At 62.9% G+C, this 55,205-nt stretch carries 49 protein-coding genes, 1 tRNA gene and 3 pseudogenes; 30 read left to right on the top strand and 23 right to left on the bottom strand.

Features of this window, described 5'->3' with window-relative positions; all coding sequences use genetic code 11:
- The 3 genes from IAG41_RS16170 to IAG41_RS16160 form a co-directional block, all read right to left on the bottom strand.
- Window positions 1-376 (bottom strand): hypothetical protein (locus IAG41_RS16170; protein WP_187729667.1); only part of this gene is annotated, 376 nt, incomplete at its 3' end.
- Window positions 377-497: 121 nt separating this feature from the next.
- Window positions 498-600, bottom strand: a tRNA-Pro gene (locus IAG41_RS16165).
- A 57-nt stretch (window positions 601-657) separates the two neighbouring features.
- A complete protein-coding gene (locus tag IAG41_RS16160) occupies window positions 658-1,386 on the bottom strand; it encodes a hypothetical protein (protein WP_187729666.1) in 729 nt (242 codons plus the stop codon).
- 93 nt (window positions 1,387-1,479) lie between these two features.
- Between IAG41_RS16160 and IAG41_RS16155 the strand changes: the two genes are divergently transcribed.
- The 3 genes from IAG41_RS16155 to IAG41_RS16145 all read left to right on the top strand — a co-directional run bounded on the left by IAG41_RS16155 (window position 1,480) and on the right by IAG41_RS16145 (window position 5,452).
- Complete coding sequence (locus IAG41_RS16155) at window positions 1,480-1,677, top strand: hypothetical protein (RefSeq protein ID WP_187729665.1); 198 nt, start codon at window positions 1,480-1,482, stop codon at window positions 1,675-1,677.
- Window positions 1,678-1,717: 40 nt separating this feature from the next.
- The gene (locus tag IAG41_RS16150; RefSeq protein WP_187729664.1) at window positions 1,718-3,280 is read left to right on the top strand and encodes an alpha-L-fucosidase; all 1,563 of its coding nucleotides are present in this window, start codon (window positions 1,718-1,720) and stop codon (window positions 3,278-3,280) included.
- A gap of 93 nt (window positions 3,281-3,373) precedes the next feature.
- A complete protein-coding gene (locus tag IAG41_RS16145) occupies window positions 3,374-5,452 on the top strand; it encodes a beta-galactosidase (RefSeq protein WP_187729663.1) in 2,079 nt (692 codons plus the stop codon).
- A 557-nt stretch (window positions 5,453-6,009) separates the two neighbouring features.
- Here the strand turns inward: IAG41_RS16145 and IAG41_RS16140 are convergent.
- On the bottom strand, window positions 6,010-9,186 hold the full coding sequence (locus tag IAG41_RS16140; protein ID WP_222950727.1) for a glycoside hydrolase family 2 protein: 3,177 nt from the start codon (window positions 9,184-9,186) through the stop codon (window positions 6,010-6,012).
- Window positions 9,187-9,521: 335 nt separating this feature from the next.
- Here IAG41_RS16140 and IAG41_RS16135 point away from each other — a divergent pair, with 335 nt between their 5' ends.
- Window positions 9,522-9,677, top strand: a complete 156-nt coding sequence (locus IAG41_RS16135) for a PEPxxWA-CTERM sorting domain-containing protein (protein WP_316251171.1) — start codon at window positions 9,522-9,524, stop codon at window positions 9,675-9,677.
- Window positions 9,678-10,305: 628 nt separating this feature from the next.
- Here the strand turns inward: IAG41_RS16135 and IAG41_RS22985 are convergent.
- Both IAG41_RS22985 and IAG41_RS16125 read right to left on the bottom strand, forming a co-directional pair.
- Window positions 10,306-10,471 (bottom strand): annotated as a pseudogene (locus IAG41_RS22985) (DUF736 domain-containing protein); the annotation flags it as partial.
- Between the two features lie 347 nt (window positions 10,472-10,818).
- Complete coding sequence (locus IAG41_RS16125) at window positions 10,819-13,215, bottom strand: TonB-dependent receptor (RefSeq protein WP_187729661.1); 2,397 nt, start codon at window positions 13,213-13,215, stop codon at window positions 10,819-10,821.
- A gap of 817 nt (window positions 13,216-14,032) precedes the next feature.
- Here IAG41_RS16125 and IAG41_RS16120 point away from each other — a divergent pair.
- The 8 genes from IAG41_RS16120 to IAG41_RS23300 all read left to right on the top strand — a co-directional run bounded on the left by IAG41_RS16120 (window position 14,033) and on the right by IAG41_RS23300 (window position 21,181).
- A complete protein-coding gene (locus IAG41_RS16120; protein ID WP_187729660.1) occupies window positions 14,033-15,142 on the top strand; it encodes a helix-turn-helix transcriptional regulator in 1,110 nt (369 codons plus the stop codon).
- 183 nt (window positions 15,143-15,325) lie between these two features.
- Window positions 15,326-16,459, top strand: a complete 1,134-nt coding sequence (locus tag IAG41_RS16115; RefSeq protein ID WP_187729659.1) for a hypothetical protein — start codon at window positions 15,326-15,328, stop codon at window positions 16,457-16,459.
- Between the two features lie 65 nt (window positions 16,460-16,524).
- Window positions 16,525-16,884, top strand: a complete 360-nt coding sequence (locus IAG41_RS16110) for a hypothetical protein (RefSeq protein ID WP_187729658.1) — start codon at window positions 16,525-16,527, stop codon at window positions 16,882-16,884.
- Window positions 16,881-17,585 (top strand): C39 family peptidase, encoded by a 705-nt coding sequence (locus tag IAG41_RS16105; protein WP_187729657.1) that lies wholly within the window; start codon window positions 16,881-16,883, stop codon window positions 17,583-17,585. The genes IAG41_RS16110 and IAG41_RS16105 overlap by 4 nt, the downstream gene beginning before the upstream one ends.
- Window positions 17,586-17,594: 9 nt before the next feature.
- Complete coding sequence (locus IAG41_RS16100) at window positions 17,595-18,260, top strand: hypothetical protein (RefSeq protein ID WP_187729656.1); 666 nt, start codon at window positions 17,595-17,597, stop codon at window positions 18,258-18,260.
- A gap of 14 nt (window positions 18,261-18,274) precedes the next feature.
- The gene (locus IAG41_RS16095; protein ID WP_187729655.1) at window positions 18,275-19,540 is read left to right on the top strand and encodes a transporter; all 1,266 of its coding nucleotides are present in this window, start codon (window positions 18,275-18,277) and stop codon (window positions 19,538-19,540) included.
- A gap of 447 nt (window positions 19,541-19,987) precedes the next feature.
- A complete protein-coding gene (locus IAG41_RS16090) occupies window positions 19,988-20,386 on the top strand; it encodes a BLUF domain-containing protein (RefSeq protein ID WP_187729654.1) in 399 nt (132 codons plus the stop codon).
- A gap of 585 nt (window positions 20,387-20,971) precedes the next feature.
- A complete protein-coding gene (locus IAG41_RS23300; RefSeq protein ID WP_316251170.1) occupies window positions 20,972-21,181 on the top strand; it encodes a mechanosensitive ion channel domain-containing protein in 210 nt (69 codons plus the stop codon).
- A 683-nt stretch (window positions 21,182-21,864) separates the two neighbouring features.
- Here the strand turns inward: IAG41_RS23300 and IAG41_RS16080 are convergent.
- The 4 genes from IAG41_RS16080 to IAG41_RS16065 all read right to left on the bottom strand — a co-directional run bounded on the left by IAG41_RS16080 (window position 21,865) and on the right by IAG41_RS16065 (window position 27,030).
- On the bottom strand, window positions 21,865-23,100 hold the full coding sequence (locus IAG41_RS16080) for a glycoside hydrolase family 172 protein (protein ID WP_187729653.1): 1,236 nt from the start codon (window positions 23,098-23,100) through the stop codon (window positions 21,865-21,867).
- 568 nt (window positions 23,101-23,668) lie between these two features.
- Window positions 23,669-24,118, bottom strand: a complete 450-nt coding sequence (locus tag IAG41_RS16075) for a cupin domain-containing protein (protein WP_187729652.1) — start codon at window positions 24,116-24,118, stop codon at window positions 23,669-23,671.
- A gap of 734 nt (window positions 24,119-24,852) precedes the next feature.
- Window positions 24,853-26,724 (bottom strand): SLC13 family permease, encoded by a 1,872-nt coding sequence (locus tag IAG41_RS16070; protein WP_262408694.1) that lies wholly within the window; start codon window positions 26,722-26,724, stop codon window positions 24,853-24,855.
- Window positions 26,725-27,030, bottom strand: coding sequence for a hypothetical protein (locus IAG41_RS16065; protein WP_187729650.1), 306 nt, complete (start codon window positions 27,028-27,030; stop codon window positions 26,725-26,727). It lies immediately after the preceding gene.
- Window positions 27,031-27,059: 29 nt separating this feature from the next.
- Here IAG41_RS16065 and IAG41_RS16060 point away from each other — a divergent pair, with 29 nt between their 5' ends.
- On the top strand, window positions 27,060-27,233 hold the full coding sequence (locus tag IAG41_RS16060; RefSeq protein ID WP_187729649.1) for a hypothetical protein: 174 nt from the start codon (window positions 27,060-27,062) through the stop codon (window positions 27,231-27,233).
- A gap of 485 nt (window positions 27,234-27,718) precedes the next feature.
- Window positions 27,719-27,988 (top strand): DUF72 domain-containing protein, encoded by a 270-nt coding sequence (locus tag IAG41_RS16055; protein ID WP_187729648.1) that lies wholly within the window; start codon window positions 27,719-27,721, stop codon window positions 27,986-27,988.
- A gap of 223 nt (window positions 27,989-28,211) precedes the next feature.
- Here the strand turns inward: IAG41_RS16055 and IAG41_RS16050 are convergent, their stop codons facing one another.
- Window positions 28,212-28,472, bottom strand: a complete 261-nt coding sequence (locus IAG41_RS16050; protein WP_187729647.1) for a hypothetical protein — start codon at window positions 28,470-28,472, stop codon at window positions 28,212-28,214.
- Window positions 28,473-28,738: 266 nt separating this feature from the next.
- Between IAG41_RS16050 and IAG41_RS16045 the strand changes: the two genes are divergently transcribed.
- The gene (locus IAG41_RS16045) at window positions 28,739-29,500 is read left to right on the top strand and encodes a class I SAM-dependent methyltransferase (protein WP_187729646.1); all 762 of its coding nucleotides are present in this window, start codon (window positions 28,739-28,741) and stop codon (window positions 29,498-29,500) included.
- A gap of 59 nt (window positions 29,501-29,559) precedes the next feature.
- Here the strand turns inward: IAG41_RS16045 and IAG41_RS16040 are convergent, their stop codons facing one another.
- Window positions 29,560-30,225: a hypothetical protein gene (locus IAG41_RS16040; RefSeq protein WP_187729645.1), complete on the bottom strand. Its 666-nt coding sequence runs from the start codon at window positions 30,223-30,225 to the stop codon at window positions 29,560-29,562.
- A 197-nt stretch (window positions 30,226-30,422) separates the two neighbouring features.
- Here IAG41_RS16040 and IAG41_RS16035 point away from each other — a divergent pair, with 197 nt between their 5' ends.
- The 3 genes from IAG41_RS16035 to IAG41_RS16025 all read left to right on the top strand — a co-directional run bounded on the left by IAG41_RS16035 (window position 30,423) and on the right by IAG41_RS16025 (window position 34,849).
- Window positions 30,423-32,696: an ATP-grasp domain-containing protein gene (locus tag IAG41_RS16035; RefSeq protein WP_187729644.1), complete on the top strand. Its 2,274-nt coding sequence runs from the start codon at window positions 30,423-30,425 to the stop codon at window positions 32,694-32,696.
- On the top strand, window positions 32,677-33,357 hold the full coding sequence (locus tag IAG41_RS16030; protein WP_187729643.1) for a hypothetical protein: 681 nt from the start codon (window positions 32,677-32,679) through the stop codon (window positions 33,355-33,357). Before IAG41_RS16035 ends, IAG41_RS16030 begins: the two co-directional genes overlap by 20 nt.
- Window positions 33,358-33,538: 181 nt before the next feature.
- Complete coding sequence (locus IAG41_RS16025; protein WP_187729642.1) at window positions 33,539-34,849, top strand: phosphoribosylamine--glycine ligase; 1,311 nt, start codon at window positions 33,539-33,541, stop codon at window positions 34,847-34,849.
- 21 nt (window positions 34,850-34,870) lie between these two features.
- Here the strand turns inward: IAG41_RS16025 and IAG41_RS16020 are convergent, their stop codons facing one another.
- Window positions 34,871-35,281 (bottom strand): SET domain-containing protein, encoded by a 411-nt coding sequence (locus tag IAG41_RS16020; protein WP_187729641.1) that lies wholly within the window; start codon window positions 35,279-35,281, stop codon window positions 34,871-34,873.
- 121 nt (window positions 35,282-35,402) lie between these two features.
- Between IAG41_RS16020 and IAG41_RS16015 the strand changes: the two genes are divergently transcribed.
- Window positions 35,403-35,795, top strand: a complete 393-nt coding sequence (locus IAG41_RS16015) for an SET domain-containing protein-lysine N-methyltransferase (protein ID WP_187729640.1) — start codon at window positions 35,403-35,405, stop codon at window positions 35,793-35,795.
- A gap of 373 nt (window positions 35,796-36,168) precedes the next feature.
- Here IAG41_RS16015 and IAG41_RS16010 read toward each other — a convergent pair whose 3' ends face one another.
- The 3 genes from IAG41_RS16010 to IAG41_RS16000 all read right to left on the bottom strand — a co-directional run bounded on the left by IAG41_RS16010 (window position 36,169) and on the right by IAG41_RS16000 (window position 38,406).
- Window positions 36,169-36,576 (bottom strand): hypothetical protein, encoded by a 408-nt coding sequence (locus IAG41_RS16010; RefSeq protein WP_187729639.1) that lies wholly within the window; start codon window positions 36,574-36,576, stop codon window positions 36,169-36,171.
- The gene (locus IAG41_RS16005; RefSeq protein WP_187729638.1) at window positions 36,573-37,058 is read right to left on the bottom strand and encodes a hypothetical protein; all 486 of its coding nucleotides are present in this window, start codon (window positions 37,056-37,058) and stop codon (window positions 36,573-36,575) included. Before IAG41_RS16005 ends, IAG41_RS16010 begins: the two co-directional genes overlap by 4 nt.
- A gap of 157 nt (window positions 37,059-37,215) precedes the next feature.
- Entirely contained in the window at window positions 37,216-38,406 is a 1,191-nt protein-coding gene (locus tag IAG41_RS16000; RefSeq protein ID WP_187729637.1) for an alpha/beta fold hydrolase, read from the bottom strand.
- A 276-nt stretch (window positions 38,407-38,682) separates the two neighbouring features.
- On the opposite strand from IAG41_RS16000, the gene IAG41_RS15995 reads away from it, so the two are divergent.
- Genes IAG41_RS15995 through IAG41_RS15980 form a run of 4 tightly spaced genes read left to right on the top strand, consistent with a single transcriptional unit; the run spans window position 38,683 to window position 41,371 of the window.
- Window positions 38,683-39,210, top strand: coding sequence for a DUF4142 domain-containing protein (locus tag IAG41_RS15995; protein ID WP_187729636.1), 528 nt, complete (start codon window positions 38,683-38,685; stop codon window positions 39,208-39,210).
- Between the two features lie 13 nt (window positions 39,211-39,223).
- The gene (locus tag IAG41_RS15990; protein WP_187729635.1) at window positions 39,224-40,372 is read left to right on the top strand and encodes a zinc-dependent alcohol dehydrogenase; all 1,149 of its coding nucleotides are present in this window, start codon (window positions 39,224-39,226) and stop codon (window positions 40,370-40,372) included.
- Window positions 40,362-40,913 (top strand): hypothetical protein, encoded by a 552-nt coding sequence (locus IAG41_RS15985; protein ID WP_222950726.1) that lies wholly within the window; start codon window positions 40,362-40,364, stop codon window positions 40,911-40,913. The genes IAG41_RS15990 and IAG41_RS15985 overlap by 11 nt, the downstream gene beginning before the upstream one ends.
- Window positions 40,910-41,371 (top strand): DUF2231 domain-containing protein, encoded by a 462-nt coding sequence (locus tag IAG41_RS15980; protein ID WP_187729634.1) that lies wholly within the window; start codon window positions 40,910-40,912, stop codon window positions 41,369-41,371. The genes IAG41_RS15985 and IAG41_RS15980 overlap by 4 nt, the downstream gene beginning before the upstream one ends.
- A gap of 300 nt (window positions 41,372-41,671) precedes the next feature.
- Here the strand turns inward: IAG41_RS15980 and IAG41_RS15975 are convergent, their stop codons facing one another.
- Entirely contained in the window at window positions 41,672-41,953 is a 282-nt protein-coding gene (locus IAG41_RS15975; RefSeq protein WP_187729633.1) for a hypothetical protein, read from the bottom strand.
- Window positions 41,954-42,196: 243 nt separating this feature from the next.
- On the opposite strand from IAG41_RS15975, the gene IAG41_RS15970 reads away from it, so the two are divergent.
- Window positions 42,197-42,367, top strand: a complete 171-nt coding sequence (locus IAG41_RS15970; protein WP_187729632.1) for a hypothetical protein — start codon at window positions 42,197-42,199, stop codon at window positions 42,365-42,367.
- Between the two features lie 524 nt (window positions 42,368-42,891).
- Here IAG41_RS15970 and IAG41_RS15965 read toward each other — a convergent pair.
- Window positions 42,892-45,120: a sugar nucleotide-binding protein gene (locus IAG41_RS15965; RefSeq protein ID WP_262408693.1), complete on the bottom strand. Its 2,229-nt coding sequence runs from the start codon at window positions 45,118-45,120 to the stop codon at window positions 42,892-42,894.
- Window positions 45,121-45,363: 243 nt separating this feature from the next.
- On the opposite strand from IAG41_RS15965, the gene glf reads away from it, so the two are divergent.
- The 3 genes from glf (at window position 45,364) to IAG41_RS15950 (ending at window position 49,085) form a co-directional block, all read left to right on the top strand.
- Complete coding sequence (gene glf / locus IAG41_RS15960) at window positions 45,364-47,742, top strand: UDP-galactopyranose mutase (protein WP_262408692.1); 2,379 nt, start codon at window positions 45,364-45,366, stop codon at window positions 47,740-47,742.
- A gap of 36 nt (window positions 47,743-47,778) precedes the next feature.
- A complete protein-coding gene (locus IAG41_RS15955) occupies window positions 47,779-48,738 on the top strand; it encodes a manganese catalase family protein (RefSeq protein ID WP_187729631.1) in 960 nt (319 codons plus the stop codon).
- A 188-nt stretch (window positions 48,739-48,926) separates the two neighbouring features.
- Window positions 48,927-49,085 carry a hypothetical protein gene (locus IAG41_RS15950; RefSeq protein ID WP_187729630.1) on the top strand — a complete coding sequence of 53 codons (159 nt, stop codon included), beginning with the start codon at window positions 48,927-48,929 and terminating at the stop codon, window positions 49,083-49,085.
- 196 nt (window positions 49,086-49,281) lie between these two features.
- Here the strand turns inward: IAG41_RS15950 and IAG41_RS15945 are convergent, their stop codons facing one another.
- Window positions 49,282-49,539, bottom strand: coding sequence for a GlsB/YeaQ/YmgE family stress response membrane protein (locus tag IAG41_RS15945; RefSeq protein ID WP_187729629.1), 258 nt, complete (start codon window positions 49,537-49,539; stop codon window positions 49,282-49,284).
- A 293-nt stretch (window positions 49,540-49,832) separates the two neighbouring features.
- Between IAG41_RS15945 and IAG41_RS23290 the strand changes: the two genes are divergently transcribed.
- Window positions 49,833-50,297, top strand: coding sequence for a DUF3606 domain-containing protein (locus IAG41_RS23290; protein ID WP_262408691.1), 465 nt, complete (start codon window positions 49,833-49,835; stop codon window positions 50,295-50,297).
- Between the two features lie 13 nt (window positions 50,298-50,310).
- On the opposite strand, the gene IAG41_RS15935 is transcribed toward IAG41_RS23290, so the two are convergent.
- A complete protein-coding gene (locus tag IAG41_RS15935) occupies window positions 50,311-50,628 on the bottom strand; it encodes a hypothetical protein (RefSeq protein WP_187729628.1) in 318 nt (105 codons plus the stop codon).
- A 115-nt stretch (window positions 50,629-50,743) separates the two neighbouring features.
- The gene (locus IAG41_RS15930) at window positions 50,744-50,986 is read right to left on the bottom strand and encodes a DUF6582 domain-containing protein (protein ID WP_187729627.1); all 243 of its coding nucleotides are present in this window, start codon (window positions 50,984-50,986) and stop codon (window positions 50,744-50,746) included.
- Between the two features lie 153 nt (window positions 50,987-51,139).
- Here IAG41_RS15930 and IAG41_RS15925 point away from each other — a divergent pair.
- Window positions 51,140-51,618, top strand: a pseudogene (locus IAG41_RS15925) (PHP domain-containing protein); the annotation flags it as partial.
- 214 nt (window positions 51,619-51,832) lie between these two features.
- Here the strand turns inward: IAG41_RS15925 and rpsU are convergent.
- Window positions 51,833-52,037 (bottom strand): annotated as a pseudogene (gene rpsU / locus IAG41_RS15920) (30S ribosomal protein S21).
- 303 nt (window positions 52,038-52,340) lie between these two features.
- On the opposite strand from rpsU, the gene IAG41_RS15915 reads away from it, so the two are divergent.
- Window positions 52,341-54,272 (top strand): PAS domain-containing sensor histidine kinase, encoded by a 1,932-nt coding sequence (locus IAG41_RS15915; RefSeq protein WP_187729626.1) that lies wholly within the window; start codon window positions 52,341-52,343, stop codon window positions 54,270-54,272.
- A gap of 189 nt (window positions 54,273-54,461) precedes the next feature.
- Here IAG41_RS15915 and IAG41_RS15910 read toward each other — a convergent pair whose 3' ends face one another.
- On the bottom strand, window positions 54,462-55,097 hold the full coding sequence (locus IAG41_RS15910) for an oxygenase MpaB family protein (RefSeq protein WP_316251168.1): 636 nt from the start codon (window positions 55,095-55,097) through the stop codon (window positions 54,462-54,464).
- Window positions 55,098-55,205 lie beyond the last annotated feature (108 nt).

Here is a 55,205-nt window from a genome sequence, read left to right as displayed (position 1 = left end):
CTGCATCGTACTTCGAGGTGGGTCGCACTTGGATGGTGAAAGCTATGAGATAGGGCCCCTCCAAGCCGGGCAGGCGAGTCGCGATGATCGTCTTACCATCGCTGAGCAGGACGTCGCCCGAAACCGCCTTTCTGACAGCTGCTGGCAGATGCTGGGAGTGCGCCCAACGCTTGAGGCAGAATGCCCGCAGCTCCTTGCCGTGTGAAATGGCGAGGTCTTGGGTGTCCAGTGGCGTGTACGCCTTCGTAAAGGTGTGCACGCCGAACTGCACGCGCAACCGATAAGGCACACCAGAGGCGCGAGGTACGTTGACCGTAAACTGATCCAGGTGGGTCAGATCGTACACGGTCCCAGCAATCTTTTTCTTGCCCCACATGCTTGGGCGCTCCGGTGTGCGCAAGCGCATACGCCTGCGGATTAATAGGCGTGCCCTCGGGCTTGCGCCAGAACCAAAAAGGGATTCCAATTTGACCGCTGTACGTCTATAGGACGCGCGGTGCCGGTGACGGGATTTGAACCCGCAGGGGTGGTGGGCCTTCCAAACTACCTGCCCCAACCCGCTTCCAAAGCGGGTGCGTCTACCAATTTCGCCACACCGGCTCCAAGGGTGGCCTCCGCGAGCAGGATATCCCTCGCACGCAGAGGCCGCTGATCATCTCAGACTAAGGGGGCGGCATTGTCGGTCCTTTCGTTTGATGGCGCAGATGAAGCGGTGGACGCATCCTTGGCGGGGGTGTCCGCCGCTTCATTCGTTTTCGCATCTTGTTGCAGAAACCAGCGGTAACCGCGGCGTTCATACTTCGAACCCTCGCCTCTACGCAGCTCGTTGCCGACACTTTTACGGGCCAAACGGCCGTCCAAGTCCGTAGCTAACGTCTCGTACTCAGCGATGGAGAGACCCGGCCTATCCCCCATGATGAGTTCCAGAACTTGTGGAACCAATCCGCGCGGAGCGCGCGGATTGTAAGCCGACGGGCCAGCCCGCTCTACGACTTCCTCTTGATTCTTCACCGTCGCAGCTGGTGTGGGCGCGGGGGTCGGAGCTGGAGTGGCAGAGGCGGCCTCCTCGATTGGCTGCTTGGCAGCCGCCATGATGCGGTCAAGGGCGTCTTGAACCCCCTGATCGTATGCAGCCTTCAACGCAGCCTCAATCCCGGGTATGATGCGGGAACTGGAAATCAGCTCGCTGGGATCAAATGCCATGACAGCCCCCAAGAATAAAAATAATGCGCGACCCTCATCGCAGAAAGCCACGTTGCCCGCAAGCCCCTCAACCCCCGTAGCGGGAGAAAAGAAAGAACGCGGCGCGAACGATACAAAAGGGGAACGACCCGTATCGCTCGCCCCCCTTGATATAAGGAATGCTTTAAGTGCCTTGCTGGCCATTCCCGATCCGGACGCCACAAAGCCCAAACGCGAGAAAGCCCCGCCCGCCCCTGAGAAGGAGTGAGCGGGGTTTACATCAAATGGAGATTGCCAATGGCGCGATTTGTAGCTGTGCACACAGATGGTATCACGAGAGCCACGTTGCAGGCAGGCGACGGAGAAGAGCTTACGCCAGAGCAGGTCGCTGCCTATGCCGCCCTTAAGCAGGCGTGGGCGCTTGAGGATATCGCGAACAAGCTTGTCGGGATCGACAATGCGCTCATGGCCATTTCAAGCGCGGTGGTCGATTGAAGCCCTTGGTCCAAACATCGACCTAATCGCCGAGGAAAAGATGAGGTTCAGCAAGCGCGATATCCTGACCGGACCCTTTGTCGCGGCCGTCGGACTGAGCTCCGCTGCGCGGGCACGGCATCGAGTTGCGGTCAACACTAGCGATGAGATCCAGGACGGTCATCTCGACATACCCTCCGGGCGCTTCGCGCCAACCGTCGAATCGCTCAAGACCTACCGAACTCCGGATTGGTTTCGCGATGCCAAATTTGGCATCTGGGCGCATTGGGGTCCGCAAGCCGTGCCGCGCCGAGGCGACTGGTACGCGCGATTCATGTATGTGCCAGGGCATCCACACTATGACCATCACGTAAAGACATTCGGTCACCCGGCCGAATTCGGGTATAAAGATGTCATTCCCCTGTGGAAGGCCGAGAAGTTCGATCCCGAGGTGCTAATGGGCAAATATGCCGCGGCGGGGGCGAAGTATTTCGTAACGATGGGCGTCCACCACGACAATTTCGACCTATGGAATTCGAAATATCACCGCTGGAACGCGGCCGCGATGGGCCCGAGGCAAGATATCGTCGGCGCGTGGAAAGCGGCCGCGAACCGCCTGGGCCTGCGGTTCGGCGTCTCCGAGCATCTGGGGGCTAGCTATTGCTGGTGGCATCCCAGTCATCTCTACGATCAGTTCTGGCCAAAGCTCGGCGTCAGTTATGACGGCGCAGACCCGCGCTATGCGGACCTCTACCACGACAATCGCGACGAGCCCTTCCTCAATAAGCCTGGCACATGGTACACGCGCCATGCGAAGTTCCATCAGTTATGGTTCCAGCGAATTCGCGACCTTGTCGACACCTACCAGCCGGATCTCCTCTACTCGGATGGCGGGCTGCCCTTTGGTGAAGTCGGCCGTGCGCTGGTAGCGCATCTCTACAACGGCAGCATCGCGCGCGGGGGGAAGCTGGAAGCCGTCTACACCTGCAAGGATTCGGGCTCGGGCGAATTCCATAACGAGGCTGTCGTCCAGGATGTAGAGCGCGGCGTGCTCAGCGGCATCAACCCACTTCCGTGGCAGACCGACACGTCGAACGCCGACTGGTTCTACAACGACAGCCATGACTACAAGACGACAACCGAAGTCGTCACCATGCTCGCCGACATCGTGAGCAAGAACGGCAATTTGCTGCTCAACGTCGTCCAATATCCCGACGGGAGCCTACCGCCGCAGTCCGAGCGGCTGCTCGCCGAGCTCGCGGCGTGGATGGAGGTCAATTCCGAAGCCATCCATGGGACGCGCCCTTGGAAGGTCCATGGCGAGGGGCCGACCGAAACGGCCGCGGGAATGTTCCAGGAAAAGGCCGATTATACCGCGCGCGATATCCGGTTCACGACCAAGGGCGATTCGCTTTATGCGATTGCCCTCGGCGAACCCAAGAATCTCGCCGAGATCGCGTCGCTGGCCATCGGCAATCCACATGAGAACCGCCGGGTACGGCAGGTTCGCCTGCTCGGCCGTGGTTCGGTGGGATTCCGACAGAACCGTCACGCGCTCGCCATCGATATGCCTGAAGGCTTGCCCACACGTCACGCCAGCGTGTTCGAGATCAGCTTTATCTGACGGGACGCCGCTAAACCGGACGCGCTCGCGCATGCGGACCGCAGCGACCTCGCTTTTGACACGAGATCCGGAATGGATCGGGGAATGAAACGCATGAAGTACCGATTCGCCCGAGCCGCAGGCAAGGCATTGCTGCTCGCATCTTCGTTCGGGCTGCCGCTCAGCGGCGTCCCGCTGTCGGCGAACGCGCAAAGTGCCGCGGGACATCCGGAATGGCCGGGCAAGGGGCAGCTCTTCGTCGGCACCTGCTATCAGCCGATCGACCGCACGCCCGAGCAAGTCCGGCAGGACGTGGCGACGATGAAGGCGGCCGGCTTCAACATGGTCCGGATGGGAGATCTCTCCTGGGATTCATTCGAGCCGGAGGAAGGCCATTTCACCTTCGAATGGTTCGACGGTGTGATCGCGCAAATGCACGCTGTCGGCATCCGCGTGATCGTCGACATTCCCGGCCAACCTGCGCCCATCTGGCTTCACAAGGCCTATCCCGGCGTCGACATCGTCAACCAGGACGGCGTGCGCGTGAACGCTGCGTCGCGGTACTGGGACAATATCAGCGACCCCGACTATCGACGCCTCGCCAAGCGGCTCGCCGAAAAGATGATGCAGCGCTATGCCAAGAATCCGGCGGTGATCGCGATCGGCTACGACAATGAGATCGGCAACGGCCAGCTCTCCTATTCGCAAGCCGATCGCGACCGATTCGTCGCATGGCTGGAGAAGAAATACGGCTCGATCGAGGCGCTTAACGAGGCCTGGGCGACGCAGCGCTGGTCGCGGCGGATCAACAGCTGGGATCAGGTCGACCTTCCCTATGGGAGCGGCCCAGGCCCGAACGAACGTTATCTCGACCTGCGCCGCTATTGGTCCGATGATGCCATCGGGGCACTCCGGGACCTGGAGGCAGTGCGAAAGAAATACGCACCGAACCTTCCGACCGCGTCCAATTTCTGGCCGACTGCCTGGAGCAAGGGTTTCAACTATCTACGGTCATGGGACGAGGTTTCGACCTATGGCGCGCAAGGCTTCTATCCAGGCGACCCGATGGGCGCGGCCTTCGAGGTGATGATGAACCGGGCGGGGCATGACACGCCTGTCTGGTTCAACGAGTTCACAGCCGGTGGCGGCGGTTATTACGGCACCCCGGGCCGCTCGCGCATGTGGGCCTATTTCGGACTGCTCTACTATTCGCAGACGTTCCTCGCCTGGACCTTCAATTCGCACCTCGGCGGCGAGGAGCAGGCGCTGTTCGGTTTGATCGACCATGATGATCGCCGCTCCTGGAAGCTCGACGAGTTCGGCCAGATCGCCAGGGAATTCAAGCAGCTGCGGACCCTCGGCTTTCCCCGCGACCGGGCGCCCGAGATCGCCATTCACTATTCGTTCGAGACCAACTGGCTGACCAATCCGCCGCCGGGGCCCAACACCATGAAGGAGTATTTCAAGGGGAGCTATGGCGAGCAGGTGAAGGCCGCGTTCGCGCCGCTGTTCCGGGACAATATCGACGCGGCTGTCATCGATGTGGGGCACGAACCGCTGGGCCGGTACAAGCTTGTCGTCCTGTCGGGCGCCTATCTCATCGATAAGCAGATCGCAGAGGCGGTTCGTAGCTATGTCGCGAAGGGCGGCACGGTGATCATGACAGGCTATTCAGCCAAGGTCGATGAAACCGGCAAATGGTTCGCGACGCCGCTTCCCGGGCGCTTGACCGATGTGTTCGGCTTGCGCACCAACGAATTCTACCGATCCGAACAGCCTCTCAAATTCATGTTCGACGGCGAAATGCGTACTGGCACCGACAATTATTACGAAATGCTCGAGTTGAACACAGCCAAGCCCTTGGCCAGCTTCGACAACACGCCGAAGGCCAGCCCGGCCATTGCTATCAACAAGTTCGGCAAGGGGCAGGCCATCTATCTCGCCACTGCGGCGCAGCCCGGCTTTATCGGACCGCTGATCCGCTCGCTCTACGACAAGCTCGGCCTCGTGCGAGGGCCGATAACGCCCGAGGGCGTCGTTGCGCGCGCCGTCGACGGGCGGGTGCTATACGTCAATACCAACCGAACCCCGGTACATGTGAGTTTCGCGGGTACGAAGACAGGCGTGCTGACGCACAAGACCTATTCGGGCAAGATTGATTTGGCTCCCTTCGGCGTGGAGCTGCTTCAATAACCATGTGGGACGGACGGCCCAATATTCGCGCGTCGAACGCCCAACCTTTCGATGGTGGCCTCCGGGCGGGCCGTCCGGCGGAATTGCGGGCGAAGAATAGGCCGAACGGACACCGGCAGGAACCAAAGCGGCAGTGCACCATGAGATAGAACGAGTTGAGGGCGAACTGATAACGGCGCGGGGCAGTTGCGGATTTATGATCGAATTGGTGGGCTTCTTCTTGCCGTCGGGGCGGCCACGATCACCATCGCAGCGCCGCAGGCTCAGCGCGCGCAACCCTTTCCCGTCGCTGCTGTCCAGAGAGTCGGGAGCGGCCGCGACTTTCAATGGTCTTCAACCGCGCCGCTTATCCTGCCAAGGTCGGATGCCGCCCATCGGCTGTCGGCGCTCAAGGATCCGTCGGTCGTATATGCGAACGGCAAATATCACATATTCATGACCACTGCTGGGCCAAAGGGATGGAATGTCGCCTACGCAGGCGGCGATATCGTCGGCCTCTTCCCATAGACAGGGAGCCTTGCGTAGTCGACCGGCCCGCAACCTGAGTCACTTGCTACCTAGCGGGGCCAGGTGAAGACGATCGACCCGCGATATGTCCCTGCCGCGTTAGCGGGCTGGCTGGCGGGCCCGGTATCAACCGGAGTGACAAACTTCGAACCAATTGCAGGTATGGCGTGCATGAACGAGAGGTCGCCCGCGGGAAACTCGGCGGAGGTGTTGGCGTGCCCCAGCAGGGGCGTTCCGACCCGCAAGTAGAGATCGGGCGATGAGGTCGAAACTGCCCACGGAACGGAATCTGTGTTGAAGCGCGCCCAGCGCAGACCCGAGAAATAACCCTGGAATTCCGGGTAGGCGCTGGCGCCAGGGCGGTCGACGGCGAAGGTTGCTTCTCTTACCCCCAACTCTGCTCCGCGCAGCCGGTTCTGCCAGACCCGATAGGGTCCCTTACCCAAGCTGCGCATCGAAGCGATGCGGCCGGGGTGGTCGAAGGTAACGCCGTGATAGATGAAGGCACCGGAGAGGGTGTAACTATAGTCAAGCTTCAGCGAGCCATCGGCCCGCATCGTCCAGCGCAAGACGTCGAGCCCGCCGCCACCGCGACTTTCCAGCCAGGCTTCTCCAGCGCCTGTGGCAGGATCGCGGCGCTGGCCAGTAGTGATCACGGGCCTCTCTGTCGGGGGAGAGGCGAACCGATCGGCCTCGAAACCGATCCGCACGTTCCGGACGGGGACCACCCGCGCGGTCTGGCTCGTCGGCACCGAATAACGCAGCCCCGACACCATCTGCGGCGCAAAGACATAGCGGTTGCCGTCGCTGGTACGGCGACTGCTGTCGTAGATCGTCTTCCAGGTCCGGCCGTCCGGCGTGATCTCCAACTTGAACCCGGCGTAGCTATCGCTTTTCTCAAGGGCGAGATCGATCTCGATCACGTCGGCCAATTGCGGCGTTGCCAAATGGCGGACCGGGCTTCCCGCATCGCCTTCCATTGTCCGCCACTGCGGCTCGCCGGCGCGCGGACGCGCGAAGACGAGGCGCGGCCCGTTGGCGAGTTCCAGCGTCTTGCGATCGCGGTCGATGCGTCGGAGCAGGCCTGTCGCCGGGTCGAAGACCGCCTTCACGCCGTTCGACGAAAGGGTGATTTCGGTACGTCCGGCGGCTACGGCCGGGTTCCCTGACGCGTTCACCGCGGGCAGCGTTGCCGGGGCGACCGGCCAGCTCCAGGTCCAGACATCCTGATTGTCCGTACCAATGGCCGTAAGCGTCAAGGCATCCGCGCGGCGCCAATTCTTCGGCAATCCGAGCTTCAACGCCCCTTGTGCGTGCGGCGCGACGGAAGGTCCCGCCATTGCGCCCTTCGCGAGCTCGAGAGGTGCGGTCCCCTTGTCGCTCATCCCTGGAAAGCGAACGAGCTTCCACGTAAAGCGGATCTGGGCCAACGACGTGAAGTCGTATTTGTTGCTGACCTTCAAGGTTCCGTCGAAGCCCGGCCCGATCTCGGGCGGCACGACTTGCACGGGCGACCACAGGTCCCGCACCGCGTAATAGCTGCCTTCCTTCTCGTGGTTGGGGCCAAGGATGCCATCGGGGGCGAAGGTACTGAAAGTGTCTATCTCGCCATTCTTGTCCGTACGAGCGACGCCTTCATCAGCGAACGCCCAAATGAACATACCGGCACCGACCGGTGAGGCGGATATGGCATTCCAATAGTCCTCGAGTCCCGCAGCCCCGCCACCATCATATAGGGCGTGCAGTATCTCTGTCGGCATCAGCAAATGCTTGCCCGCCAGTCGGCGCGTCAGGTCGGCGTAATTCGAATAGTGCTTGGTATCGATGTCGTCGTGCAGCTCCCACGGGTGCAGCACGCGGCGGTTCTGGGGATCGTAGAGTGCGAACTCGGGATCCAGATCGCGGTTCCAGCCGCCCTCGTTGCCATTATCCCAAAAGAGAATGCTTGGGTGGTTCACGTCGCGCTCGACCATTTCTCGGATCAGTTTGCGACCGATGTAGGTTCCGTGCGCCTTCTGCCAGCCGCTCAGTTCGTCGAGGACGTAGAGGCCGAGCTGATCGGCAGCATCTAGCAGCGTGGGGTCGGGCGGGTAATGCGACATCCGCACGGCGTTCATATTCATCGACTTGATGAGCCGCACGTCAGCCCAATTGTCTTCGTCGTCCAGTGCTCGCGCCGTCTTGGGTCGAAAGCTGTGACGGTTGACGCCTTTGAGAAGGATGCGCTGGCCGTTGAGATACAAGCCGTCGCCTGGGCGCAGTTCGAAAGTGCGGAAGCCGAAGCGTTGGGTCAACGCGTGGATCGCCTCATCACCTTTGAAAAGGGTCAACTGAAGGGAGTAGAGATTGGGGCTCTCCGCGCTCCAGAGCCTGGGCGTTTCCACGCGACCCGTAATCCGTACCTTGCCTGCGCCTCCGGCGGGAATGGGCCTGGAGAAGGCCGAACCGACCGGCTTGCCGTCCGCACCGAGGACCTGCGCCTCGATCCGGGTGCCCTCCTTGTCGCCTGCGATGCGCACATCGGCAGCAAGGCTGCCATCCGCGCGGGCATCGATGGCGACATGGTCAATTGCCTCCATCGGCGAGACTTCAAGCCAGACAGGCCGGAAGATGCCGCCGAACACCCAATAGTCGGCGTCACGCTCGGCGCGGTCCGTCAGCAAGTCCGCGGAGGCCTTGGAAACCTCGACCTCCAGCGAATTCACTTCGCCGATCCTCAACATCGAGGTCACGTCGTAGTTGAAGCGATAAAAGCCTCCCTGATGCGCCGGCCCCGCAGAGACGCCATTCACCTTCACCGCCGCATCGGTCATTACGCCTTCGAAAACCAGGCGGACCCGCTTACCCTTAAGGTTTGCAGGCGGTGTAAAGCGCAGCGCGTAGAGGCCCCGTTCATCGCTGCGGCCGGCCCCTTGCTCACCGTAGCTATAGGTCCCGAACCCATGCTGCTCCCAGTTGGAGGGCACAGGAATAGTGGTCTTTTCGCCGGCCCGACGGCCTGCGGTGACGGTGAAACCCCACGCGACGGCATCCTTCGGACCCTTGCCCGAAAGATAAATCCGCTCCGTTCTCGCTGCGGTGCTCAATTGGGCGTGCGCAGCACCAGCAACCAAAAGAAGGGCCGCTAATGGAATAGCATGCCTCAATAGACTGAAGAACATGAGCAATCCTAACTCATTCCGCTCGGCGCGGGAAAGATGCGCGCATTGTGGAACGATCTCATCCAACGGCGAGCGGCCGCGAATCGCAACCTGCCGCGCGCGGCTACGGCGAAATCACAGCTCGCCAGCGCCCCATTACAGGCGGGTCAGTCTATATCCTCGAGTACGAGCGAAGAGCCTTATCCTGATCCCTCATCGGGTTTCCACCGGCTGTAATCGTAGGCGACGCGATCGACTAGATAGCCGCGGTTGACGCTGCCATTAAAGCTGGCCATGCCTATGCGCGAACCGCGACAGGTAACCCGCGTCTGCTGGCTAACTTCGCCGAAAGGTGCGAACTCGCGATCGTTGAGACTGTAGTAGAGTCGAGTCTCGCCTTTCAGCCCCCAGGTTAACGGAGCTTGGGATTGACGTTTGCGCTGCAGGACGAGGACCCGGTCTTCGCCGGCGTCCCGGAGCAAGCAGCCTGGGGAATGCTGATTGGAAGCTTCGGACTCGCTGGCGGGGCGCTTCGGCGCCGAGGCGTCTCAGCGGGTGGCGGTGCGTTTGCGAGTTAAGCCAAATGATCCACTTCAAGCAGACCTCTGTTAGCGGGGGACTGCGAACGCTGCGGTACATGTGACGCAGGTCGTCGTTCCCAGGCGACTTAGGGCTGAGCCCTTCTCCCCCCTTTGAAGGTGCTCAGCCCGCCTAGACCTTCTTCGTGGCATGACCTTTTCAATCACCAGGATCGCGATCAGCAGCCTGACGGTGCCCCTCGACCCATCGCTGTTGTTCCATATGCTCGCGTGATGGAGCCGCGGAATACATCGAGATAACCGATTGGTTGGCACATCGCTGGCCGACCGCTCTGGAGACACCGATACGGCAAATGGGACATTCACGTCGGCAAGGTGCATGGGCCCTAACGACCAGTTGCGGTCTTTCGGCGCGCGCAAGAAAATCATGATGGTGCCCGATAGCGACAATGACGATGGCGAGTTGGCCGTTGACCCGTGACTTGCCAAAATAACTGGCGCGCCTGGTAGATCGAAGAAGACGAATGTCCGGTTTCGGGGAGCGGCCGATCGCTCCCGAACGGCTGCAATTGGGCGTTTGCAAGTCATACGTCTTCATGAATTCACGACGTAATGCGGAAAAATATGAAAAGCCCCGCCGCGGTGATCCGCGGCGGGGCCGTGCCGGTCAGCGCGACCAGATCAGGTTGAACTCGCTGCCCTCGCCGGCGACCAGGGTCGCGTAGATCGGAGCCGGCAGGCTGGGATCGTCGAGCTTGACCGAGATAGTCGCGATCCTCCTTCGAGGTCTTCTGCAATGCCGCGCCGATCTCGACCTGGCCGACATGGACCCGCGGGAGCGCTTGGGTGCGGACCTCGTCCCCGGCCGGAAGTACCCGGCAAAAAAGAGCCCGGCCGGGTGATATCGGCCGGGCTTTGAAGTGAAAAGATCCCCCCGTTCAAAAGGAATCTTTCGGGTCGCCCGACCTGGATAACGTAAATCACGGCTAAGGGATTATAACTTAGTTACATTCTGCGCAGCTATTTTGGGGAAGAGCAGCGCCCGATTGGACAACTAACGATTATCTCTCGTGATCGAAACGGACTTTGCAAGCGTGCGCATTTCCGCCACGGGGCGAATACCGCTTCGGCGAGGGCGCAATCAATGGAGAACCCGTCTGCCGAATGCGGGGTTTTCTCTTCAGAAACTCTTGCGGACTGTCAGGCCGATCGTGCGGGGCTGGTTCGTTGCGAAGCCCAGCCGTGCGCGGCCCCCGCGCTCCCGATCGAACGAGAGCAGCGCGTTCTCGTCGAGCAAGTTGTTGACGTAGATCGCGAGCCCCAGGCCTTGGTCGAAATCGATACCCGCGCTCAGGTTGACGAGCTGGTAGGCCGGTAGTTCCAGGTCGACGGTCGTCGAAGCGTTGGCGGGGGCGCCGCCGAACGGCAGGTTGTGGACAAAGCTACGTGGGTTGTTCTCCTGGTCGCCGGGCTGCGTGAAACGGCTGCCGACATGCTGGAACGACGCGGAAAGATAGGCCTCGCTCCCGTCGCCGACAGCGAAACTGTAGCTGGCGTTCGCAGACATCTGGAACTTCGGCACCGACGGCAGACGATTGCCGTCGCGGATACCCTCGATCACGGCCCCGTTGGGCAGCGCGATCGTGGCATCGAACTGCGCCTCGACATAGCTTCCCGTTACCGACAGATCGAAGCCCTTCACCAGCGTCGCCTCGAGTTCGAGCTCTACGCCCATGGTATGCGCCTTGGGCACGTTGAACACGACGCGTGACGAGCATGAGCCGGCGTCCGCAGTGACCTGCAGGTTCTTGATATCGGTGTAGAACGCCGCCGCGCTGACGCGAAACGCCCCCGTGATCGCCTTGAATCCGCCTTCATAGTTCCACAGCGATTCATCGTCGTAGCGTGGACGATTGCCGAACACCGATGCGTCGGTCGGGCCGCACAGCGGCAGGTTGAGCGGGTCGTTTACGCCCCCCAGACGGAAGCCCTTCGACACCTGCGCATTGAACGTGAGGGCCTTGCTCGCCTCGAAACTCAGCAAGGCGCGCGGCGAGAAGCCCTCCGACTTTGTCTTGTCGACATTGTTGTCGAGATTGGTGAACAGACCGCCCGACTTGAAGGTCCGTCGTTCGTTGAACGCATAATAGCGGCCACCGACCGTCGCGGTGATGCGGTCGGTCAAGTCGTAGCTCGTTTCCCCGAACACCGCCATTTGCTGGAGGCTGTACGGAATGTCGGCATTGTACGGCGAGTCGGGTCCGAAGCCGTTCGAGACCGCAGCCGAGGTGCCCGCACCCAGCGTGGCGTCGGTCACTGCATCATAGCCCGGCGTCGGCAGGCGCTGCGAATAGTCGCGGTCGGTGTTCGAATAGAACAGGCCGACCAGCCACTGAAACGGGCTGGCGACATCGTTCGATGCGAACCGCAGTTCCTGCGTGAACTGGCTCACCTTGGTGCGATCCACCAGGTTCGACGGCAACAGCACGCCGCCGACGTCCGGAAAGCCCAGATCGACTGAAACGCTGCCCGTCAGCGCACTGGCATCGCGGCTGACCAGAATCCTGCGATCGGTGTAGCTGGTGACCGACGTCACATCGACCGGGCCGCGCGAAAGCTGCACGGTCATGTCGGCCAGCAGGATTTTGTCCTCGAACCGTTCGCCCAGCAACAGATACTGCTCGCGCTCGCCCAACGAGATAGGGGGCCGCGTCGTGGTGAAGGGATTGGCGAAGAGGTTGTAGACTTCCTGCCGGTTGAACCCATTGGTCGAGATCTTCTGATAGACGATCCGCGGCGTGATCGACAGTTCCTCGGTCGGCTGCAGCAGTATCGAGAGGCGGCCGCCGTAACGTTCGCCATCGTTCACGTCCTCGTCGACGCCGCCACCCTCGCGCCGCGCGTTGATGAAGCCTGCATAGCGCGTGTAATAGCCGACGGCGCGAACTGCCGCCTTCTCGGAGATGGGAAGGTTGATCGCGCCCTTCAAATGGCCGCCGAGGTCATCCCCGTCGACGAGGTTGATATTGGCCTCGACCTTGCCCTCGACTTCGCGGGTGTTCGGCTGATTGGTGATGTAGCGCAGCGTACCGCCGACCGATCCCGATCCGAAAAGCGTCCCCTGCGGGCCGCGAAGCGTCTCGACGCGGTTGAGATCGTAGAGGTCGAGGTCAGGTGTGAACAATGAAAGCGAGATAACCGACTCGTCGAGATAGACGCCCACCTGCTCCTTTACGCCGGGCTGGTCGCGTGCGACCTGGCCGGCGGAAACGCCGCGAACCGAAACCTGGCTCTGCCCCGGCCCGAGATTCTGGATCGCCAGGCCGGCAACGTTGCGCGACAGATCCTCGACTGTGCTGGCGTTAGCGCGCACGATATCTTCTTCGGTCTGGGCATTGATCGAGAAGGGGACGTCCTGGATCGACGTGGCGCGCTTGGTCGCGGTGACGATGATATCGTTATTGTCGCGCACCTCTTGCCCTTCCTGGGCGTGAACTGCCGACACGGACGAAAGCAACGCGGCAATCGCCGCGCTGCCGATAGAATACGGCCGCAGCGATTTGCGAAGTCTGATCATACATCCTCCCTCTTCACATCGAGTTGCTCGCTATGGCGACGCGGCATTATTGCCTTGTCCGTCTGCCCGGCGTGAGCTGCGATCCGTAGTCGCAAGCAGCTCCGGCCCTCCTATTGTCGCTGTGCGACGGTAACCGCTATAACAGGTCAGCGGGCTTATTGCTTTTGTAGCATATGATACTGAATCCTGATGTCTAGCAAAAATCCCCGGCTTGACCTTGATGCTTCAATGGGGATCAGGATTCGACCCAGAGAGTGAAGCCCTAGCCGCCCGGGCCGGTCTTGCCAAACTGTAACGAGGGTTGAACTGCGTCGATGCGGTCGAGCGAGGACATGGGGCTTCGTGCGTCTGGGCATTTCTGCTTTCCACTCACTTCCTGCCCTTCGAGCCGCCGACCGAGCGGACGGCCGGAAAACCATTCCCGGACATTCGCCGGTGATCATTGGCTCGGCTTCCCGAAACGGCATGAAGTGATGGAAAGCGGGGTTGGCGACCTTGTTGGTATCCCCGGCAAAAGCAACGTTTTATTGGTTCTCTCATCCGGGCCCAACGTTCGATTTGAGAAGGGCTTCTGTCAAGGCATGATAATCGAGCAGAAATACAAGACAATGCAAGCCGGAAGAGCATCTACAGGTGATGCGACAAATCCTAGGACTACAGTGCTATGATTTAGGTTAGTTCCGAACCAAAAGGGGTAGGGAGAATTCATGTGGATATTGTCCCGTGTGCTACGGATACATGAACTGATCTGTTGGTTTTGGGTCGATCGATATTTCTGAAGTGATCGCCGGGGCACATGGCGAACAGGGAGAGAATGATGGCTTTTGGCTCCCCAGGCGGGGTGCTACCTGTTGCGCGTTCGCTGGACGCAGAAGTCCCAGCGTTCCGCGACAGCCAAATCTGCGCAACTTCAGCGGGATATGATCCGGAGCTGGACTCTGCGCTTTCGATCTTTCGAGAATCTGTCGACGCAGACGCAACTTTGATCACCTGGCAAGGCGACGCGGGCGACCACGCGGTACTGTGCTCGAGCGGGAGCGCGGCCGATTATGCGTTCCTTGCCCGAGAGGAGCAGACCGTCGAGGTCGACTGGCGAACGGGTAAACGCGCGGGCCGTCGTTGGGACGCGATGACCAGCTCGGTCTCCATAGCCGGCGGCCGCGTGTCGATCAGCGCGTTTTTTCGCGATCTCGACGCGGACGCCCGTTTACAGGTGCGGGAATCGGTGCAGTTGCTGACGCCCCTGCTCGAGACAATCATCGCCTTATGGGTAAAGCGGCAGCAAGTCACACTGCGGCTCGGGGCGATGACACATGCGGTCGACGACAGCGGACTTGGCGTCATCCTCCTGGACCATCGCGGCCATGTCCTGTTCGCCAATGCCATAGCCGAGCGCCTGATCGACGCCCATGACGGCATCCGGCGTAGCTGCGGCTCTATCGCGGCAGTTCATCTCGGCGACTCCGCGCGTCTTCACGCCGCCATCGACCATGTAATCGCACCCACTGCCTGCGACCTGGATCGAGGCGATTCGATCCCAGTCATCGCGCTGCGCCGCGCCAACCGGGAACGGCCGTTGATGGTCGCGCTCGTGCCCCACCGCATACAGGCCAGCCCCGGCGACAGGGACCGGGCGGCGGCTATCGTCTATCTCTTCGATCCTGGCCAGGACCTGCGGCGGCGGCTGGAACCCGCGTGCCATCTATACGGGCTTTCCCCGGTCGAGACGCGCCTGGCCAGCCTGCTCGCAGGGGGAGTTTCACTAACCGAGGCAGCCGATTCACTGCGCATCCGCGAACAGACCGCACGGTCCTATTTAAAGCAGATATTCGGAAAGACCGATACCAGCCGGCAAGCGCAGCTTGTCTCGCTGCTGCTGCGCAGCTGCGTCCACGCCGCGCCTGGCTGCAACTTGGACATCCTTTGACCCCCCATCTGGGGGGACTAGGCAACACCGTTCGGGGGCGGCGATTGCTCTCGGATCGGGGGAGATCAAGTCGCGGAAAACATTCAATTCTTGCCGGGTGCCCGACAAGGGCGCCGCACGGTCCAGGTCCCACCAACGGGGGAAGCCAAGGCGTAGCGAAATGCTTGGAGAAGGAACGCGACCATGAAGATCAATCTTTTCTATACGTGTTCGGTGGCAGCTCTGCTCGTTGCGGCGCCTGCAGCGGCCCAGACCGTCCCCCAGGACAATAGCAGCGCCAACGCAGGGCAGAACGCGGCGAACAATGGCTCTACCGCCACAAGCGATCAATCCTCCTACCTCAACGGTAACACCGCCACCGACAACTCGGTGAACGACAGCAATAACAACAATTCGGTGAACACGGACAAATCGATCGATGTGGCCGACAGCGGCAACGACAATTCGGTGAATACCGACAATTCGATCAATGACAGCAATAATGGTGGCAACGATTCCTCTACCGACGTCGCCGTCACCGACAGCGCGAACGACAGCTCGACCAGAGGGAGCTACAACGACAAGTCCACCACGGTGAGCGTCGCGGACAGCGGCAACGACAGCTCGACCAATAACAGCAACAATACGACCGACAATTCCATTGATGTAGCTGACAGTGGAAATGACAATTCAACGACCGATAACTCGGTCAATACCGACAACTCGATCGACGTTGCGGACAGCGGCAACGATAATTCGACCAACACCGACAACTCCACCAATGACAGCAACAATGACAGCTCGACGAATGTCAGCGTTGCTGATAGCGGCAACGACAGCTCGACCAACTACAGCAACAATACCAAGACGACGGACAATTCGATCGACGTGGCCGACAGCGGCAACGACAGTTCGATCAACAACAGCAACAACACAACCGACAACTCTGTCGATATAGCCGATAGCGGCAACGACAATTCGATGAACGACAGCAACAATGACAACTCCGTCGACAATACCGACAATTCGGTTGCCGACAGCTACAATGACAACTCAGTCGATACGTCGACGCGCACCGCGGTAGCGAGCGCCGATTCGGTATTCGGGGACAATGCCCTGGTCGCGAGCGGCTCGCTCTCGAGCTACGTCACCGGCGTCTCGGTCACCTTCAACGGCAGCGAGGGTGACGGTCCGACAACCGACAACAGCCTGCGCACCGGTGGAAGCTCATTCCAGAACTTCGCGGGCATCCAGGCGCTGAACCAGAATACCGGTGTCGGCGCGTCGCAGAACGCCAATGTCAGCATCGCTCTCTCCGCTGGGGACATCAACCCCTGAGGTTCTCCCGCCGGCGGCGCACCCCCTCGCGTCGCCGGCACCCTCTTTCGTGCAGGAAAGAAATAATGCCCGGCTTCCGCTACATTCTTCCGCTTCTGGGTTCGCTCGCGACGTCGACGATGAGTGCTGCTGCACAGACCGCTCCGGCCGTAGCGGAGGAGCCGTTCACACAGGCACCAGTTTCCGAGGAAACGCTGAAAGCCATTGCGGGGCGCGAGGATCTGACGATGATCGCCAAGGCGCAGCAGACAGCAGGCGTCAGCCGGAACAGCGTCGGCGACAACGTCGTGACCGGCGAAGTGCGCATCTCCGACAACGCCTTCCAGAACATGAACGGCCTGTCGATGGTCAACGTAAACACCGGCAACAACGTCGCGATTAACTCCGCGATGAATGTAGCCATTGCGATCAGCCCGACACCATGAACGCGATATCCGCCGGATTGGTGTTGTCGTCGTTGATACTGTGCGGTTGCAGCGGCTCCCGAGCTCAAACACCCCGCTTCGCCATCGGCAGCGGCGCGAACGGCGACGTGATGGTGCCAGTGTCGAGTGTCATCGACAGGCGCTTCGCTACCGTGGTGCGGCAGCGCTACGACTTCAGCTGCGGGTCGGCAGCGCTCGCTACCCTGCTGCGCTATCACTATGGCTACAACGTCGCCGAGGAGAGTGCCTTTCGCGGCATGTGGGCAGCCGGGGACCGCGCCCAGATACGCAAGCTGGGCTTCTCGTTGCTTGACATGAAGCGATGGCTTGCCAGTCGCGGCCTGCGTGCCGATGGCTACAAGGTTTCGCTCGGCCAGATCGAGACGAGCGGCATTCCCGGCATCGCGCTCATCCGCGTCAAGGACTATCGGCATTTCGTCGTCGTAAAGGGGGTCCGAGAGAAGGAAGTTCTTATCGGAGACCCGTCGTCGGGCCTCACAGCCATGTCGCGTTCACGTTTCGAGGCTGCCTGGAACGGCATCTACTTCGTGCTCGCCGACGATCGCGCACGTGCGAAATCTAGCTTCAATTCGCGCCTTCAATGGGCCGGCTATACGCGCGCGCCTGTCCATGGGAGTTTTGCCGACCCGATCAGTCTCCAGGCGCTCGCCTTGACCAGTCCATTTTATCGGGACTTCTAGGCAATGGGCATGTTCCTTCCCTTGGCCCTATTGTCGGCCGAACTCTTCGGAACCGCGCTTTCGGACGCGGAACTGGCAAATCAGCGCGGCGGCATTCACCTTCCAAACGGGATCGACGTGGCGATCACCGTGCAGACCGAAACCGCCATAGACAATGCGGTCGTCCTGCGCAGCGTGTTCAAGATCGACCAAGGCCAGCCGAAATTCACGATATTCGTGCCCCGGCCCGGAGAACGGGTGACGTCCGAGTCGCGCGGCGCCGACGGCCGGACGCCCTTGCCCAGCGTGTCGTACGACAGCCGCACCGGAATTCAGGTGGTGCCCGGATACGGCGCGCCTGCCGTCTCGACAGCCGACGCAGCGTCGATGCAAATACGCGAGGGCTTAATGCCCGTCGATCCGACCGGCCCGGTGCAGACGGACTTCGGCACCGTCTTCCGAAAGGACCAGGGCGGGGTCGCGCAAGCCGCTCTCCAAGGATCCGATTTTTCGGTTACGCATTTCGCAGGAGCGGCCTTCGGTTCGCTGATCACGAACAGCGGAAACGACAGAGTGATCGACACCACCACCACCTTGGCAATCGACTTGCGAAATGCAGGTCCCGATCTGGTCGGTTCGGCGATGCCCAGAGTCGAGAACATCGCGATCGATGCGCTCCAGTCCCGCGTGCGATAGCTGGAGAGAACCGGATGAAGATGGCCTTGGTGTGTGCCGTGCTGATCTTGCCCGTTACTACGGCGCAAGCGCGGTCCCAAGATGTGCCGATCGTCCCGCGCGTGGACTCGATCGAGCGGCGGCTGGATCAGGCGCTCGATCTGATCGAAGCACAACGTCGCCGTCTCGATGCACAGGAAGTGGAATTGAAATCGCTCCGGGCAGAGCTGCTTGCCAGCGCGGCATCGCCGGCCCCGGCGCCGGCGAGCCCAACCGTGCCCGGGGGACAGGCGCTGGAACGCGTCGGCCAGGCCCCTGCTGATGAGGAACGCCCGATCGAGCTTGCAGTGCTCGACGGCCAAGGGAGTATCATCACGCGCGCAGGCCAGCTGACGGGCGAACTGCAGCTCGACTATGCACGCGCAGACCGCAGTCGGGCCATCTTCAGAGGAATCGAGCTGGTCGAGGTGGTGCTGGTCGGTGTTTTTGACATCAACGAAAGTCGTCAGGACGTCCTGACCGGTTCGGCGGCCCTGCGCTACGGCGTGACGGACCGGTTCGAGCTCGGGATTCGCATGCCCTATGTCTACCGCTCGGACGCGTCGATCATTGCCCCGGTCTCAGGTACGACGCCCGACGATTCTGCAGCGACGATCGACAGCTCGGCAAAAGGCAATGGCATTGGCGATCTTGAGCTGACGGCGCGCTACCAGCTGACTGGCGGCGGGTCAGGATGGCCCTACCTTATCGGCAATCTCCAGGCGGTGTTGCCGACGGGAAGCGACCCTTTTGCCGTCCCTCGCGACGAGCTGGGCCGGGCATTGCGCGCGGCCACCGGCGCCGGCTTCTACGGCATTTCGCCAAGTGTCACGGCAATCCTACCGAGCGATCCGGTGGTGCTGTTCGCAACGGCAGGATACACATTCAACCTCGGCAAGGACGTGAACACGCAAATTCCGCCTGTCATTATCAATCATGTCGATCCGGGCGACGCCTTGTCTTTCAGCGCCGGCATCGGCGTCTCGTTCAATCAACGGACGACGATCAACCTGGGCTATGCGCATAGTTGGGTCTTTGGAACCCGCACGAGCACCAGTCTTATTGACCCGACGCCGCAATGGCCAGGAGAGCGTGTGACTCGATCAAGGGATCTTCAGATCGGCCGATTGCTGCTGGGCATTACCTATCGAATGAGCGACCGGGCGAGCCTCAACTGGTCCGTTGAAGTGGGCGCGACAGAGGATGCGACCGATTTGCGCACCGTGCTGCGCGTTCCTTTCGTCCTGCTAACGGGGGGGTAAGCGAGAGGTGCGCCATGGCCGATAAAGGGACAAGCCGACCCAAACGCAAAGCGGCCATCAAGAAACCTGCGCCGGCGGGTGAGGCTACCGGCCCGACCCCCATTGACCTCCATGCCGCGCTCCTGACTGAAATTCCAAGGATGACGGCCGAGGCGTTACAGAGCCATCTGAAAAATGTCAGCCTGCATGGGCCAATTTCACTGGTGGCACCGCTCCGCAAAGAGCTTGCGCGAAGGGGCCTGGCCTCTGATCCGGAAGAATCCGTGCCATGTCGCGGGACTTCGCTTCCCCGTCATGAATGTTGAGCGGTGCAAAGAGCTGGAGCCTTGTGTCCAGGATCGCGGGGGCCTCGCCTGCAAGCAACGTGCGCCTGACCCAGATCAAGCGCATTTTCACGAGTTTCTAACGGGTTAGGTCTAGGCTGCTTGCACAGCCAAAGGGGATTGCATGCGCCAGATAGTATATATCAGCACCGCGGCGAGCGACGTCAGTGCTGCCGATCTACACGAGATCCTCGTGACCTCGCAGATCAACAACCGCCGGGATGGAATCACCGGATTGCTCTATTCGGACGGCAAGCGCTTCCTGCAGGCGATCGAAGGCCACGAACCGCAGATCACTCAAACGCTGGAGCGCATCCGGGAGGATGGCCGGCACCGGGCCATCGTCATCCTCTCGAACAGGCAGATCGACGAACGCGAATTCGGCAGCTGGGCGATGGCGGAACGGTGCGCCGGCGATGGGGCCGATGCATTTCTGTCCCAGGTCTCTGTACTGGTTGCTGGCGCCTCGCCTCCGGTTCGAGGCACATTCGAGGGCTTGGTGAGGGTGCGGACGGCCGCCTAGGAATCGCCCGGACGGCTCACGGCAATTGCCGCAGCGCAGCGACAAGAGGGAACCGCCCTTCTGCTCATAATTTTCGGCGGCATGAACACCGAGAACAGCACATCCATTACCGCCCTGCGCCGAGGCGACGTGATCGCCCAAATTCGCGACCTCGTTGCCGACGCAATCGCATGGCTCACCTCGCATTGACTGGCGATCGCCATCGCTATTGCAATCCGTGCCGGATCGTCGGCCTATTATTGTTGCTGCGCGGCTGGGCCGTGCGGGTTCGCAAGCGCGGCGAGGGTGTTGCAACCTGGTACAGCATCGTCGGGCGGGCGCTGGCAAAGACCGGCACCTTGTTCATGATCATGACCGCCGCAAGGCTTGTCATCGGCTATGCCGACGCCCCGCCCGTAACCACGCGACCACCGTCTTCCTGTTCACGATCGTCGCGGTCTACCAGGGGGCGGTCTGGGCGCGCGAGATCATCTTCGGTGCTATCGAGCACCGTACTAGGGCGGACCCGAAACACGACCACGGCCTGCCAGCGCGCTCGGGATCATCCGGCTGCTGGTCACCATCGCCCTGTTCGCAATCTCCGCCGTGCTGGTGCTCAGCAATCTGGGCGTCAATGTCACCGGTCTCATTGCCGGTCTGGGGTTCGGCGGCATCGCCATAGGCCTCGCCGCGCAGGGCGTCTTCGCGGATTTGTTTGCGGCGCTGGCGATCATCTTCGACCGCCCGTTCCGGCTCGGCGACTCGATTTCCTACGACAAGGGTCGGGCTCGGGCACCGTCGAGGCGATCGGCCTGAAGTCGACACGAATCCGCGGCGGCAATGGCGAGGAGCGGATCACAGCCAACCGCAAGCTGCTCGACTTCGAGATATTGAACACCACGAGGCGGGCGAGAAACCGCTTCAAGTTCGACTTCCATCTCGGCTACGGCACCAACCCCGAGCTGGTGCGCTCGCTTCCGGCGTTGCTCAAGGAGGCGGTCGAGAGCGAAGGCTATGTCCTGGTGCATGGCGGGCTCAACGGCTTCTCGGACGCCGGGCTTAGTTGCCTCTCGCTCGTCTTGACGGTGGCAAGGTCTGTTTACGCGGTTGTGCCGCTTCATGCTCGCCGCGTCGTCGGGATTTGGGGCCATGAAGGCGAGGCCATCAGCGCGCGCTGCCGAGGAAGGGTCGCTCATGCGGATCGGACGCGAGATCCGGATCGTCGACTGGGCCGGCATGCGCCTCACTGCGGACTTCTCGCCGGAATATCTTCATATCGCCGCTTAACTGGCCGCGTACGCTGTGGCCGGGGGGCATCGCCGCATCCGGGCATTCGCGGGCTGGAGCAATGTGCCTGAGGAACACGGAGGGAGATGACCCACCCGCGAGGTGGGATGACCTGCCCGGATCGAGTTACGCCTGAGCCTTTTCCGCTTCGCGAAATCGAAGAAATCACCGGCCAATGCGACAACGCCCCGTAGCGCTGACTTGGTCGATATCTACTCTCCGGGGCTACCCGGCCCGGAGGGCTTCCTGTCCGGTGGTGCGGGCGGGCGAAGCCCTGCCAGCCGCTCGTCCGCGGCCGGTAACGGCGGCAGACCGCTCATCGGCTTGTCCAGATAGAAGAAGGCGATCGCGGAGACATCGTCGCTGCGATAAAAATTGGTCCAGCCGTCTGGAAGGCCTGGGTCGGTCACCTTCGTTCCCGCGGTGAGTAACTGGCGGAACGCGGCCCGGCCGCCCGGATCAACCGTTACCGGTATTAGCTTCACGCCCGCCGACAGCATCTCAACCACCTGCTTCTTGGGCGCGCCGCCGATCTGCTGAAGGTCGACGCGTATATCGCGGTCGAAGAAGATCGGATCGGGGATATGGAAACGGTAGAAGGTCCAGCGACCGCGCGGCTCGTCCGCTACCGGCGATCCCTGGAAGCGATGGGCATAGGTGCCCTGCCCCCACCCGGTGCCGATATAGTCCTCGGTGCCGGTCCCGGCCAAAGTCGGCAGCACATCATCGCCGTCCAGATAGATCTTAACCTCGCCTTCGCCCCACCAGCTCTTGCCATAAGCCGGGTTGGTGAAGGTCGTGACGATCGTCCCCAGGAACCGCCCCCGACCGGATATTTTCGGGAGAATTGAAAAGTCCCGGCCAAGCGGCGTTTGCCGCGTACGGCTCCAATATGCATGGAAATAGAGCGCATCCCTGGGGGCAGCCGCGAGCTGCCGGAAGTCGACGTCCCAGAAGATAAGCTTGAGCGGCTTGCCCGCCTCGTTGGTCACGACGATACGCGCGCGGGTGCGAAACGGCATCGGGATGTAGGAAACATAGGATCGCCCTTCCGGGCTCGCCAGCAACGCGGTCTCCATCGGTACCAGCGCACCCGCGCCCGCGCCGAAGAAGTCGCCGAGCGGTACCGATACCGCCGGCTTTGCCGCTCCATCCCAATAGATGTCGAGCCGGAGGCCGCGCAGCATCTCGGGCGACCGGTCTTCGGTGGTAATCCACATCCGGTCGATGATGCCCGCGCCATGGATGTCGGCCAATGTCAGCGATGCGCCGGCGGCGAGCGTCTCGAAGGCACGGCCCTTGGCGCCGCGATTTTCGCGGCCGCCGGCGGCCTTGGCGGCGTCGCGGTTCTCGGGACCTGCCCACCGCGGCCGGCCATCGGCCTGAAACTGGTAAAGCGGGGCTGCGCTTTCCTGCGCCGTCGCCGGAGCGGCGGCGAGAATGGTCATCAATGACGCGATCGCTGCAGGCCCTGCGCGCCAAATTTGCGCGATCACGGGATTAATATCTCGAGCATGGCGTACCTTAACTCGTTGTTCGGCAAGTGCAACGGATCGCCGGCGAAGAACGCCGTCGAGTGTATCGGCGTCTATTGTCGCCTGCCTGTCGAGTTGCGCCGACCGCTGTACGGCGTTTACGACAGCCGGCGTCGGGCCGGCTGGGTCTGATGGCTTGTCGACGGGTAGTTCAGTACGTTGCGAGGCTGATCGGTCGCCAGGTTCTGAGCCATCTGGCCCAGCAGAAGAGTAGAATATGACCTCGCCGGCTCGCTGCCTTGAAGGCCATGACCTTTTCGCAAACCTTGCGATTTACCGCGTCCGGACTTCGATTTGGAACACTGCACAGATACCAAGCGCTTAGCTTCCGAGAAGATGCCCAATCGCACAGCGCCCCAGCTGGCAGCAGACGGAGCGCTCACGGCCAATTCTGGCGGCCGACGCCGAATGGCGGCTGTGCGTCTATCTTCGGCCCTTCAATCCGGGTGGTCCGAGACCCAAAAGCCGTCGCTGCCTTAAATCATCGGCTGTTATCCGGAATGGTCAGTTCTTGGTCGGCGTCGTCCACCACGAACACGGCCAGGACTTTCGCTGGCTGCGTCTCGCTCGCATTCGCGCTCACGCCATGATGGTCGCCGGGAAGCTCCGTCCAATTCTGGCCGACCCGGAAGGTCCTGATTTCACCGCCGTTTAGCTGGCAGCGCACGCTGCCTTCGAGCACGGTCGCATAGATGATCGCCGACTTGGCGTGCCTGTGGGATGGCGAATAGCCCCCGGGTCCATATTCAACGAGCACCCCCTTTAAACTCTGGCCCGGTATGCCCGGCAGCGGATGCTGGTAGACCAGCTTCACCTTCGCGCTCTTCGCGCCCGCAAGGTGCTGGGCGTGCCCCTGCGCTGCGTCCTGAGCACTTGCAGGCACCGAACCCAGCAGGGCGAGGATCGTAGCTGCGCCGAGAGTCACGTTCATCACACGTCTCCTACTGATCGCTCACTTGACCGGCCTTAGGCGCAACCACTCCGCGAGGGTGATCTGCCCCAGGCGCGCGTCGCCCAGGGGAATGAGCGAGAGCTGCTCGACCCGGGCACCGAAATATCGGGCCTACGATCGCCGCCAGGCGCGCCTCAGGCGCGACCCGTGCCAGGATCTCGCTTGCGCTTTCACGGTGCGCTTCATCGCTGTCGCGCAGACTCAAGGTGTGGCGCGGATATCCCGCGCTACGCAGCAAGGCGCTCAGCCATTTACCATCCCAGGACGGCGCGCTCGCCAGCAGATCGTGTCCGGTGAGTATGTCGACCATTCGGTGCGCGACCAGGTCGTGGGCGATGGCCTCGGTGAGCAGCGTCTTGCGCGAAATGTGATGAATGGCTTCCGCCGCCGGATCCCAATCCAGTCCGGCGCCGGTCGGATCAGGAACGCTTCGGACCGCCCATCCTCGAACACCCAGGCAACCTCAATCGGGTAGCGGCGCTTGGCGAGCGAGGAGGCTTCGAAATCGAGAAAGGCGCGCATGCGTCGATAACGACGCGTTCAGGCAATGGCTTCAACATGCAAAGGGCCGCTCCCCTCGGGACGGCCCCTCCATTGTCATCCGAACGCGGACGGCTCAGGCGAGCCGGACCCCCGCGGTGGAGGTCGTGCCCAGAGATTCTGCCGCGTGCGGTATGCGACCGATCCGGGAACTTGCGACGCTCGGCACCGTCCTAGTGCACCGGCCAGCTCCACAAGATCAGCGGCGTGCCGACCGCCAGCACCAGCAGCGAGAGCGGCGCACCCAGGCGCGCATAATCGCCGAACCTGTAGCCGCCCGGCCCCATCACCAGCGTGTTGCACTGGTGGCCGATGGGGGTCAGGAAATCGCAGCCCGCCCCCACCGCGGTCGCCATCAGGAAAGCCTCGGGTCGGTAACCGAGCTGGCCGGCAAACGTCGCCGCGATCGGAGCCATCACGAGCACGGTCGCGGCATTGTTGAGGAAGGGCGTCACCGCCATCGCCGCCGCGAGAATCAGCGCGACCGCGCCCCAGGGCGGCAAGGTCGCCGCGACCTGGCCGAGCCAGTCGCCGATCAGCGTGGTCACGCCGGTGGTGCGCAGCGAATCGCTGACCGGGATCAGCGCGCCGAGCATGACCAGGATCGGCCATTCGACATGATTATAGACCTCGCGCACCGGCAACGCCCCAAGCAGCACCGTGAGCCCCGCGGCTGCGAAGAAGGCGATCGCGACCGGGACGTAGCCGGTCGCGGTCGCAACCATGGCCGCCGCGAGGATCGCGAGCGGCAGCAGCCCCTTGCGGGCACTGCCCAGCCGCAGCGTCCGCTCCGCTAGCGGCAGGCAACCGAGCTCACTCAGCCGCTCGAACAGCAATTCCAGCGGTCCCTGCAGCACGATCACGTCGCCCGGCTTGAGCATGATCTCGCCCAGGCGGCGTGCAAGCCGTTCACCCTGGCGCGACACCGCGATAAGATTGACGCCGAAACGCTCGTGGAGCCCCAGCCGGCCTGCGGTGCGCCCGCTCAGCGGCGAATCGGTGCCGATCACCGCCTCAAGTACGCCGACCTCGCCGGTCGCGCCCTCGGGCCGGCCGCGGTCCTGCCCTTCCAGCGTCAGGCCATCGATCGCAATCACCCGCTCGAGCGCATCGGGCGCGCCTGAGAGGATCAGCAGATCCTCGGGCATCAGCGTGGTGTCGGGGAACGGCGTACTGCGGATGCCAGCGCGCAGGATCGCGGTGACGGTCACCTCATGATCGTGGCGCTCGCGGAACTCGGCCACCATCTCGTCCACCGCGGGCGATCCCGCCGGGATCTCCGCCTCGGTGACATAGTCCTGGATGTCCATCGCCTCGCCGAGCGTCGGCATGGCGCGGCGGTCGCGTGGGAGCAGGCGGTAGCCAAAGCGTAGGAAGATCAGCCCGACCAGGGTGAGCCCCAGTCCCACCGGCGCATAGTCGAACATCCCGAACGGATGCCCGGTCATCTCTTCGCGCACGCGGCTGACGATGATGTTGGGCGAGGTGCCGATCAAGGTAATCAGCCCGCCGAGCAGCGATGCGAACGCCATCGGCATCAGGAACACCGCCGGCGCTGTATTCGATCGCTTCGACATCTGGAACGCCACCGGCATCATCATCGCCAGCGCGCCGATATTCTTGACCAATGCGGAGGCGAAGCCGACGCTTGCACAAAGCAACAGCAGTTGCGAGCGGATCCGAGTCACCCGCCGCTGGAGCACCTGCATCGCCCGCTCGATCACGCCCGATCGCTGCACTGCGCCCGACAAGACCAACGCCGAGCCGACGATGATCACGATATCGTCGGAAAAGCCCCCGAACGCATCCTTGGGCTTCACCACGCCCACTGCCAGCGCCGCGAGCAGCGCAATCACGGCGACCAGATCGTAGCGGAACTTCCCCCAGATGAAGAGCAGCATCATGCTGGCGAGCACGCCGACCGAAAGTATCTGGGGGGTGTTCATCGGGCCTCGGCGCTGTTTCTGAGGCCTTAACTCCGGGCGCTGGCTTCGGGTCCGAATGGTGGGCCGATCTAGCGCGAAGGCTGCACGGGCAGTAGTCAATCAATCGAGGAGCGGCGAATAGGTGGCCCTGCGGGACATGCCGATTGAACTGACACCTTTCGCAGGGTCGCTGCTGAAAGTCGTCGATCCACTTTCGACCACTTCCCGCCGTGCACTGATGGCCCACCAGCTGATCCTCTCGCCCGAACAGCTGCAGGCGGCGATCGACCTGTCGCGCGCAGCGCTCGACCACAGTCCTGCCCAGGTACTGCTGCTCGGCATGCCTGCCGGCTTCCTGGTCGCGGCGATTGCCCGGATTTTGCCGAACGTGCGCGGAAGCGAATTCCCGGTCGTGGTGTTGATCACCTATGCTATCGCGATCGGCGGGTTCAGCCATGTCGTCGCTGGGCCGGGCGAGGCGTGGCTACTGGCGCTTTCTGGGCGGACCGAGCTTCTCCGCCGCGCTCGGCGGCTACATCCTCCCGGCGCTGATCGCCAACATCATTGGCCGCACGGGCCTCTTCGCAGTGCTGGCGCATGGCCAGGTGCGGCCCGAAATCGAGCAGTGACCGCGGCGCCCGGCCGGGGTGTGTCGCAGCTCGAATTAGCCACCCGGGTTGCGGGCAAACCATTGCTCCTGTGCGAGCGCCATAGCCGCCGCTCGACGCCATCCCCGTGCCAGGCTCGTATAGCTGTCCCGGTGCGAGGGCAATGGGGAGGTCAGCCCATAGGCTTCCATTTCGCCAGCCTTCGTCAAGCATTCTACAGATGTGAGCATCCGCCGTGGATACCACGGATCGACCGGCTCCACGAATGCCGACAATCGGCTGCGAAACAAATTGGGCCTAGCCGCTCGATTGTTGTCCGATGGTTGGCAGGGCGCCGCTGAAGCGGAGCACGCTTGCAAACGCCGAGGACGCCGAGCGTCGCGACGCCGGCGACTGCGCAGCCGGTCCGCGATCGGCTACCGGATCCGTTTCCCGCCCTCCAGCTTTAATGCCGGGCAGGGCATGGCGATCATCCGGCGACCTGAGCTGCATCACTGCGAAAGGTCTTGGAAGGAACAGTTACAGATGCGGCTGAAACCACCGATCCAAATACGACACTCGGCCAGGGTCCGTTGACGCGGTCTTCGATCTATGCGCGGTTCCATGGCGCCGAAGGCAAGTATTTCGGCCGCTACTCACCCGCCGTGCTGGAGGATTGGGGGGACTGGCTATCGGCGCATGCGAGCTCGGAGCAACCAGTCTGGGCCTATTTCAACAATGATATCGACGGCGCCGCGATTGCGGACGCATTGGCCCTGCGCACGGTGGTACAATGAAAAGCGGCCGCAAAAGGAGGCTCTTGATCACCTTCGCCGGCTTCGACCAGCGCGCCGGGACGGCCAAAAATTGCTACGCAGAGGACTGCAAGGCTATTCGAACGTACGCCCGACCTGCAGGTTGCGGCAGCTCCCCGCGAGCGACACGCACGCGGGCAGCGGTTTTCCCGCTGGACATCCGGTAGAGGGCAAGGACAATCCTGCCGCCTGGCAAAGTCTGGGGTCATGGCTTCATCGGCTCCAGCGTGAAGGGATCGATCCCCCGCTTGGCGAATTCCGCCTCGATCGCCTGCAGAAGTGTCGCGGGACCGCTGTCGACCAGATCGACAAGCACACTTCGCAAGGCCGGCGCGGACATCGCAGCCAAATGCGGAGCCCAATATTGATAGACATCCTCGATCGGCATCGATGGCGCTGGCGTCGGATTTGGATTGTCTGAAACAAGGGTTAGCCGGGGTCGCTGCCCTTTGATGGCCTCGTCCATCAGGCCCGCCCCTGGGCTACTGTTGCACCACGGGCGGGCGTGCCGGTGCGGCGGTTCATTGCCTGAAGGCTAATCTTTGAGGCGCGCTCTCCTTTCGTCCAGGATCGGACTTCACAATCCTCCGTCCCCGCAGCCCGCACCGGATCTTCAGGCGCCATTCGCTCTTTCCGTCCAACATAATGCTCGCCTTTCAAGCGCATAACGAGCTGACGAGCTGCCAGTTGCGCCTCCGCACGGAGCCCAGTCGATCGACCGTCGGAGATTCCATGGCCAAGAAGGCGGGCGCAACGGCGCGGACGGCCGTGCTGGACCCCGCTAGCCCTTTCCGAACCGAATTGAGCCAAAACGCAACCGGCCAGGGAAATCAAGGCTCGGCCCCGCGTTGTGGGCCCTCCGAGGAGAGCAATGTGAACCAGGTCAGGGCCTTCAAAATCGCGTCGAGCGTGCCGCGTCCGGACACTCTGGCGACGGCGATTTTTCTGAAATCCTTCCTGGCCGACCCGCTGGGTGTCGCGTCGATCATGCCCTCCTCGTCGAAGACGGTGTGCCGGATGTTGGCCCCGATAGACTGGAGCGTGGTCCGCACCTTCGTTGAATTCGGTCCGGGCGTCGGGACCTTCACCACCGCGATTCTGGATCGCCTCCCCGCCTCCGGTCGGCTGATCGCCATCGACACGAACAGCGCTTTCATCGACCATCTGAAGCACTCGATCCGCGATTCCAGGCTCGAGGCGGTGCGCGGATCGGCCGCGGACGTTCGATCCATTCTCGCGGACCTTCGCGAGACCGGCACCGACGGCATCCTGTCCGGCGTGCCCTTCTCGGCGCTGGATTCGCGGACCCGCGAGACGATCATCTGCGAAAGTGCCCGCCTCATGCGGCCCGGGGCCTGCTTCATGGCCTACCAGGTAAAGACCGATATCGAAGGACCGTTGAGGCGGCATTTCACCAGCGTCGAAAGAACGATCCAATGGTGGAACATGCCACCGGTTCGGATCTGGTGGGCGCGCGGCACGGGCCTGGATTGAACGACCGGACATAGAGCGCGATTTCCCAACGCCGAGGTGCCAGTTCCTGCACGCTTCGCCTAGGCGGGGCCGCGATCCGCCCAAATGCTGGGCGTCGCCGCCCGGTTCTCGCTTGGGAACGGAATGCGCGCGCGAAATGCGTCGTCGAACACGCCATCGACGCGAATGCTGAACGACGGCGCTCCACTGGCATCGGCCCCGTGGAACTGATTGACCGTATCGAACCAGGCCGAATGGCCCGTGACATAGGCCCGTTCGCCCGTCTCGGGGTTGAGCATGAAGAACGGCTTGCTGCGGTTCGTCCGAAGCCAGATGAACTCATGACAAAGTTCCGCGCTGTCATGATCCTTGTGCGCTGACACCGCGCGCCCGCTCGGATCATACATGATGAGCATGCGCCCGGTCGCCGCGAACGGCAGGGTCGCGATGAACTCCATAAGCGGTGCGAATTCGGCGGCATCCTCGCTTGGCGCCCACAGCTCGGTGCGATCCAGATCATAATAATCCTCGGCCAGTCGCGAGCGCGATAATTCGATCATCCGCGCGCCCGGCAAATTCGGGGCCTCGGGATCGAGCAGGAACGGGCCCGTGTGGAAGGCGCGATCTGCGGTCGCGTGCATGCGCCGCCCAAGACGTTCGGTGATGAAGCCATCGAGCGCCACCAGACGGGCCACGTCGATAAAGCGATCGAAATCCATGTAGCTCGGATAGCTCGGAAGGGTCATTCCGAGAGTCTTACCGCAACGGCCCCTAATTTCTATTGATCTAGGTTATCCATTATCTTTCGTCGCTTAACACCGGTTAGCGCGTGTTTTTTATTTTGTTTAAATAAGCAACGGATCGGCGGTGCCGTCGTTGTTCGGTAACCTTCTCTCGATTGAGACACGCGCCAAGTGCGCTTCGCGTCATCTTTGGAATATTGATGAAAATCTATGTGAGCGGCCTCTACGCAGGCGGCAATCCCCAGCCGGGTCTGGGGATCGTGCGGTCGCTGCGCCAAGGATATCCGGACGCCACCATTGTCGGCGTGGACTATTCGACGCGGGTCTCGGGCATTCACTTCGAGGAGCTCGACGAACGCTGGATCCAGCGGCCCTGGGGCGAGCTCGACCTGGACAGTTACGGCAACAAGGTGCGCGACCTACTCGACGCGGGTGGATTGTGGATTTCCGGCAGCGATCTGGAAGCGATGTGGCTGGCGAGCATATTTCGCGAAGGCCATCCCAATCTGCTCGCTCCGCCGATGCGTGGTATCAAGCGCATCACCAAGCCAGCGGTCGAGGCCGCGGCGGCACTGCCAATCAAAATCCCGACCTATCTGTCGACCGAGCACAGCGACTGGGACCTCCACGCCTTTTGCCGCGCGCATGATTGGCGGGTGTGGCTGAAGGGGCCCTATTACGACGCCTCGCGCACCCCGACCTGGGACATCTTCACCGCAGTCCGAGGCGCGCTCAGCAAGATTTGGTCCACGGAGAAACTGTTCCTCCAGGCGCATGTGAGCGGCTATGAGGAGTCGGTGATGCTGTCCGCCTATCGGGGCGAATTGCTCGGCGCGGTCAGCATGCGCAAGCGCGACATCACCCCCGAGGGCAAAACCTGGGCGGGCGATGTTTCGGAGGTGCCGCCGTCCTTCCTGGAGCCGCTGCGCGAGATGGTACGCGCCACCAACTGGACGGGCGGCGGCGAGCTTGAGATGGTGCGCGACGCGTCCGAGCAGCTCTGGCTGATCGAAATGAATCCGCGCTTCCCGGCCTGGGTGCATGGTGCGACGATCGCGGGCCACAATCTCCCGGCATTACTGGTCCAGGGCGCGACAGGCCTGCCCGCCTCGCCGGCACCCGCGACCGCGTCCGAATTCACGCGCATCGTGCTCGAGGTCCCGGTTCGTACGGACTTTCCCCTGCCCCCGCTTCCCGAGCCTTTCGCAGGCGCGGTCGGCCATTCGATGAAGCATCCATCGGGCCTGACCGCGCTGGCCGCGCGCTTGCACGTGATCGATCCCGACATGCTCGATGTCGCACTCGACCCGGAGGGCGGCGAGCAACCCTCCGGCCTGGCCGCGCTCCCCGGCAGCTTTGTCGCCGACATTGCGGCGCAGGATTTCGACGCGATGGAGACGCCGCACTATATCTATATGGACACGACCGCGGCGGGCCTGTTCAAGCGCGCCGCGGAGCGCGCGCTCCGCCTGACCACCAGCGCCGTCGAGGTCGTAAGCGGTTATTCGATCAAGACCAATCCAGACCCTCGGCTGATCAGGCTCGCGCTCGACAATGGCTTCTATGCCGAGGCAATCAGCCTAAGCGAGGTCCAATCGGCGCTGGAGGTTGGTTTCCGGGCGGACCAGGTAATCTTGAACGGACCAGGCAAGTGGTGGCCGCAAGGCCTCATGCCGCGGGAACGGATGCACGCGGTGTTCTGCGACAGCATTGCTGATCTCGACCGTGCAATCGCCGCGGTCGCCGCCGGCGAAATGTCGGCCAGGCATATCGGCATCCGCATTCGCACTCCGAACATTGTGTCGCGCTTCGGCATCCCGCTCGACAGCCCGACGACCTTCGGCAAGCTGATCGCGGCCGTGAAACGGCTGCCCGGCGACAGCGCATTCGGCGTCCATTTCCATATGGCGAGCAGCCACGTGGGGGTCGCGCAATGGTGGCATCTGTTCGAATCCATGCTCGGCTGGTGTCGTTCGATCGAGCGGCTGACCGGGCGCACCATCGAGATGCTCGACATGGGCGGCGGCTGGTACCCCGATGACTGGCACGAGGACGAGACCTCCAAGATCGCGCATGCCGTCGAGCTCGTGCACAATATGCTGCCTGGCGTCCGCCAAATCGCTTCGGAGCCCGGCAAGGCGATGGCCCAGCCTTCCATGGCGCTGGCGATGCGCATCCTAGAAATCCAGGAACATGAAGAAGGCCATGTCGACGCCGTCGTCGACGCGTCGATCGCCGAGATTCCGATGCACTTCTGGCAGCCGCACCGCATGGTTCGCAAATGTCGCGAGACGGGGGCGCTGCAGCCGATCGGCCGGGGGAAGACCCATCTGATGGGGCGTCTGTGCATGGAGCACGACATCATCGCATCCAACATCGAACTTCCCGAGGGTACCCGCGCCGGCGACCTTCTGATTTTCTGCGATGCCGGCGGCTATGACAGGAGCATGTCCTATGTATTTGGCCGAGGATAAGGCGAAGGCCGGTCAAGCCGGAACGCCGGAGGACGGTGATGGCGGCTTCATGCTTATCGGGCCGGCCGCATCACCTGGCGGCAAATGGACGAACTTCCCCAACAGCCATATCTCGCACCACGGCACGGCCTGCTGCGACATCGCGCGCGAATGGCTGCTGGCTTTCGACTTTGCGCAGCGCAACGGCGGCGACATCTTGTCCGGCCCGCGCTGGATGCGCGAGCATTCGGACTGGGGACCTTCGGTATGGCCGATCCACTGGTGCGAGGCGGTCGATGTCAAGATAGTCGATTGCGGCGTCCACGCGGCGATGGCGCATGCCGCGTTCGTAGCGCGCGGTATTCCTGCCTTTCGTGCGCAGTTTGTCCAGCGCTACAACGCCGATGCGGTCGCGTCATGGCGCAAGAATTGGAGCGAGGCCGGCGCGTCCGATCATTGGATCGACGGCGATGCCATTTATCATGAAGGCAATGCCGTGCTGGTCGGCGACGACAGCATCAAGCTCTGGGACGGTTCGGCCGGCTGGTGGATCAACCCGCGCGGCGAGACGGGCTATGCCAGCCTAGCGGCGGTGCGGATCGAAGGCGATCCGGACTGCTTCGCCGGTGGATTGCGCTGGGGCGAACGCCGTATCCCGCTGAACGAATGGACAGCGATTTGACGGACTGGCTTCGCGCCGGAGGCTCGGCCCCGAGCCGCGCCCGATCCTGCGCGCCTCCAGCTGGGCTTGTCCATTCTATCCCCGGGGCGAACAGCATGCCTAAAGCGCGCCGCGATCGGTGCGATCTTCAAGCGAGGACATCGCCGGGTAATGATGGCGGTTCCGCCAGCGAAGGACGCTGATGCGGTTTCTGGGCGTCAGCGAGACCTGCGACCTTGCGGACCTATACCTTAGCCTTCGCGATGAAGGCCATCTCGTGCGCATTGCCATCTCCGAAGTGGAGGCGCGGGGCACCTTGGCCAACATGGTTGAGCAGGTCGCGGACTGGAAAGCGGAGCTCGACTGGATCCGCGAGGCTGGACCCGATGGCGTCATATTATTCGAGAGCGTCTCGAAAGGGTTCGGGGCCTTGCAGGACGAACTCCGCCGGGCCGGGTTCCACGTGATCGGCGGCAGCGCGTTTGGCGATCGCCTCGAGAATGACCGGGCATTCGCACAGAGCCTGCTCGCGTCCATCGGCCTGCCGGTCGCCAGGCTCTGGGAGTTTTCAGACGCCGGCACGGCGGATCGCTTCATCGCGACGAATCCCGGACGGTATGTGCTGAAATTCAGCGGTGCCGACCACAGCGCGGATGACACCTTTGTGGGTCAATTGGCGGATGGCGGCGACGTTCGGATCGTCATGGCATCGAAGCTTGCCGACCGCGCGGACGCCAGGTTCATATTGATGGAGCATCTGCACGGCGTCGAGATGGGCGTCGGAGCCTATTTCGACGGCGAGCGCTTCCTCGAGCCTGCCTGTCTCGATTGGGAGCATAAGCGCTTCTTCGCCGGCGACCTAGGCGAGCTCACCGGGGAGATGGGAACGGTCGCGACGTTCGACTGCAGCCGAGGCTTTTTTGCGCGGACCCTCAAGAAGCTCGAAACGCATTTCCGCGAGGCCGGACATGTCGGCTATGTCAACCTCAACACCATCGTGAACGAGCAAGGGATCTGGCCGCTCGAGTTCACCTGCCGCTTCGGCTATCCGGGCTTCGCGGTTCTCGCGGCGCTTCAGCAAGATGGCTGGTCGAGCCTGTTTCGAACGATGATCGCCAGAGATGGCGCATGTTTCGCGACGCAACCGGGGTTTGCGGTTGGGGTTGTGGTGACGACGCCGCCTTTTCCCTATTCGCGGCTGCAGGTGGCTGCCCCGGTGGGTATGCCGATCCATTTCGACGCGTCGCTCGACGCGTCGGATCGGGCACATATCCATTATGGTGAAGTGGGCCAAAATGCACAGGGCCTCGTCACCAGCGGCCTATATGGCTGGACGATGGTGGTTACCGGGGTCGGAACAGCGATACCGGAGGCCAAACAGGCTGCCTACGCGCGGGTCCGTAGGATCACGATACCGAATGCACGCTATCGCCTCGATATCGGCGATCGCCTCATCGCAACCGAACTAGCCGAAGTGCAACGGCTTGGCCTGCTCGACGCCGAGGCGCCTTAAACCCTTCCGCCAGCCCATGGCTCAGCCGGCGGCGGCAAAGCGTGGTTCGCTGGCACGGAAGGTATCGCAGATGGTAGCATAGTCGGACGTCAGTTCCGTGCCCGGGGCAAGATCCTGCGCCGCGACATCTTCACCAAAGGCGATGCCATATGAGGTCGTGTTCGGGGTGGCGGAATGGTTGAAATGGCGGCCATTGTCTCCGCACAGAACCCAGAGCCCCGCCGCTTCATTCCAGGTCGAGTAGGTCCGCAGGAAGCGCGCCGTTCGTTCGGGCAGCGATGCGATTTCCTCCTCGCAATACACCCGGTCGATCCGGGAGTCGAAGCGCCAGATCAGGTCGCCGCGCTGCACCGGCTCGAGAAGGAATACGCCGATCCCATGGATGTCGCTGAGCCTCAGCTCTGTCTCTATCATCATCATATCGAGCAACATTACGCCTTGAGCAGGGCGAACGTTCCGCGCGATCCTTGCGCTGATTCTGAAAGTGCGCGAATGAAGATCGTGCAAAATCTCAAACAGTTAGCAGATTGGCCGATCGCCTGCCGATTCCGCGATGCCTGATCGCCCCCACGATCTGGTCTGGGCTCGGCTGGGCGCCTCCTCCCGGCACGGCGTGGGTGTCTTCGCAATCATGTTCATCCCGAAGGGGACCGACATATTTGCAAATGACCAGCAGGAAATGGTCTGGATCGAAGCGGACGCGCTCGACACGCTTCCCGCGGAATCAGAGCAGAAGCGCCTCTACCAGGATTTCGCGGTCAGGCGCGGAACGCTGCTGGGCTGCCCCATCAATTTCAACCTCCTCACCGTTGGCTGGTACCTGAACGAGCCCGATCCCGGCGAAGAGGCGAATGTCGCGGTCGGGGATGGGCTGGCGATGACCGCGGTGCGAGACATTGCGGCGGGTGAAGAGCTCACCATCCGATATTCGACCTTCAGCGGCTGAGGGCGCTGGCCCTACCGGAGAGACAGGGCTGGTCGCCACCGCGCGCATCTATTTGCACGACCGAGACCAGCAAGGATCGGCGCAGGCGCACTATCCAGCCGCACGATAGGCTTCCATCGCTGCGATGGTTGGAGATTTGAGCTGCGCGCGCTGGCATGCGAATGGCCGCAGCTGGGCCGCTGACCGCGGGTTCGCATCTCGGATCGAAGGTAAGCTGCGGTTCGCTAGGCCAATCGAAGAACAGCAGCAGCGATCTCGCTCGACCTACCACACGGCGGGACTTGGCGCCCCGACGGCCTACGGGATGCCCGTGCGGCCATGGTCCGCGCACCGGCCCGCTGCGATGCAGCGGCCGGTGCGCGGTCCCTCGTAGCTACTCCTTGCCGCCATCAGCATCGGCGTTCGATACCACCGCCTGGATGACCGCGCCGCCGACGCCGACCAGCGCCGACTGCGCGAGCGTCTCCACCTGGGCGCGGCCCGCGGCCACGACCGTGTCTGCCGCGTCCCGGGCGGCATCGCCCAGCTTGTCCGCGACTTCGCCCATCACTTCGCTCTCGCGTCTGCCCGCCGGCAGCAGCAGCGCGAGCCCCGCGCTCAGCGCGGCTACCCCTAACGCCGCTGCCAGCGGGTTGGCGCCAACTTGACCGACCGCGCGATCCAGCCGCGTCCGCCTTGCCATCGCGGGCACATTGGCATTTGGGGCTTGCTTGCGCCGACCGGGAGTGCCGCCCTTGCGCGCGACGCGATCAGTCGCGCCCGTGACCTGGCCTTTGCTCATGCTGCGGCCTCTGTCTTGGCATCGACCCGATATACCTGAGTTTGGTCCGTCCTGTGATGCAAACTGGCTTTGGCGATGCGACCGGCAAGAAACCCGACCACGGAAGCGGCGCCGATCGCGACCCCCGGGTGACGGGCGATCACGGACCGTGTGCCGTCGACCATATCGCCAACGCTTTGGCGCCGCAGGCTGCCGGCGATAGTCTCGATACCGTCGGCGCCGCGATGAACCGCGCCACCGACAACCCCGCCGAATTCGGCGTCGGCAGATTCGGCGAAGCTGCGCACCACCTCGACCACGGCATCCAGCTTCTGGACCGCCACGGCCTTGCGCTCCTCGGCGAGATCGGCGGCCTTCGCCAGCCCCTGCTCCGCTAGCCTGGAGGTCTGGCCCTTTAGCTGATCGGCAAGCCGAGCCGCTGCGCCGCGGCGCTGGCGAGGCTCTCCTGTGGAACGTTCGGTGTCGGTTGTACTCGAAGCCATCTGGCCCCTCCATGTGATGCGTGGGAAGCAGAACCGCTCCCCCTCGCCTGCAGTTCCGTACTAAATCGCTGATCTTTGCGACCTTTCGGCGCTGGGCCGAACGGCACATCGGGCCTGCTCGATCCGTTCAAGGCGCGAGGACATTCCGACCTCGCCGCTACTGCACCCGCGCCGCTGTCGTTGAACCGCCCCGCGTGCCGCCAGCCGCCGGAGCGCCAGTCATGATGGCGGCCCATCCTTCTTCCCTGCTTAGGGCGCCGTTGTACAATTCCGCGCGCTCGACCGGCCCCATATGATTGGCGCCCTCGACGATCATCACCTTCGCCATACCGGCGCGGCGGCCGATTTCCTCGCTCGCCTCCGCCTTTGTGACGATGTCCACGGCACCCCCGATCACAAGCGCCGATGCACCCAGCTGGCTGGCGCCCGTCCCTGCGTCCCACCGCATCATCGCCAGGTCGCCCCGGGCGACCACGGCCGGCCAGGCGCGCGTGAGGAGCAGCGCCACATGGTCCAGTTGGCTGCGAGTCACATATCGTCCAAACCCGAAGCGAGCGCCCAAATGCGTCGCGCCGCTCAGATAGCTCTGCCACCCGATGAGCCATGCAAGGGGCGCCAGCCGGATCTGGAGCCACATCATGGGCACGATCAACGGCTTTCGCATTGCCTGGAGCAGACGGCTCAGCACCATTGTCCTGAGCGGATCGGTATAAGTCGTGTTGAGTAGCGCGGTCCCCGCCACCTTCTGGCGGAACCACTCGGGATCGTCCCGGGCAAGGGTCTGTATGATCATACCGCCGATACTATGGCCGACCAGGATAGGGCGCTGGTCCCCGACCTGGGAGGCGACCGCCTTCAGATCGCGCGCGAAAGCGCTCAGGCATATGTCGGCCTTCCCGCGCGTGGACAGGCCCAGCCCCGGCAGATCCCAGACGATCACCCGGAACTTCGCTGCCAGGTCCCGCTTGGCATAGTGCCAGATGGTGCTGTCCATCGACCAGCCATGGGTCAGGATCAGCGGCGGGGCATAAGGCGAGCCATGTTCCTCGATATACAAGGTCGCCCCCGTCTCGCTTATGATCGTGCGGCCGCTGCTACGCGCTGGACGCATCGGATCGGAGTCGGGCCTGGCCAGAAGAAGCCCTACGGGAAGGCGGCCGAGAAAGGACCAGAAAAGCAGTCCTCCGCCGACCCAAAGCTCCCAGGCATCGCGGTGCAGGCGCGAGACGCCGTCCGCATCCATTTGCACCTCTCCGCGGTACCAGCTCCACAACAGCCAGGCCCCAACGATGAGCAAGGCCAGCGAAATAACGGCAAAGAATGTACGGATTAGGGAGATGATCGGCATTCGGGCGCTCCAAGGGACAGCCTAAACCGCTCGCTGCTGATGGCGTTCCCTTAAATAAACGCCAGCCATGCCTTGATCGGTGAATTTTTCTTCCTAACCCAAGTTAATATGCAATATTTCCGGGAGGCGCTGACTTTAGGTATTTTGCGACGGGGTAACGCTTTCGAGTCCAGCAAGTCACTATGGACACTTAACTTAGAGGAAAAAGACTAACCTATGTAAGTCGGAACTATAATATTCGAGCAATGTTGATCTGCATGTTCACAGGAGGATTGCATGAGGTCAATGGTCTGGAGCGCCGCGTTCGCGGCAATGGGGCTCGCGGCGGGCACGGCCGGCGGGCAGCAGGCAGCGCCCGCTCCATCGAACCGGGTGACGCCCGATGCATTAGGGTTTGTCGCCGTGGCCGGCGCTAGCGACCTCTACGAAATCCAGTCGTCGCAGCTCGCGCAGCAAAAGGCAGGCGCCGATTCCGTGCGCCAGTTCGCCGCCATGATGATCGAGCATCATATGATGACGACTAAGGAGGTTACCAAGGCAGCACGGGCCGCCGGCCTGACTCCCCCGCCGCCCGTGCTCGAGCCGCGTCAGCAGGCGATGATCGACGAGCTGCGCGGCCTCGATGGCGAGGCGTTCGACGCGGCCTATGTCCGTCAACAACGCATGGCGCATGATGAGGCCCTCGCGCTTCACACGGGCTATGCCAAGGACGGCGACAAGGCGCCGCTCCGGGCGGCTGCCGCCAAGGCGGTGCCGATCGTTCGACGCCATATCGAGCGGCTCCGCTCGCTCTCCTCTGGCTGATCGCGGGGGGCGCATGCTGGCGATGGACTATCGCGGACCCTATCGCGTCCGCCTTTCGGAAAAACCGGTGCCCAGTATCGAGCACCCGCGCGATGCGATCGTTCGGGTAACGCGTTCTTGCATCTGCGGATCGGACCTGCATCTCTATCATGGCATGGTCCCCGACACGCGCGTCGGCACCACTTTCGGCCATGAGTTCTGCGGCATCGTCGAGGAGGTCGGACCGGAGGTCGAGAACCTCAAGCCCGGGGACCATGTGCTGGTTCCCTTCAACATCGCCTGCGGTCATTGCCATTTCTGCAAGCAGGGGCTGTTCGGCAATTGCCATGAGTCCAATCCGCAGGCGACAGCGGTGGGCGGGATCTTCGGCTATTCGCATACGGCCGGTGGCTATGACGGCGGGCAAGCGGAATATGTTCGCGTGCCCTATGCCGATATCGGCCCGACGATCATCCCCGATTGGATGGACCCGGACGACGCCGTGCTGCTGACCGACGTCGTCCCCACCGGCTATCAAGCAGCCGAAATGGGCGGCATCCAGAAGGGGGACACGGTTGCGATATTCGGTGCCGGCCCGGTCGGCATCATGGCCGCGCGCTGCGCGTGGCTGTTCGGTGCCGGGCGCGTGATCCTGTTCGACATGCACGACTATCGACTGGAATTCGCCAGGAAGTTCGCGCCGGCCGAGGTCTATAATTTCAAGCAGCTCGATGATGTCGTCTTGTTCATGAAGAAGACTACCGATGGCCTGGGCGCGGATGTGGTGATCGACGCCGTCGGCGGCGACGCCAGGGGAAATTTCCTGCAATGGTTGCTCGGCAGCAAGCTCAAGCTCGAGGCCGGCGCCGCGACCGCGCTCCATTGGGCGATCAATTCGGTCAAGAAGGGCGGTGTCGTGTCTGTGGTCGGCGTCTATGGGCCGACGGGCAACATGGTTCCGATCGGTAATGTCGTGAACAAGGGCATCACCATCCGGGCGAACCAGGCGTCGGTGAAGCGGCTGCTGCCGCGCCTCATCGAGCATGTCCGTGCCGGTCATATCAATCCAAAGGCGCTGATCACGCATCGGGTCCCGCTTGCCGACATCGCCGATGCCTATCATGTCTTTGCGAACAAGCTGGACGGCTGCATCAAGCCGGTGCTGGTGACCAATGCCAGCTGAGCAAAAACCCGCCGCCAAGCTGCCCGCCAAGACGGACAGCCCGGGCCTTGTGGACACATTAAGGATCGTCGGCTGGGGCGTCGATGCAGACAGCAGCAACGATCCGACCTATCCGATGCGTGACCAGTCGCGCGACCAAGGCCTCACACGCAAATGGGACCGCCCGCCCATCCAGGATCCCGGGGTGGAGATTCTTCAATCGATCGAGCATATCCGCCAGCCTGCCGTGGTCGGTACGTCGGTGCCGCCCAGCGGGCTTAGCGGAATGTTGCGGCGCCTCGCCTTCCGGTGGAGCGAATCCAACTGGCTGCACTGGCTGCTGCTGCTTGGGGCCGACCGGGTGAATGTCCTCGAAGGCGTGGTCGACGACCTGGCCCACGCGCGCATTCCCAACATTCCGGCGGAGATGGGCATGCGCTCCGAGCTGCAGTTCAACAAGAAAGGTTTGGCCAAGAAGGCGGCGATGACGGCCGGCATCGCAGTGCTTGCCATCGGACTAGTCGCGGCGCGGCGGCGGCGGGGCCGCCTGGTGGACGAGTGACCGAGCAGACGCCTCGCAGCATCGCCAGCATTGCCGGACGGCCGATCCACCCGATGACGGTGGCCCTGCCAATCGCCCTTTTCGTCGCGACCTTTTCCTGCGACGGGCTCTTCTACCTGCTTCATGATCCGATCCTAGCGACCGCTGCATATTATGCGCTGGCAGCAGGCATCCTGCTCGGCGTGCTGGCGGCGCTGTTCGGCTTCATCGACTATTATGGCAGCCGCGAGATCAGGAACCTGAAGGCGGCGAACATCCACCTGATCGGCAACGTCTTTATCCTCGTGCTCTCGGCCTTCAATCTTATGCTGCGCTACGGCGCGGTAAACGGCCTTCCGCTGGCATGCTTCATCCTCTCGGCGATCGTGTTCGTTGGGATCCATGTCACCGGCTGGATGGGGTGGACAATGGTGTACCGTCATGGCGTCGGCGTGACGGCCGGCAAGGCCGGCGAGTGATCAAGGCAGGCCCTTTCGCCGAGCGCTCGACGAAAGGGCTACTCAAGACCCGTCCAAATTCGCAATCCAGAATTACCCATCGATTTTGAAGCCCAGAGCCCGCCACCCTGGCGTCATCGGCCTCATGCGCGAGTTCGACGGGAGACCGTGACGCGACTGAATCCGCGGGGACAAGTTCGGCGTCTATCTCGTGAGCGACGGCAGCAACACGCCGTACCGCGTTCGATATCGTGTTTGGCAAGGCCGGCCGCTTGGCACGCCGCTTGAAGAAGGGCGGCAGGAGTTCGCCGCCCCTGGCTTCTACCGGGGGGTACCGCGACGTAAGGAGTTCGCGACGGCCCACAAGAGCACTAATACGGCGATCGCGCCGAATATCGCGGCCAATAGCACGACGAGGTCCAGGTCGCCGGGATGCGCAGGCTCATGGCCGATGGCGTCGGCCAGAACATATCCACCGAACAGCGCGCCGAGGATAGCGATCTTCACATAGCCAAAGAAAACGGGTCGTCGGTCGACTTGCCCGATCGCGGCAGCGACAGCGCCGAGTACAGCGCCGATTGCGAACAGCAGCAAGAATAGCATTCAGGCCACCTCCTCAGCATAGGAGTGCACGTAACCGCCTGAGCCCGTCGCCGTTCCGCGAGTCATGGTCGAAAACAGCTCTTATTCACATAGGTTTAGCTCTTTTTCCGCAGCGCCGAGGTGGCATCGGATTTCTTGCAAACCTATGTGAATCGGGTGGCCGCAGCCCGGAACTTTTGCGTGCGGCACCCCTTTGTTTGTGACCGCCCGACACCGGCGGCAACGCAAGCTTGAGGTGAGGCAATGGAAGGAATTTGGGGGTTCGTGATCATTGGCGGGCCGATCATCTTCGCCGTGGGGCTGCTCTGGGCTCTCACGCACAATCGCGGCTCGCGCCGCGAAATCGAACGTACCGAGCAGGCCACCCGCGAGATGTATAAGGAACAGGGTCGCGAAGACGCGGCTCGCGAATAGGCCATTGTCCAATGGGCCGTTCGCCGACGACAGGGCAATGAGTGGATGGAGGCCGGCGAAGTCGGGGTGCCGCTCGATGGCGTCTTGGGGCGCACATCGTACCGGACAACCCCGCGAGGCTGTTCGGTAAGCTAGGCATGTTCGGCTCCGCTCACGAACCGCGATTGCTCGACCCACGCTTGGAAATCGGCCCGGGCCATTTCGCGCAACACCGACGAATTCCAGAGCGTGCCGCGGCGAAACTGCACGGGCCTGACGACGATAATCAAGCAAGGCCCGGGAGCGTCGGCATTGGACGATGCAAGGATTATCGATGCCGCACCTTCCCCCTCGCCCTGACGCTGCCAATGCCTCCTACGCTCGCCTCTCCCGCTCCTTGCACTGGCTTGCCTTAGTCAAAGTATTTCTGGGCAGGGCTATGCGCGGCGGTGTCCAGCAGGCTGGCCACTGCCTCCGCGAGAGTGCTGTTCCGGCTTGTCGCAGCAACGCTCGCTCTGGGGAAAGGTTAGCGGGTTCGTGTTTCATCAGGCTCCAGATGCCATGCCGACCGGTCGTGTAGCTGCCATGCCCCGCAAATTGAGATGCGATAGCGTGGAGGTTCGCAGATGCTCGGCGAACTGCTCGATCGCGGCCTCGAATCCGGGCAGCACCAGGCCCCGGTTGCTCCCCAGCGCGGCATAAGCAGGGCGCTCGCCAATCCATCCCAGCGCTTCGCCGGGCGCGGTGTCGACAAGGTCCGCGCGCAGTCCGCAACGACGGGCAATCTCCATCGCGAATGCGTGCCAAGACAAGGCCGTGCCACCTGCGACATGCCACAGGCCGGTCGCTCCATCGATCAGCAGGTCAAGCACGGCGTCGCACAGATGCGGCACATAGGTAGGCGAGACGATGTGCTGGTCGGACGCACCGAACCGGTCCCCTGCGAGCAGGCACGCCGCCAGCTGCATCGCGAAGTTGTGCGGATCGTCCGGCGAAAAGAAAGCCGCGGTGCGGATGACGAGATGCGCACCGTCGAGTTCGAGCAGGCGCTGATCGGCAAGCGCCTTGCTTGCGCCGTAGACGCCGAGCGGAGCGACTTCGTCCGCTTCGACATAAGGCGACCGTTTGGCACCGTCGAACACCAGGTCGCTCGAGAAGCTCACCGTGGGGATGCCGCGCTCGGCGCAGAGCCGGGCCAGGTCCAGCGCGCCCTGGACATTGACCCGCGCGCAGCCCTGCGCGTCCGTCTCGGCATCGTCGACCCGGACCCATCCGGCGGCGTTGATCACCGCCCAGGGCCGATGCGTCTCGAGCGCGACGGCGACGCTTCGCGGATCGGTCAGGTCGAGCGCCTCGCGCGCAAGCAGGACATGGGCGATGCCGCGGTGGACACAGGCGCGTGCGAAGGCACGGCCCAGCGTCCCCGACGCACCACAGATGAGCAGCGGCACCTGCGCCTTGGCGCGCCAGTCGACGGCGCCGACATTATCCGCCAACGGTGCCGGGCGCGGCACCGGGGGATAGAGCAAGCGGATCGGCCGGCGCCACCAGCCGGCGCCGCGCGCGACCGGATGTTGTGCGTCGGGGCGGTCGATCATCGCCAGCATGCCGGCAAGCGCGGTCGGCTCCGGCGCGCCGCCGCGCGTGTCGAAAGCCCCGGGCTCATATTTGCCCGGCGCGGTGAGCAGAGTGTCCCAGCCATGGCTGCCGAGCAGCGCCCAGCTGGTCACGGCGCGGATATCGAGCCCCTCGGCCCGCAGCTCGCGCGCAATCCGCCAGGCTTCGCCCATCCAGCGCATCTGCTCCTCGCGTGAGCAGCCATTATGGACCTCGGTAACCGCCAGTGGGATATGATAGCGATCCCAGGCTTCGCGCAGCACGCCGCGCAGACCGGGGGGCGCCGGGTCGAGGACGCGGATCGCCTCGATATCGGCGTAGCGCTGCTCCGCATTACCGCCGAGCGCATGCGCCGGATAGCGGCGGAGGCGATGGTCGAGAAAGCGGTCGCTGGTCAGGTAATGGTTCACGCCGATCAGGTCCGGCGGACAGGAATCGTCGGCGATCGCCGCCAGCCGCGCGCCGAAGCCATAACCCACGAGGCGGTTCCACATGGGATGCTCGGGAACGACACGTCCGCACAGCAGATCCCAGCTCATCCAGCGCCGGATATTGTCGAATCCGGCCTGGTGACGCAGCGGGACCGTTGCCCAGCTCCGGCCGAGATCCTCGGTCTGGATCAGCCGCGCCGCCGGATTGACGGCCCGGATCGCGCGCATCGACAGGCGGATGCCGTCGACCTGATTGAGCAGCGCCTGCCAGAAGCTGCGCTCGTCGCGTGCGTGCGGGTACCAGTGGCCATAGAGCGCCGAGAAGCGTGCCGTGGTCAGCGGCTCGTTGACCGGGGTCCAATCCTCGACCCAGTCGTACCGCCCGGCAGCCGCCCCGGCGAAGCGGGCCAATTGCTCGGGGAAGCGGTCGTCGAGCAGGCTGGTATAGCTGGGCCCGCTGCCATGATGGACGAGCCCGGCGATAGGGCGAATCCCGAGCGCGCGCAGGCGCGCCAGCCGCGCATCGGTCCATCGCCAGTCGAGCACGCCCGGATCGTCCGGAGCGATCCGCTCCCAAAGCACCGGATAACGCAACGCCTTGACCCCCAGCGCCGCGAAGCGCTCGAGATCGTCGTCGCGTTCGTCGTGGCCGCTCAGCTGCGACTGGTCGGTGAAGGCGTCGGCGACGCGATTGACCGTGCACTCATGGCCGCCCCAGAGCTCCAACGACAGGTCCGATACTTGACCACGACAAGTTGACGTAAATAATAGCCTTCGATGTTACTTTAGTTCTGCAAGTACACCTGCATGCCGATATATTAGACTAATCCAAATCAATACGTAATCTAGGTTATGATTTTAGATTATTCGATGCGCTACAAGCATTTACGGGAACGAACACTCGGCGAGTCAGTTCATCCCTTGAGTGACTTTCTTTTGATCGCTCGCCTCCAGTTCTAAGGAATCAGCATGGTCCGCCTGACGGGCTTCGGCTTTGCGCCGGAGATTGATGACGCGCGCGCCGCCGATGGCGAGGGGCAGACAGTGCTGTGCTTCAGCCATCTGCGCTGGGCCTTCGTGTTCCAGCGGCCACAGCATTTGATGAGCCGCTTCGCCCGGGCCAGCGACGTGCTGTTCTGGGAAGAGCCGCTGTATTTGGACGCCGGTACGAGCCCCCGACTGGACATGGCGCGCGATCCGGAAACGAACGTGGTCGTTGCAACGCCCTATCTGCCGCGCGGCGAGTCCCCCGCAGGCGAGCAGGCCATGTTGAAGCGCCTGTTGGACGCACACATGGCCAGCGTGAAGGAGCCTGTGACCCGCTGGTACTACACCCCGATGATGCTGCCCTTCTCCGAGCATGTCGACGCGCATTGCGTCGTCTATGACTGCATGGACGAGCTGGCCAATTTCAAGGATGCGCCGGCCGAGCTGTTGCCGCTCGAAGCACGCCTGCTTGCGCAGGCCGATCTGGTCTTCACCGGCGGCTACAGTCTCTACGAGGCCAAGCGCGGCCGCCATGGCAATATCCATCCCTTCCCGTCGAGCGTCGATGTCGCCCATTTCGCGGCGGCCCGGGGGCAAATCGAGGACCCCGCCGACCAGGCAGGTCTGCCCGGCCCCCGTTTCGGATTCTATGGCGTGGTCGACGAGCGCATGGACCTCGAACTGCTGGCGCATCTCGCCGACGCCAGGCCGGATTGGTCGGTGGTCATCGTGGGACCGGTCGTGAAGATCGATTCCGCGGACCTGCCGCAGCGGCCCAACCTCCATTATCTCGGCGGCAAGACCTATGGTGAATTGCCCGCCTATCTGAGCGGGTGGGACGTTGCGCTGATGCCGTTCGCGATCAACGAATCGACGCGCTTCATCAGCCCGACCAAGACCCCCGAATATCTTGCGGCGGGGCGCCCTGTGGTTTCGACGCCCATCACCGATGTGATCCGCCACTATGGCAAGGTCGAGGGTGTCTCGATCGCCGGCACGCCCGACGCCTTTGTCGAAGCGTGCAATGCGGCGCTGGCAGTGGCGCAGGGCCCGGATACTTGGCGGACCGACGCCGACGCTCTGCTGGCGCGGATGTCGTGGGACGAGACCTTCCAGCACATGGCCGAGCTGGTCGCCGGGGCGGTGCGCGCCAATGCGCAAACACACCCGATCGTCTCTCCGACGAGCTGGCCTGCGGAACGCGCCAAGCGCTACGACGTGATGGTCGTCGGCGCAGGCTTTGCCGGTGCGGTAATGGCCGAGCGGCTCGCCCGGGATGGCGGCAAGCGCGTATTGGTCGTCGACCGCCGACCGCATATCGCCGGCAACGCCTTCGACCGGCTCGACGATTCCGGCGTGCTGATCCACCAATATGGCCCGCACATCTTCCACACCAATTCGAGCGATATCGTCGACTATCTGTCGCGGTTCACCCAGTGGCGGCCGTACGAGCACCGGGTCCTTGCCGATATCGACGGTCTGCGCGTGCCGATGCCGATCAACCGTACCACGCTCAATCTGCTTTACGATCTCGAACTGGCAAGCGACGCCGAGGCGGAGGCATTTCTCCAAAGCAAGGCCGAACCGGTCGAGCCGATTGTGACCTCGGCCGATGTGGTAATCTCCAAGGTCGGGCGAGAACTCTACGAGACCTTCTTCCAAGGCTATACCCGCAAGCAATGGGGCATGGACCCCTCGGAGCTCGACAAGTCGGTGACCGCGCGCGTTCCGACCCGCATATCCAAGGACGACCGCTATTTCACCGACAGCTTCCAGGCGATGCCGCTGGAGGGATATACGCGGATGTTCGAGCGCATGCTCGATCACCCCAATATCGACCTGCTGCTCGGCGTGGATTTCGACGAAGCCCGCGTCGCCTACCCGCACGACCATCTCGTCTTCACCGGCCCGATCGACGAATATTTCGGGCATCGCTACGGCAAGCTGCCCTATCGCTCGCTGCAATTTCGTCATGAGACGGTGGACTGCGAGAAGTTCCAGGACGTGGCGGTGGTCAACTTCCCGTCCGAGCACGTGCCCCATACCCGGATCACCGAGTATAAGCATCTGACCGGCCAGCGGTGTGCGAAGACCAGCTTGACCTATGAGATCCCGAGCGATGCCGGCGATCCTTATTATCCGATCCCGCGTCCCGAGAACCAGGCGCTGTTCAAGCGCTACGAGGCGCTTGCGCTGGCTCAGCGCGACGTGACCTTTGTCGGGCGCCTCGCGACCTACCGCTACTACAATATGGATCAGGTAGTCGGCCAGGCGCTTGCCACCTATCGCCGCATGTCGGCGGCCTGGGCCGAGCCCGCTTATGCCGAGCCCACGCCTTCACGGGCCGCACGCGCCGGCTGATCCCCAAACAGCCATTACTTTCAGAGGAGCGTACCCATGTTCATGCACAATAAACGCCTGCAATATACCGTCCGCGTGGCAGAACCGAACCCTCAGCTCGCGCTGATGATGCTCGAGCAGTTCGGTGGCGCCGATGGCGAGCTCGCCGCGGCGATGCGCTACTTCACCCAAGGCATCGGCGAGGAGGATGCAGGCCGCAAGGACATGCTGCTCGACATTGCTACCGAGGAGCTGAGCCATCTCGAAGTGATCGGGTCCATCGTTGCCATGCTCAACAAGGGCGTGAAGGCGCAGTTGTCCGAAGGGCAGATGGAGGAGGTCGAACTCTACCATATGATCGGCTCGAGCGGGAACAGCGCCAAACAGGCATTGCTGTTCGGCGGTGGGCCTTCGCTCACCGACTCTGCCGGCGTTCCCTGGACCGCCGCCTATGTCGACTCGCGGGGCGAGCCGACGGCCGATCTGCGCTCGAACATCGCCGCCGAAAGCCGCGCCAAGGTCGTCTACGAGCGGCTGATCAACATCACCGACGACGCCGGCATCAAGGAGGCGCTCGGCTTCCTGATGACGCGCGAGATCGCGCACCAGAAGTCCTTCGAAAAGGCGCTCTACGCGATCGAGGACAATTTCCCGTCGGGCAAGCTTCCCGGAATTGCGCCCTTCACCAACATGTACGTCAACACCTCGCAGGGCGATGGCGACATGGAAGGGCCGTGGAATTCCGGCGAGCAATGGGACCGTATCGATGACGTGCTCAAGGCGATCCCGATGGACGGGGGGGACGGACTTGCAACCGTAGAGATGAAAAAGGAGGACCTCGCCGTCATGACCCAGCTCGCCGCGCGGACCATTTCGGATCCGACGGCCAACCGCACCACCGGTGCCGAACTGGGTGCAGGTCCTGGCGCCGGCCGCATCACCGACGAGGATCTGGGGTCCGCGAAGGATGTGACCGAAGCGTCAGCGATGGCCGCCGCCAAGACCCCCGAGGCGTAACGGCCCGGCGGCGACCCACCCCCCGGGTCGCCGCCGACTTATTCGATTCGCCGGCCCAAATCGTCCAGTTGCGCGTCGCCCCCAGCGATGGGACCCGGTGACCCGCGCGACAAACAATGCAGAAGAGCTGGATCGGCGCTGACGTGCCCCAAGCACGGGCTATCCGTTGTTGGAAGTGGAACCAACCGATGACTGTAGAAAAAGAACAAGTGGACGAAGGCAAACCGGGTCAGGCTGATTTGCAGCCCGATCAAGCGACCGGTGGAGAAGACGAAAGCAGCACCGAGAAGAATGGCGATGACAGCCACCTGCATGACGATCAGAAGGCGCCTAGCTTCGGAGACTGATTGCCCTTGAGCATAGGTCTCTCCTGCGACTGGATTTTTCCCGCTACTGATCCGAACGCGGTACCGGCGGGCCGCTAGACCTTCGACACTTTCGCCGGAGGCCGGCTGGTGAGAGCTTGGCCATGTACGTCCCCGGCATACACATGCCGGGGACGTTCGTTAGCGGTGGCGATCATGCGCGCCACCGGTAAACGTATCAGCGCACCGAGCCGCGGCGAACGAGGTTGACGACCGCCAGCAGTATCACCGCCCCGGCAAGCGACACCAGGAAGGTGGTGACGGTAAGGGGCGAATTGTTGATCTCTCCACGGCCCAGTATCAGCCCGCCAATAGCCGCGCCGACCACGCCGACGACGACGTTGAGGAAGATGCCCTGCTGGCCGTCGGTGCGCATGATCAGGCTCGCGAGCCAGCCGACCACACCGCCGACGATGAGCCACATGATGATACCCATGAAATTCCTCCCTTAAGTGAAGTGTGGCAGCCAGACGCCTGGGGCGCAGGTCTGTTCCCTCAGGCTGCGCCCGGGGCTATCGAGCGGGACGGGAATGGCAGGCGCAGCGGCACGCGCGGCTGCCATCAGTGGCGCCGTACTGACCGAGGGGCGCCAGGCCGGCGCTGATCGCCGGATTCGAAGACATGAGTTGCGCCGCGTCTCAAGCAGCCACGAACACTCGCTTATCGTCGCGCGCGCAACTGCGCGAGCCGGCGGGCGTTGAGCCGACTATCGCAGAAGGAATTCACCCAATGACGCATCTCCCGCCGCTCCCGGACGCCGCCAGCGCGCCCTATCCTCCGCACCCTGCTCCGATCACCGAGGAGCAGAAGGAGGCTTCCCGAGAGGCGGCAGAAAAGCCAGTCGCCGAGGCGGCGAGCCTGCAAGCAGCCGAAACGCGTCGGAAGCGCGCCGCGATCGCCGTAATGGGCCTCGGATCGACCGTAATAATCGGTGCCACCTTGCTGGGCGCCCGCCTCTATTCCCGCTTCGCCCGTACCGCCCCGGCTGCGCAACGTCCCCGCAAGCGCTCTGGCGCCGATGACAAGCGCCAGCGCGGTGGCCCGGACCGCGTCCGCGTTGCTGCCGACGAGCCGTATGAAGTGCGCTATTTCGCACGCAAGCACGGCATCAGCGCCGCGGCTGCACGTGAGATCATCACGCAAGCGGGTCCGGACCGCAAAGCTGCTAACGCACTGGCGCTCGCACGGAAATAAAGAGGGCGGCGATCTAGTTGGGACGCTGCGCGATGCCGTCGCTTAGCCGTATGAGCCCATGCTCCTCCAGCATCCGCATCATTCGGCCCAGCTCATTGAAGAGATCGATGACGGCGTCCGAATCCAGCGCGAGCCTTGCGGCAGTGACGCGTTCGCCGCTCAGCGGGCGCGGCGGGTGCGGCGGCGCGAAGCGATTTACGGTGAAGGTGATATGGGCCGTCCGCCCGTTGAAGATCGTCGAACCAAGACCGTCGGCGTAAACCTCCGAGACCCCGGGCAGGTCCTTGTAGGGCAGTTCGCCAAAAGGGCGTCGGACTTTGGGCTCGTTCATTGCGCTCTCCCGTTGGGTCGTACCGCCCCGCCCGATCGGATCGCGCAGGGGCAGCAAATGGCAGGTGCCGTTTCTTGCATTGCGGCACTCGCCAATCCCGATGTCGACCTGACGATCAATCCCTGCCGATTTCGCGCCAGCTCTTTTCGCTGACTTCGACGTCAAACTTCTTCGCCGCTGCCTTGATCCGCTTCCAGGCCATGTCACGCTCTTCGTCACTGACGCCCTTGACCTGGTTGAACCGCGCGATCGCGTTGCGGACATGGCTGGCATTTTCCAGCGGCTCTTTGCGCTCCTTGGGAAAGGCGAAGGCGCCCTTTTCCAGGTCGTCGCGGTCCTGATCGCTCAGCTTGGTCATTGTCGGCCTCCCGTTTGAGGAGCGATCCGTCGCCCCAGGGTTGAACGCCCTGGAGTAGGTTGTGTTGCGTGACCGCAACGCGGTCAGACCATTCGTCGTCAACATTCGCCGTAGGAACATATAGGGAACATGGTTTTAGGCGATCGCGTCGTCATGCCTCTGCCCTCCTATACCGAACTCCAGGTCACCACGCATTTCGTTTCTTGCTCGGGGCGTCCTCGCCCGAGGAGCTGTTTGCCGTCGCCGCGATGCTCGAACTGCCCGCGCTCGGCATCGTCGACCGCAATTCCGTCGCGGAAATCGTTCGTGCCGGGGATGCGGAGCGCACCACCGGGGTACGGGCGATCGCCGGCTGCCGGCTCGATCTCGCCGATGGGATCGGGTTGCTCGTCTACCCGACCGATCGCGCGGCCTATGGCCGGCTCTGCCGCCTGCTATCGGTTGGCAAGGCGCGCGCCGGCAAGGGCGTCTGCCATGTCGACTGGAGCGACGTCGAGAATTGGAATGCGGGGCTGATCGCGATATTGGTTCCGGACCGCGCCGACGCCCGCACGCACGCGGCGTTGGCCCGGACCAGCCGGATCTTTGGTGACCGATCCTATCTCGCTTTATCGCTACGCCGACGCCCGCGAATGACGAGCGCGTTCGGCTTCGAGCCCGAGAGGGCGGCGAGGCGGGGACCGTCGAGCGGCACGCGAATCCTTTCAACTGGTGGTGCTGGAAACGAGCCTAGCGCACGAGATGGCGACGCCGGACCGCTGCTACGAGGTAGCGAGCAATCTTCGCGGCTGCCAAAACCTACCATCCGTTCGCCTTGGAGTGCGGGAAGACGTCTTCAAGTCGTGATTATTTGTCGCGTTCAGCCCGTTTGCGATCGGCCTTGCGCGCGGCTTATGGCTGCCGCGCGCTGACGCGCTCTCTTTTCCGACGGCTTCTCGTAATGTCGACGCAGCTTCATCTCGCGATAAACGCCTTCGCGCTGCAGCTTCTTCTTCAAGACGCGCGGGGCTTGATGGACGTAATCTGCATGCGATCTTGGCTTCCAGCCGATGTGGCGCTTGGTGGAATTCAGGCGGCTCTGCAGCCAGAGGCCCGTAAGCGAAGGGACGCACTATGGCATCGCTGTGATTATTCTTGCCGCTGGCTCAGCGTGGCCGGTAGCAAGATCCTATCGAGGATAGGCGGCGTGTCGCCAGCCATGCGACGATTGTCGCCGTCTGGAAGCACAACTCCCGATCCCGGAAGGCTACCGCTGGGACATCCGCATGGAAACAAGATGGCCCGGTGTCTCGGCGGAGGAACAGTCGGCCGGCGCTCTCGTTTACCTTCGTTCCGATAAGAGTACCCAGGGGCCATGGCACAATCCGAGCGCGCATCCACTCCCAGCAGCAAGTTCGAGCTGCTGGTCCAGAGTGTCACCGACTACGCGATCTACATGCTCGACCTCGAAGGGCGCGTGACCAGCTGGAATGCAGGTGCCCGTCGCTACAAGGGGTATGAAGCGGAGGAGATCATCGGCCAGCACTTCTCGCGTTTCTATACACCGGAGGAGCGCGAGCAGGAGATACCTCGAATCGCGCTTGAAACCGCCGCGCGCGAGGGCCGCTTCGAGGCGCACGGCTGGCGGGTCCGCAAGGATGGCAGCCGGTTCTGGGCGAACGTCGTCATCGATCCTATTCGCGATCCTTCGGGCACGCTGGTCGGCTTCGCCAAGATCACGCGCGATCTCACGGAGCGCCGGGCAGCCGAAATGGAGCTTCGCGCCAGCGAGGAGCGGTTCCGCCTGCTTGTCCAGAGTGTCACGGACTATGCCATTTACATGCTGGACCCGGATGGTCGGGTGAGCAGTTGGAACGCAGGCGCCGAGCGTTTCAAGGGCTACGCTGCGGACGAGATCATGGGCGAGCACTTCTCGCGCTTCTATACCGAGGAGGACCGCCAGGCCGAGATCCCGCGCATTGCGCTGGAGACTGCCCGCCGGGAGGGACGCTTCGAAGCGGAAGGATGGCGCGTGCGCAAGGACGGGGCGCGCTTCTGGGCGAGCGTGATAATCGATCCCATCCGGAACGAGGATGGCGAGCTTCTGGGTTTCGCCAAGGTCACGCGCGATCTCACCGAAAAGCGGGCGATCGAGGAACAGCTTCGCCAGTCGCAGAAGATGGAAGCCGTGGGGCAGCTCACCGGAGGAATCGCACACGACTTCAACAACCTGCTCACCGGCATCAGCGGCAGCCTGGAGATGATGCAGATTCGCATGGCGCAGGGACGCAGCGCGGAATTCGACCGGTATTTCATCGCAGCGCAAGGCGCTGTCCGGCGTGCCTCGGCTCTTACGCACCGCCTGCTGGCGTTTTCCCGGCGCCAGACGCTCGACCCCAAACCGGCCAATGTGAACAGGCTGCTTACCGATATCGAAGAGCTTGTCAGGCGCACCATGGGGCCAGGCATCGCAGTGGAAGTCGTCGGCGCCAGCGGAGTGTGGACGACGCTGGTCGATACCAATCAGCTGGAGAATGCTATTCTCAACCTATGCATCAACGGCCGCGACGCGATGCCGGACGGCGGCAAGCTGACGATCGAAGCTTCGAACAAATGGATCGACGAGCGCGCCGGGCGGAGGCACGACCTGCCTCCCGGGCAATATGTCGCGATCTGCGTGACCGATACCGGCACGGGAATGGCCCCGGAGGTGATCGCCAAGGCGTTCGATCCCTTCTTCACGACGAAGCCGCTCGGCGAGGGCACCGGCCTGGGTCTTTCCATGGTCTACGGCTTTGCGCGCCAATCCGGCGGCCAGGTACGAATCTATTCCGAGCTCGGCCAGGGCACGACCATGTGCATCTACTTGCCGCGGCACGACGAGGACTCGCCAGTAGTGGAAGAGCCGATCCACAGGACGGCCGCCGCCGCGGCCGGAGAAGGGGAAGTGGTGCTCGTCATAGACGACGAACCCACGATCCGGATGCTCATCGCGGAAGTCCTGTCCGAGCTCGGCTACGCAGTGATCGAGGCACCGGACGGTCCAGCGGGACTCAAGGTTCTGGAATCAAATGCACGGATTGATCTGTTAATCACGGACGTCGGCCTTCCCGAAGGAATGAACGGCAGACAGGTCGCTGATGCGGCTAGGGTAAATCGGCCGAACCTCAAGGTGCTTTTCATCACGGGCTACGCCGAAAACGCCATCATCAGCCGCGGCCGCCTCGACAATGGAATGTTCGTTATGACTAAGCCATTCCAGATGGAAATGCTTGCAGATCGCATTCGGGAGATCATCGAGAAATAGCGCTGCGGCACACTTGGCCGCGCTGGACCGTTGCCGAGACTGGCGAAAGCCGGGCGGCAGTATTGATCGACTATGGTACCAACAGTTCAGGTGAGGTACCGCGCGCGAGTTTCAGAAACCCTGGCAACGCTCGCGTGGACATCTAGCGGTGTATCGTCCGCGCTCAACAACACGATGTGCCGAGCCCCATCAAACGTTGCCGAACGCCCAACGCAACGTTGCGGCCACGCCGAACGCACTCATGCCGACAAACGGCCTAAAGAACGGCGGAGACGCTGGCAGGCCATGCATTCGCCGGGCCCAGCCCGGCAACAGGTCCACGGCAGCCTGCATCGTTACACGCTGCAAGGGAATCGCGAGCGGGTTGTCGGGCATATGGCCAAGGACCAGCCGGGCAACCTCATGGGTGCGGTGGTCGACGATGAGCCCGGGCCGCATTCGATCGAGCGCGTCGGCGGCACCGATCCTGCCATACGGAACGGCATGGGCACCGATCGCGGCGCCGATCGTCGCGAACTCGGCGTAATAGCGGTCCTGCTGAGCGGGGAGCAGTCGCCATGCGCCATATTGCTGCCAAGCCGCCAAGAAACTCCATGCCTCGGTCAGATGTACCCAGGCGAGGAGATCCGGATCGTCCGCTTTGTAGCCAGTACCGTCCGGGAGCGTACCGGCGACGCGCCGATGCACGTCGCGCACCCGTGCGATCGCGGCGGCAGCTTCGGCGCGGTCCCCATAGGTGGTGATTGCGATAAAGCGCGCGGTTCGTCGCAACCGCCCCAGCAAGTCCGCTCGAAAACTTGAATGATCCCACACACCGGCGAGCACCGCAGGATGCCCCCGTCGTTGAACAGGGCACGGACCTGGCGGACGATGTTGCGCTTCGCGCTGCTGCGGAGCGAGGAGCCGGGATCGATCATCCCGTCCCAACGCGTG

Origin of the sequence: Sphingomonas sp. JC676 (genome assembly GCF_014489075.1) — a bacterium.
Taxonomy (GTDB): domain Bacteria; phylum Pseudomonadota; class Alphaproteobacteria; order Sphingomonadales; family Sphingomonadaceae; genus Sphingomonas.
This window is presented reverse-complemented; position numbering and strand designations above follow the sequence as displayed.

Excerpts from the sequence above, each read along its gene's own strand:
- IAG41_RS16160 (WP_187729666.1), bottom strand. The coding sequence starts at position 1,386 with ATGGCCAGCAAGGCACTTAAAGCATTCCTTATATCAAGGGGGGCGAGC.
- IAG41_RS16155 (WP_187729665.1), top strand. The coding sequence starts at position 1,480 with ATGGCGCGATTTGTAGCTGTGCACACAGATGGTATCACGAGAGCCACG.
- IAG41_RS16150 (WP_187729664.1), top strand. The coding sequence starts at position 1,718 with ATGAGGTTCAGCAAGCGCGATATCCTGACCGGACCCTTTGTCGCGGCC.
- IAG41_RS16145 (WP_187729663.1), top strand. The coding sequence starts at position 3,374 with ATGAAGTACCGATTCGCCCGAGCCGCAGGCAAGGCATTGCTGCTCGCA.
- IAG41_RS16125 (WP_187729661.1), bottom strand. The coding sequence starts at position 13,215 with ATGATCAGACTTCGCAAATCGCTGCGGCCGTATTCTATCGGCAGCGCG.
- IAG41_RS16120 (WP_187729660.1), top strand. The coding sequence starts at position 14,033 with ATGGCTTTTGGCTCCCCAGGCGGGGTGCTACCTGTTGCGCGTTCGCTG.
- IAG41_RS16115 (WP_187729659.1), top strand. The coding sequence starts at position 15,326 with ATGAAGATCAATCTTTTCTATACGTGTTCGGTGGCAGCTCTGCTCGTT.
- IAG41_RS16110 (WP_187729658.1), top strand. The coding sequence starts at position 16,525 with ATGCCCGGCTTCCGCTACATTCTTCCGCTTCTGGGTTCGCTCGCGACG.
- IAG41_RS16105 (WP_187729657.1), top strand. The coding sequence starts at position 16,881 with ATGAACGCGATATCCGCCGGATTGGTGTTGTCGTCGTTGATACTGTGC.
- IAG41_RS16100 (WP_187729656.1), top strand. The coding sequence starts at position 17,595 with ATGTTCCTTCCCTTGGCCCTATTGTCGGCCGAACTCTTCGGAACCGCG.
- IAG41_RS16095 (WP_187729655.1), top strand. The coding sequence starts at position 18,275 with ATGAAGATGGCCTTGGTGTGTGCCGTGCTGATCTTGCCCGTTACTACG.
- IAG41_RS16090 (WP_187729654.1), top strand. The coding sequence starts at position 19,988 with ATGCGCCAGATAGTATATATCAGCACCGCGGCGAGCGACGTCAGTGCT.
- IAG41_RS16080 (WP_187729653.1), bottom strand. The coding sequence starts at position 23,100 with ATGACCATTCTCGCCGCCGCTCCGGCGACGGCGCAGGAAAGCGCAGCC.
- IAG41_RS16075 (WP_187729652.1), bottom strand. The coding sequence starts at position 24,118 with ATGAACGTGACTCTCGGCGCAGCTACGATCCTCGCCCTGCTGGGTTCG.
- IAG41_RS16060 (WP_187729649.1), top strand. The coding sequence starts at position 27,060 with ATGTCGTCGCTGGGCCGGGCGAGGCGTGGCTACTGGCGCTTTCTGGGC.
- IAG41_RS16050 (WP_187729647.1), bottom strand. The coding sequence starts at position 28,472 with ATGGACGAGGCCATCAAAGGGCAGCGACCCCGGCTAACCCTTGTTTCA.
- IAG41_RS16045 (WP_187729646.1), top strand. The coding sequence starts at position 28,739 with ATGGCCAAGAAGGCGGGCGCAACGGCGCGGACGGCCGTGCTGGACCCC.
- IAG41_RS16040 (WP_187729645.1), bottom strand. The coding sequence starts at position 30,225 with ATGACCCTTCCGAGCTATCCGAGCTACATGGATTTCGATCGCTTTATC.
- IAG41_RS16035 (WP_187729644.1), top strand. The coding sequence starts at position 30,423 with ATGAAAATCTATGTGAGCGGCCTCTACGCAGGCGGCAATCCCCAGCCG.
- IAG41_RS16030 (WP_187729643.1), top strand. The coding sequence starts at position 32,677 with ATGTATTTGGCCGAGGATAAGGCGAAGGCCGGTCAAGCCGGAACGCCG.
- IAG41_RS16025 (WP_187729642.1), top strand. The coding sequence starts at position 33,539 with ATGCGGTTTCTGGGCGTCAGCGAGACCTGCGACCTTGCGGACCTATAC.
- IAG41_RS16020 (WP_187729641.1), bottom strand. The coding sequence starts at position 35,281 with ATGTTGCTCGATATGATGATGATAGAGACAGAGCTGAGGCTCAGCGAC.
- IAG41_RS16015 (WP_187729640.1), top strand. The coding sequence starts at position 35,403 with ATGCCTGATCGCCCCCACGATCTGGTCTGGGCTCGGCTGGGCGCCTCC.
- IAG41_RS16010 (WP_187729639.1), bottom strand. The coding sequence starts at position 36,576 with ATGAGCAAAGGCCAGGTCACGGGCGCGACTGATCGCGTCGCGCGCAAG.
- IAG41_RS16005 (WP_187729638.1), bottom strand. The coding sequence starts at position 37,058 with ATGGCTTCGAGTACAACCGACACCGAACGTTCCACAGGAGAGCCTCGC.
- IAG41_RS16000 (WP_187729637.1), bottom strand. The coding sequence starts at position 38,406 with ATGCCGATCATCTCCCTAATCCGTACATTCTTTGCCGTTATTTCGCTG.
- IAG41_RS15995 (WP_187729636.1), top strand. The coding sequence starts at position 38,683 with ATGAGGTCAATGGTCTGGAGCGCCGCGTTCGCGGCAATGGGGCTCGCG.
- IAG41_RS15990 (WP_187729635.1), top strand. The coding sequence starts at position 39,224 with ATGCTGGCGATGGACTATCGCGGACCCTATCGCGTCCGCCTTTCGGAA.
- IAG41_RS15985 (WP_222950726.1), top strand. The coding sequence starts at position 40,362 with ATGCCAGCTGAGCAAAAACCCGCCGCCAAGCTGCCCGCCAAGACGGAC.
- IAG41_RS15975 (WP_187729633.1), bottom strand. The coding sequence starts at position 41,953 with ATGCTATTCTTGCTGCTGTTCGCAATCGGCGCTGTACTCGGCGCTGTC.
- IAG41_RS15970 (WP_187729632.1), top strand. The coding sequence starts at position 42,197 with ATGGAAGGAATTTGGGGGTTCGTGATCATTGGCGGGCCGATCATCTTC.
- glf (WP_262408692.1), top strand. The coding sequence starts at position 45,364 with ATGGTCCGCCTGACGGGCTTCGGCTTTGCGCCGGAGATTGATGACGCG.
- IAG41_RS15955 (WP_187729631.1), top strand. The coding sequence starts at position 47,779 with ATGTTCATGCACAATAAACGCCTGCAATATACCGTCCGCGTGGCAGAA.
- IAG41_RS15950 (WP_187729630.1), top strand. The coding sequence starts at position 48,927 with ATGACTGTAGAAAAAGAACAAGTGGACGAAGGCAAACCGGGTCAGGCT.
- IAG41_RS15945 (WP_187729629.1), bottom strand. The coding sequence starts at position 49,539 with ATGGGTATCATCATGTGGCTCATCGTCGGCGGTGTGGTCGGCTGGCTC.
- IAG41_RS23290 (WP_262408691.1), top strand. The coding sequence starts at position 49,833 with ATGACGCATCTCCCGCCGCTCCCGGACGCCGCCAGCGCGCCCTATCCT.
- IAG41_RS15935 (WP_187729628.1), bottom strand. The coding sequence starts at position 50,628 with ATGAACGAGCCCAAAGTCCGACGCCCTTTTGGCGAACTGCCCTACAAG.
- IAG41_RS15930 (WP_187729627.1), bottom strand. The coding sequence starts at position 50,986 with ATGACCAAGCTGAGCGATCAGGACCGCGACGACCTGGAAAAGGGCGCC.
- IAG41_RS15915 (WP_187729626.1), top strand. The coding sequence starts at position 52,341 with ATGGCACAATCCGAGCGCGCATCCACTCCCAGCAGCAAGTTCGAGCTG.